This is a genomic window from Amphritea sp. (assembly GCF_050300915.1).
In the GTDB taxonomy this organism is placed as follows: domain Bacteria; phylum Pseudomonadota; class Gammaproteobacteria; order Pseudomonadales; family Balneatricaceae; genus Amphritea.
Map to the genome: position 1 here is coordinate 1 of NZ_JBNKYN010000028.1, position 46,949 is coordinate 46,949.

The 46,949-nt window shown below is 50.7% G+C and carries 36 protein-coding genes and 3 pseudogenes; 20 read left to right on the forward strand and 19 right to left on the reverse strand.

What is annotated here, in order from left to right; all coding sequences use genetic code 11:
- Nucleotides 1–622, reverse strand: a pseudogene (locus ACQY8X_RS09380) (fumarylacetoacetase); the annotation flags it as partial.
- Nucleotides 623–996: 374 nt separating this feature from the next.
- Here ACQY8X_RS09380 and ACQY8X_RS09385 point away from each other — a divergent pair.
- Together ACQY8X_RS09385 and ACQY8X_RS09390 are read left to right on the forward strand one after the other, a co-directional pair.
- Nucleotides 997–4,251 carry an EAL domain-containing protein gene (locus ACQY8X_RS09385; RefSeq protein WP_428034885.1) on the forward strand — a complete coding sequence of 1,085 codons (3,255 nt, stop codon included), beginning with the start codon at nucleotides 997–999 and terminating at the stop codon, nucleotides 4,249–4,251.
- 90 nt (nucleotides 4,252–4,341) lie between these two features.
- Nucleotides 4,342–5,184, forward strand: coding sequence for an SDR family oxidoreductase (locus ACQY8X_RS09390; protein ID WP_428034886.1), 843 nt, complete (start codon nucleotides 4,342–4,344; stop codon nucleotides 5,182–5,184).
- 69 nt (nucleotides 5,185–5,253) lie between these two features.
- Here ACQY8X_RS09390 and ACQY8X_RS09395 read toward each other — a convergent pair whose 3' ends face one another.
- The 3 genes from ACQY8X_RS09395 to panD all read right to left on the reverse strand — a co-directional run bounded on the left by ACQY8X_RS09395 (nucleotide 5,254) and on the right by panD (nucleotide 8,565).
- On the reverse strand, nucleotides 5,254–5,736 hold the full coding sequence (locus tag ACQY8X_RS09395) for a hypothetical protein (RefSeq protein ID WP_428034887.1): 483 nt from the start codon (nucleotides 5,734–5,736) through the stop codon (nucleotides 5,254–5,256).
- 181 nt (nucleotides 5,737–5,917) lie between these two features.
- Nucleotides 5,918–7,807, reverse strand: a complete 1,890-nt coding sequence (locus ACQY8X_RS09400; RefSeq protein ID WP_428034888.1) for a propionyl-CoA synthetase — start codon at nucleotides 7,805–7,807, stop codon at nucleotides 5,918–5,920.
- Between the two features lie 323 nt (nucleotides 7,808–8,130).
- Entirely contained in the window at nucleotides 8,131–8,565 is a 435-nt protein-coding gene (gene panD / locus ACQY8X_RS09405) for an aspartate 1-decarboxylase (RefSeq protein ID WP_428034889.1), read from the reverse strand.
- 490 nt (nucleotides 8,566–9,055) lie between these two features.
- On the opposite strand from panD, the gene ACQY8X_RS09410 reads away from it, so the two are divergent.
- From ACQY8X_RS09410 to metH, 3 genes are all read left to right on the forward strand, one after another.
- The gene (locus ACQY8X_RS09410) at nucleotides 9,056–9,421 is read left to right on the forward strand and encodes a cupredoxin domain-containing protein (protein ID WP_428034890.1); all 366 of its coding nucleotides are present in this window, start codon (nucleotides 9,056–9,058) and stop codon (nucleotides 9,419–9,421) included.
- Between the two features lie 23 nt (nucleotides 9,422–9,444).
- Entirely contained in the window at nucleotides 9,445–10,266 is an 822-nt protein-coding gene (locus ACQY8X_RS09415) for an FTR1 family iron permease (protein ID WP_428034891.1), read from the forward strand.
- 289 nt (nucleotides 10,267–10,555) lie between these two features.
- Nucleotides 10,556–14,287 (forward strand): methionine synthase, encoded by a 3,732-nt coding sequence (gene metH / locus ACQY8X_RS09420; protein WP_428034892.1) that lies wholly within the window; start codon nucleotides 10,556–10,558, stop codon nucleotides 14,285–14,287.
- 85 nt (nucleotides 14,288–14,372) lie between these two features.
- Here metH and mtgA read toward each other — a convergent pair whose 3' ends face one another.
- Nucleotides 14,373–15,065, reverse strand: a complete 693-nt coding sequence (gene mtgA, locus ACQY8X_RS09425; protein WP_428034893.1) for a monofunctional biosynthetic peptidoglycan transglycosylase — start codon at nucleotides 15,063–15,065, stop codon at nucleotides 14,373–14,375.
- A gap of 154 nt (nucleotides 15,066–15,219) precedes the next feature.
- Here mtgA and ACQY8X_RS09430 point away from each other — a divergent pair, with 154 nt between their 5' ends.
- A complete protein-coding gene (locus tag ACQY8X_RS09430) occupies nucleotides 15,220–16,176 on the forward strand; it encodes a 5'-nucleotidase (protein WP_428034894.1) in 957 nt (318 codons plus the stop codon).
- A gap of 33 nt (nucleotides 16,177–16,209) precedes the next feature.
- Here ACQY8X_RS09430 and ACQY8X_RS09435 read toward each other — a convergent pair whose 3' ends face one another.
- The gene (locus tag ACQY8X_RS09435) at nucleotides 16,210–17,097 is read right to left on the reverse strand and encodes a DMT family transporter (RefSeq protein ID WP_428034895.1); all 888 of its coding nucleotides are present in this window, start codon (nucleotides 17,095–17,097) and stop codon (nucleotides 16,210–16,212) included.
- Nucleotides 17,098–17,159: 62 nt separating this feature from the next.
- Nucleotides 17,160–20,066 (reverse strand): insulinase family protein, encoded by a 2,907-nt coding sequence (locus ACQY8X_RS09440; protein ID WP_428034896.1) that lies wholly within the window; start codon nucleotides 20,064–20,066, stop codon nucleotides 17,160–17,162.
- Nucleotides 20,067–20,431: 365 nt separating this feature from the next.
- Between ACQY8X_RS09440 and ACQY8X_RS09445 the strand changes: the two genes are divergently transcribed.
- The gene (locus tag ACQY8X_RS09445) at nucleotides 20,432–21,094 is read left to right on the forward strand and encodes a phasin family protein (protein ID WP_428034897.1); all 663 of its coding nucleotides are present in this window, start codon (nucleotides 20,432–20,434) and stop codon (nucleotides 21,092–21,094) included.
- 111 nt (nucleotides 21,095–21,205) lie between these two features.
- Here the strand turns inward: ACQY8X_RS09445 and ACQY8X_RS09450 are convergent, their stop codons facing one another.
- From ACQY8X_RS09450 to ACQY8X_RS09480, 7 genes and pseudogenes are all read right to left on the reverse strand, one after another.
- Nucleotides 21,206–22,426: a UbiH/UbiF/VisC/COQ6 family ubiquinone biosynthesis hydroxylase gene (locus ACQY8X_RS09450; protein ID WP_428034898.1), complete on the reverse strand. Its 1,221-nt coding sequence runs from the start codon at nucleotides 22,424–22,426 to the stop codon at nucleotides 21,206–21,208.
- Between the two features lie 203 nt (nucleotides 22,427–22,629).
- Nucleotides 22,630–23,901, reverse strand: coding sequence for a serine--tRNA ligase (serS, locus tag ACQY8X_RS09455; RefSeq protein ID WP_428034899.1), 1,272 nt, complete (start codon nucleotides 23,899–23,901; stop codon nucleotides 22,630–22,632).
- Between the two features lie 22 nt (nucleotides 23,902–23,923).
- Nucleotides 23,924–24,298, reverse strand: a complete 375-nt coding sequence (gene crcB / locus ACQY8X_RS09460; protein ID WP_428034900.1) for a fluoride efflux transporter CrcB — start codon at nucleotides 24,296–24,298, stop codon at nucleotides 23,924–23,926.
- Nucleotides 24,299–24,301: 3 nt separating this feature from the next.
- The gene (locus ACQY8X_RS09465) at nucleotides 24,302–25,648 is read right to left on the reverse strand and encodes a replication-associated recombination protein A (protein WP_428034901.1); all 1,347 of its coding nucleotides are present in this window, start codon (nucleotides 25,646–25,648) and stop codon (nucleotides 24,302–24,304) included.
- Entirely contained in the window at nucleotides 25,648–26,304 is a 657-nt protein-coding gene (lolA, locus tag ACQY8X_RS09470) for an outer membrane lipoprotein chaperone LolA (RefSeq protein WP_428034902.1), read from the reverse strand. Before lolA ends, ACQY8X_RS09465 begins: the two co-directional genes overlap by 1 nt.
- Before the next feature lie 2 nt (nucleotides 26,305–26,306).
- Nucleotides 26,307–27,797, reverse strand: a pseudogene (locus ACQY8X_RS09475) (DNA translocase FtsK); the annotation flags it as partial.
- A gap of 624 nt (nucleotides 27,798–28,421) precedes the next feature.
- Nucleotides 28,422–28,880: pseudogene (locus ACQY8X_RS09480) on the reverse strand (DNA translocase FtsK 4TM domain-containing protein); the annotation flags it as partial.
- Between the two features lie 405 nt (nucleotides 28,881–29,285).
- Between ACQY8X_RS09480 and trxB the strand changes: the two are divergent.
- The 4 genes from trxB (at nucleotide 29,286) to infA (ending at nucleotide 32,069) form a co-directional block, all read left to right on the forward strand.
- Nucleotides 29,286–30,239, forward strand: a complete 954-nt coding sequence (gene trxB, locus ACQY8X_RS09485) for a thioredoxin-disulfide reductase (RefSeq protein WP_428034903.1) — start codon at nucleotides 29,286–29,288, stop codon at nucleotides 30,237–30,239.
- An 11-nt stretch (nucleotides 30,240–30,250) separates the two neighbouring features.
- The gene (aat, locus tag ACQY8X_RS09490) at nucleotides 30,251–30,964 is read left to right on the forward strand and encodes a leucyl/phenylalanyl-tRNA--protein transferase (protein ID WP_428034904.1); all 714 of its coding nucleotides are present in this window, start codon (nucleotides 30,251–30,253) and stop codon (nucleotides 30,962–30,964) included.
- Nucleotides 30,961–31,671: an arginyltransferase gene (locus ACQY8X_RS09495; RefSeq protein WP_428034905.1), complete on the forward strand. Its 711-nt coding sequence runs from the start codon at nucleotides 30,961–30,963 to the stop codon at nucleotides 31,669–31,671. Before aat ends, ACQY8X_RS09495 begins: the two co-directional genes overlap by 4 nt.
- 179 nt (nucleotides 31,672–31,850) lie before the next feature.
- Nucleotides 31,851–32,069, forward strand: coding sequence for a translation initiation factor IF-1 (gene infA, locus ACQY8X_RS09500; RefSeq protein ID WP_091359137.1), 219 nt, complete (start codon nucleotides 31,851–31,853; stop codon nucleotides 32,067–32,069).
- Nucleotides 32,070–32,119: 50 nt separating this feature from the next.
- On the opposite strand, the gene clpA is transcribed toward infA, so the two are convergent.
- Nucleotides 32,120–34,378: an ATP-dependent Clp protease ATP-binding subunit ClpA gene (clpA, locus tag ACQY8X_RS09505; protein ID WP_428034906.1), complete on the reverse strand. Its 2,259-nt coding sequence runs from the start codon at nucleotides 34,376–34,378 to the stop codon at nucleotides 32,120–32,122.
- A gap of 13 nt (nucleotides 34,379–34,391) precedes the next feature.
- Complete coding sequence (gene clpS, locus ACQY8X_RS09510; protein ID WP_428034907.1) at nucleotides 34,392–34,748, reverse strand: ATP-dependent Clp protease adapter ClpS; 357 nt, start codon at nucleotides 34,746–34,748, stop codon at nucleotides 34,392–34,394.
- Between the two features lie 245 nt (nucleotides 34,749–34,993).
- On the opposite strand from clpS, the gene ACQY8X_RS09515 reads away from it, so the two are divergent.
- Complete coding sequence (locus ACQY8X_RS09515) at nucleotides 34,994–35,224, forward strand: cold-shock protein (protein WP_428034908.1); 231 nt, start codon at nucleotides 34,994–34,996, stop codon at nucleotides 35,222–35,224.
- A 125-nt stretch (nucleotides 35,225–35,349) separates the two neighbouring features.
- On the opposite strand, the gene icd is transcribed toward ACQY8X_RS09515, so the two are convergent.
- A complete protein-coding gene (gene icd / locus ACQY8X_RS09520; protein ID WP_428034919.1) occupies nucleotides 35,350–36,603 on the reverse strand; it encodes an NADP-dependent isocitrate dehydrogenase in 1,254 nt (417 codons plus the stop codon).
- 187 nt (nucleotides 36,604–36,790) lie between these two features.
- Here icd and ACQY8X_RS09525 point away from each other — a divergent pair, with 187 nt between their 5' ends.
- Nucleotides 36,791–37,432, forward strand: coding sequence for a pseudouridine synthase (locus ACQY8X_RS09525; protein WP_428034909.1), 642 nt, complete (start codon nucleotides 36,791–36,793; stop codon nucleotides 37,430–37,432).
- Between the two features lie 39 nt (nucleotides 37,433–37,471).
- Here ACQY8X_RS09525 and moaE read toward each other — a convergent pair whose 3' ends face one another.
- Complete coding sequence (gene moaE / locus ACQY8X_RS09530) at nucleotides 37,472–37,927, reverse strand: molybdopterin synthase catalytic subunit MoaE (RefSeq protein ID WP_428034910.1); 456 nt, start codon at nucleotides 37,925–37,927, stop codon at nucleotides 37,472–37,474.
- Between the two features lie 143 nt (nucleotides 37,928–38,070).
- On the opposite strand from moaE, the gene ACQY8X_RS09535 reads away from it, so the two are divergent.
- The 5 genes from ACQY8X_RS09535 to ACQY8X_RS09555 all read left to right on the forward strand — a co-directional run bounded on the left by ACQY8X_RS09535 (nucleotide 38,071) and on the right by ACQY8X_RS09555 (nucleotide 42,911).
- The gene (locus tag ACQY8X_RS09535; RefSeq protein WP_428034911.1) at nucleotides 38,071–38,529 is read left to right on the forward strand and encodes an NUDIX hydrolase; all 459 of its coding nucleotides are present in this window, start codon (nucleotides 38,071–38,073) and stop codon (nucleotides 38,527–38,529) included.
- A 120-nt stretch (nucleotides 38,530–38,649) separates the two neighbouring features.
- Nucleotides 38,650–39,807, forward strand: coding sequence for a tRNA 2-thiouridine(34) synthase MnmA (gene mnmA, locus ACQY8X_RS09540; protein ID WP_428034912.1), 1,158 nt, complete (start codon nucleotides 38,650–38,652; stop codon nucleotides 39,805–39,807).
- 16 nt (nucleotides 39,808–39,823) lie between these two features.
- Complete coding sequence (gene hflD, locus ACQY8X_RS09545; protein WP_428034913.1) at nucleotides 39,824–40,495, forward strand: high frequency lysogenization protein HflD; 672 nt, start codon at nucleotides 39,824–39,826, stop codon at nucleotides 40,493–40,495.
- Nucleotides 40,496–40,620: 125 nt separating this feature from the next.
- A complete protein-coding gene (gene purB, locus ACQY8X_RS09550; protein WP_428034914.1) occupies nucleotides 40,621–41,985 on the forward strand; it encodes an adenylosuccinate lyase in 1,365 nt (454 codons plus the stop codon).
- A gap of 80 nt (nucleotides 41,986–42,065) precedes the next feature.
- A complete protein-coding gene (locus ACQY8X_RS09555) occupies nucleotides 42,066–42,911 on the forward strand; it encodes an alpha/beta fold hydrolase (protein WP_428034915.1) in 846 nt (281 codons plus the stop codon).
- On the opposite strand, the gene ACQY8X_RS09560 is transcribed toward ACQY8X_RS09555, so the two are convergent.
- Nucleotides 42,899–43,945 (reverse strand): MBL fold metallo-hydrolase, encoded by a 1,047-nt coding sequence (locus ACQY8X_RS09560; RefSeq protein ID WP_428034916.1) that lies wholly within the window; start codon nucleotides 43,943–43,945, stop codon nucleotides 42,899–42,901. The two genes, ACQY8X_RS09555 and ACQY8X_RS09560, sit on opposite strands and share 13 nt — an antisense overlap.
- A 430-nt stretch (nucleotides 43,946–44,375) precedes the next feature.
- Here ACQY8X_RS09560 and trmJ point away from each other — a divergent pair, with 430 nt between their 5' ends.
- Both trmJ and ACQY8X_RS09570 read left to right on the forward strand, forming a co-directional pair.
- Nucleotides 44,376–45,146: a tRNA (cytosine(32)/uridine(32)-2'-O)-methyltransferase TrmJ gene (gene trmJ / locus ACQY8X_RS09565; protein WP_428034917.1), complete on the forward strand. Its 771-nt coding sequence runs from the start codon at nucleotides 44,376–44,378 to the stop codon at nucleotides 45,144–45,146.
- Nucleotides 45,143–46,300: a JmjC domain-containing protein gene (locus ACQY8X_RS09570; protein WP_428034918.1), complete on the forward strand. Its 1,158-nt coding sequence runs from the start codon at nucleotides 45,143–45,145 to the stop codon at nucleotides 46,298–46,300. The genes trmJ and ACQY8X_RS09570 overlap by 4 nt, the downstream gene beginning before the upstream one ends.
- The last annotated feature ends 649 nt before the right edge of the window (nucleotides 46,301–46,949 follow it).

Here is a 46,949-nt window from a genome sequence, read left to right on the forward strand (position 1 = left end):
CATAATCCAGCCGCTTACAGGGAGCCACGCTGGGCTGATCGGCATCCGGGGCTTTAGTCTGTCCCTGCGGCCGGCGGAATGTCTGGCCAGATACATCGATGGAAGAGCTGCGGCCGTGGTAACCAATTGGGACCCATTTGTAATTTGGCAGCAATGGATTATCCGGGCGGAACAGGCTACCAACACGGGTGGCATGAAACACAGAGGTGTAGAAATCGGTATAGTCGCCAATTGTACAGGGCAAACTGTACTCAACATCACCCTGAGGAATCAGACAGTTTTCAAGAACCCCCTGCTCTGCAGCCCCCTGTCGAAGTACTCTGGAAAGGGCCAGTCGCAGCGCCGACCAGACCGGTGCTCCGAGGGACATAAAATGGTTCAGGGTCGGTTCACTACAGGCATCCGCACCAATACCAGCGTCGCCGCTGAAGACAGTCCGGGCGGCGCTAAGATCAAGCACCTGATCGCCAATCGCCACTCCGCCACGGAATGACTCATCAGCCCCCTTACGACGAAATTCCGCAAAAGGCAGGTTCTGAATCGGGAAATCGGTATCAGGCAAATTTGCACAGCTCACCCAGCTGCGCAAATCAGGATTATGGGTTTCATTCAGTACAGGCATCACTCACTCTCTGGTGTCATTGTTCAGCAGCGTGCCCTTTTAGATTTTTTTAGCATCAAGGGCTGCGCCACGAAGGTCTGATGTTGATTGTTATTATCCGCCTGTACGTTACCAGAAGACAGGCAGGCTTCAATGCCCGGATATAAATTGACTAATTCCAAAGAGTAAAGAATAACTATCAATAGCGCGAAATGGTTACATTAGCGAGCCTGATCAATACATTATCTCTGCTCCTGTGATAGCTTTGGCACTAGTTTTACCCGGTAGTTCTGCTTATCAGGCGGAGATATCAAAGGTATCTGCAGGTATAGTTGTTAAATCCAACAGGGTTGGAAACGTTTTTCGAAGGTTTGGGACGTAAGGACATAAGATTGATGTCGGAATCAGTAGTTACTCTGAATACAATTTGCAGCCTGGACGTCTTGCACGCCCACACGACCGATGCCGCTTTAACGGTTCTGCATCGCATGCGCAGATCTCATGTAAGCTCGATCGTGATTATTGATCAGCGTAAACCGATAGGTATTATCACCGAGAAAGATATCCTCCGCCTGGTCAGTTCTGCTGAAATTGATCTGAGTAAACTGAAGGCCGGCGATATCATGACATCGCCGGTGAAAACCCTTTTCGGGGATTGCGATTTTCAACATGCCTATGAGCAGATGCAGCGGGAAAACCTGCGGCATATTGTTGTCATCAACCGGGATGGCAGCCTCAGGGGCATAGCGACTGAAACCGATTTTGTTCAGCATCTGGGGTTTGAATATCTGGCCGAAATTAAGCATGTCGAAGCGGTCATGGAACGGGTGATTATGTTCGTCCCCCAGGATAGTAGCCTGCGCTACGCATTCTCGGTGATGAGTGATAAGAAGATCAGCAGTGTGGTGATAGGCGACGGCAATAAAGCCGCAGGTATTCTCACAGAGCGGGACGTTGTCCGCTTGCTGGATGACCAGATAGACCTGAATACCGCCAGAGTCTGCGATTATATGAGCAGCCCGGTTGAAGTTATCGGCGTGGGAACGTCGTTACTGAAAGCCAGGCAAATAATGCAGGCAAAGCGGATTCGCCGTCTGTTAGTCTGCGACACGGACGGGCAGATCATAGGCCTCCTGACCCGGCAACACCTGATCGACCGGCTACAAACCCACTTTATCAGTATGATGCGTGATGCGATCAGCCACCTCAATCTAAAGCTCGAAAGTAGCCGCAACAAGGTCAATCACTACCAGGGCTTTTTTGAGAACTCTCCCCTCGCCTACCAGTCACTCGACGCCGAAGGCTTTATTCTTGAGGTCAATGCCTGTTGGCGTAAACTGATGGGATATGAGAGCCACGAGATAATTGGTACAGCATTTAAACAGCTGCTGGTCGCCGGGCAGGAAGAAAAGTTCAGCCACTGTTTTGCCTCATTCTCAAATCATGGATACGTTGAAAATGTCCATTATCAGCTACAAACCAGGACAGGAGAGGTCCTGGATATTCAGTTTGATGGGCAGATAGTGTGGGATGAAAAGGGTAACTTCCTTCAGACCCACTGTCTGCTGACCAATCTCACAGAAAAACACAAGATGGACTCGCAGCTTCAGCTGTTTCGTCAACTGATTGATCAAAGCCATGATGCCCTGTTCGTGATCGATGCAGAAAGCTCCCGCATTCTCGATATTAATCAGGCCACTTGTGATTATCTGGCTTATAAGCGTGAACAGCTGCTTAAAATGTCAATTACCGATATCAGCGATCTGTCGTCTGATCTTTCCCGTTGGCGGAAACGTCTGGCTAATATCGATGCCCGGGGAGGACTGTTTGAGGCAGTTCATACTACCTCTGACGGGCGTAAAGTCCCTGTTGAGATCAGCACCACCTTGCAAATGATCAATGGTAAACAGGTGGTCCTGTCTACCGTACGTGATATTACCGAACGTAAACAGGCTGAGCTGCGAGCGCGCAATGAGAGCAACTTCTTGCAGGCGGTGATTGATTGTATCGGCGATCCGGTGATGGTTATCGATACCGATTACAAGGTAATCAAGTCAAACCGGGCGGCAAACGATTACTACTTTAACTGCCTTTCCGGCGGCGATAGCTCCTGCTATGACATGGTCCATGAACAGGGTGTTCCCTGCCAGCACTGTCCGCTGACAGATGTGATGAACAACAGAAAAACCACTACCCGTATTCATGAGCATACCAGTAAATCTGGGGAAATCCGGACATTTGAACTGATGGCCAGCCCGCTTTACGATGCCGATGGCAATCTGGCCGGGCTGGTAGAGTCAAGCCGGGATATTTCTGACCATGTAACGGTCCGTAAAGCCCTGCTTGATAAAGAGAAGAGCCTTGATTTTCTGGCACATCACGACCCTTTAACCAAGTTACCCAACCGGTTATTGTTCGGCGACCGGCTTAAGCAGGCCATACGCCATGCGAAGCGCAATAAAACCGGCGTCGCCCTGCTGTTTATCGATCTGGATGAGTTTAAAGAGATCAACGATAGCTTTGGCCATAACCTGGGCGATCAGTTACTCAAAAAAGTGTCCGAACGACTCAAACACCATGTTCGCGAAAATGACACCATCTCTCGTCTCGGCGGTGATGAGTTTACGATCATTGTTGAAGATCTGATGAACGCTGATGATGCGGCGACTATCGCTCAGAATCTGCTGGCAGCATTTAAGGAGCCGATCGATCTGGACGAGCAGCTGCATATCAGTCTCAGTATCGGCATCAGCCTTTATCCAGATGATGCCGACCAACCTGAAGCGTTGATCCGCAATGCCGATACGGCGATGTACCGGGCCAAAGCCGCCGGCAAGAATCGCTATGAATTTTATACTCAGGAGATGACTGACCAGGCATTTGAACGGATTCTGATGGTCGGCGCCCTGCGCAATGCCATCGATAATGAACAATTTGTGCTGCATTATCAGCCGCAAATAGATTTGCGGGATAACAGCATCATCGGTGCGGAAGCACTGATTCGCTGGAAAGACCCACAGATGGGTACTATTGAGCCTGCCCGCTTTATCCCGATCGCTGAAAAAACCGGCATGATCAAGATTATCGATCACTGGGTGCTGGATACCGTGTGCCGCAATATTCATGAATGGCAACAGCAAGGCTATAAGGTGCCGCGCATCTCGATCAATATATCTGTCCGTCATTTTGGTTCGAACACACTGGCCTCAGAAGTTGCTACCATACTCGATCATAATCAATGCGACAGCGAGATGATTGAACTTGAGATCACCGAAGGGGTGATCATGAACAATCCAGAACGCGCCGGGAAAGAGCTGAAACAGTTACGGGAGATGGGCATTCGCTTAGCCATAGATGATTTCGGTACCGGTTACTCCTCCCTCAGTTATCTCAAAGCACTGCCCCTTGACCGCCTGAAGATTGACCATTCGTTTATCCGGGATATACCCGATGACATGAATGATCAGGCGATCTCCAGAGCCATTATCGCTCTGGCAGACAGCCTTGGTCTCGAAGTGATTGCAGAGGGGATGGAAACAGAACAGCAGCGACAGTTCCTGATTGATGAGCACTGTTTCTATGCCCAGGGATTTCTCTTCAGCAAAGGGGTGCCTGAAGATAAGTTCCTGACACTGCTGGAGCAGTCATAACCCGGGCTAAGCAGCATCTCTATCAGATCAATCACCAGCGCTCCTGCGGGGCGCATCCTGACTCACAACAGGAACAAACCAGAGAAACAGATGAAAACAGTACTGATTACCGGCTGCTCCAGTGGTATTGGCTACCACGTAGCGATCGGCCTGCAACAACGAGGTTACCGGGTTATCGCCACCGCCAGACAACAGAAGGATGTTGAACGGCTGCAACAGCTGGGGCTAGAGTCCACCCAGCTGGACCTGGAGCATTCTGCATCGATCCAGCAGGCAATGGACTGGGTTGAGGCAGAAACGGGCGGTGCGCTGTATGCCCTGTTTAATAACGGTGCTTATGGCCAGCCCGGTGCTATCGAAGATCTCAGCCGGGATCTCCTGCGTAAACAACTGGAGACCAACCTGCTGGGTTGGCATGAACTCACCTGTCGGGTGCTGCCACTGATGCGGCGTCAGGGTTCAGGCCGGATTATTCAGAACAGCTCTATTCTGGGGCTGATTACCATGCGCTTTCGCGGCGCCTACAACACCAGTAAGTTCGCGCTTGAAGGTTACAGCGATACCCTGCGGCAGGAACTGGACGGTAGCGGAATACATATCTCCCTGATAGAACCTGGCCCGGTAAAAAGCAAATTCAGAGAAAACGCCTTCATCGCCTTTCGCGACAATATCGACGTAGATTCCAGCCCTTTTCGTGAGACTTACCAGAAAGTACTGCAACGCCTGAGTAAAGCCGATGATGGCAATGATATGTTTACACTGGGGCCGCAAGCAGTCTTGACTAAAGTGATTCATGCACTGGAGAGCAAGCGTCCCAAACCCCGTTACTATGTCACCGTCCCCACCCATCTGTTTGGTTTTCTGCGACGAGTATTGCCTACCCGGGCACTTGACTGGATTTTACTCAGGGCATCCGCATCAGAGAATAAATAGGCGCGAAGCCAGACTTCTGATTAGATGCTCAAAGTTGAGAACCCACTTAAAAATGAATGGCTTAACTTTTTACGATATTTTAGAACAGGTATAAATCCCGCCGTAGGACTCTGACTGCGCTTTCAGCGTAGACTTAGTTAATTCCAGTATTCTGGATGACTCGCGGATATTCTGCGGGAACATACTTTCTAAATTAAGAAAGTTATCTAACTCTGGGTGAGACCGGTTCACCAGCGTAAACGCTTGCGAGGATAAAATAAGCGAGCGCCCGCTGAGCACCCAGGTTGAACGATTGCTGATGCTGTACTCTATTTCAGGAAAGTTTTGCATCCTCAATAGCAAGGTTCCAGAACCGTTAGCTCTGCCATCTGCAAAGTAGTTTATGTCATAGTCTACTTTCAGTCGCGTGCCTGCATCCTCCATAAAATGGTTACAGTGCCAGCGGCCATAGAGGTTTTTCTGCTCAAAGACGGTTGCATCATTTGTCTGAGCAGCAGTAAAGGTCGAAAACGAAATAGCGAATGCTATTGGCAGAGCGTTGCAACGCAGCATAGAGGCCCTTTTACAGATAGAGAGATCAGCGTTTCTGCACTGTTGCTGAAGTGCATAGCCTGAGTGTAAATAGCCAAGCTTGCTGGCAGCTTAACCGGATTAATAGACAACATGCCCGTATGAAATAAAAAAGGCAGCCTGCAGGCTGCCTAAAGGTAGTAAAACGTTTAATTAGAATGGGTCAGCTTACCAGGCCATTACGCCCCATGATCTCCTGAATTTCTGGCAGAGATGCGGGGTCATCAATGGTTGAAGGTACAGTGTAATCCTGACCATCAGCGATCTGACGCAGCAGTTTACGCAAAATTTTACCCGAACGGGTTTTTGGCAAACGCTGTACCACGATTGCACGGCGGAAGCAGGCTACTGCACCGATCTCTTTACGCACCATCGCAACCAGTTCGGCTTCAATTTGTGCGTCATCAATCTCAACACCGTTTTTAAGCAGTACCAGACCGATCGGCTGCTGCCCTTTCAGCGGATCATTGATACCGATTACCGCGCACTCAGCCACTGCCGGGTGAGCAGCGACGATCTCCTCCATCTCGCCGGTAGAGAGACGGTGACCGGCAACGTTGATAACATCATCGGTACGCCCCATGATGAAAATATAACCGTCATCATCTTTATAGCCGCCATCACCAGAGCAGTAATAACCCGGGAACTCATTCAGGTAGCCGGTGCGGAAACGCTCAAAATCGCCCCATACCGTGGGTAAGCAGCTTGGAGGTAGTGGTAGCTTAATAGCAATATTGCCCTGCTCACCGTTAGGTAGCTCATTACCATCATGGTCAAGAATATGAATATTGAAGCCACTGACAGGAACGGTTGATGAACCGGGTTTAGGCTCAAGCATCTCAACACCGGTCAGATTACCGCAGATAGCCCAGCCGGTCTCGGTCTGCCACCAGTGATCGATAACCGGCTTGCCCAGAGTCTCTTTAGTCCAGTGGTAAGTCGGCGGATCTAATCGTTCACCGGCCATGAAGATCGTTTGCAGCTTGCTCAGGTCATACTGTTTTAGCAGCTCTGAATCCGGATCTTCCTTTTTGATCGCACGGAATGCGGTTGGTGCAGCAAACAGCGCTTTAGCACCATACTCTGCACAAACACGCCAGAACGCACCGGCGTCAGGGGTCTTGATCGGCTTACCTTCGTAAACGATGGTGGTGCAGCCAGCCAGCAGTGGGCCATAAACGATATAGGAGTGCCCTACCACCCAGCCAACATCGGACGCCGCCCAGAACACTTCACCAGGCTCCATGTTATAGATCGCTTTCATGCTGTATTTCAGCGCCACGGCATGACCACCGTTATCACGCACTACACCTTTTGGCTTACCGGTGGTGCCGGAGGTGTAAAGAATATAGAGGGGGTCAGTGGCTTTAACCGGGGTGCATTCAGCAGGCTCTGCTGCAGCAACGGCTTCAACCCAGTCGATATCACGACCTTCAATCATCGCTGCCGCTACCTGAGGACGCTGGAAAATAATACAGCTATCAGGCTGATGTGCAGACTTGCTAATCGCCTCGTCCAGCAACGGCTTGTATTCGATCACTTTAGTAATCTCGATACCGCAGGATGCAGTAACAACCACCTTAGGCTCTGCATCATCAATCCGCACGGCCAGTTCGTGCGGCGCAAAGCCACCAAACACAACGGAATGAATTGCCCCCAGACGAGCAACACTGAGCATCGCAATAACCGCTTCAGCGATCATTGGCATATAGATAACAACCCGATCACCTTTCTCAACGCCCTGAGCTTTGAGCACACCGGCAAACTTAGCGACCGCATCCCGCAGTTCTGAATAGGTGTAGCGCTGTTTGGTGTCAGTTACAGGGGAATCGAAAATCAGTGCATCCTGATCACCGCGGCCAGACTCAACGTGATAGTCCAGAGCCAGATAAGCGGTGTTCATCTCACCATCAGCAAACCAGCGGTCTATACCATTTTCATCCTTACTCAGAATAGTTTCTGGCTTCTTAAACCACTTAACCGCTTCAGCTTTCTCAGCCCAGAACGCTTCAGGGGTTTCGATTGATCTTCTGTATTCTTCTTTGTATGACATAGCACTGGCCCTTCGCTGTAACCGTTATTATATGTTTCAGACCGGCAGTACCCGCTTTTATAGGCCTATCATTTTTATCTGCAGGTATAGCCTGATGGAACACACTCTAACTTAAATGCTTACAAAATAAAGTACTACAAAAGGCTAAATTGTCTACGATATGTAGACAGAATATGAGTTTGAGGCGATTTTTAGATCATTTATAGCGCGATAAAATAATGACTCAGATCAATTGTCGACAATCTATCGTTTATTGGAGGGTTCAGTCAGACATAAAAAAGCTGCCAGACGGCAGCTTTTCTGAAGCATCATCGTTGGTTGTATCAGTTACTTTCCTGGACTGCGATGCTGCTCTTAATACCGGTCATGACATTACGCTGATGCAGCTCTTCATCACTGACCCGGTGCGCATCATTTTCGTTCTTGGCGTTTTCGAAGTAACACAGGGTTGGTTCAAACGTCTCAGCTTCCTGTTCATTCAACTGCACATAAGAACAGATGATCAGCAGATCACCTTTTGATGCCCGGTGAGCCGCAGCACCATTTACCGAAATAATTCCGCTATTGTCCTCACCCCGGATCGCGTAGGTCGTGAACCGCTCGCCATTATTGATGTTGTAGATATGTATCTGTTCATACTCTTTAATACCAGAGCGTTCCAGCAACACACCATCAATTGCGCAGGAGCCTTCATAATGAAGTTCCGCATGTGTGACCGTAACCCGGTGCAATTTAGCTTTTAAGAATGTTTGCAGCATCGTATTAACCTGCGCCTCAATTAACCGGGTCTACCGGACTATCACCCTACTGAAAGTAGTTTCAGTAAATACCTGCCAGCAGATCGTCTTAGCAACGCCACTGACGCCAGACCAGGCGGAGCATCAGCTGCCGCCTTTTAGTCTCCTCACAGCCACCGCTGTGGAAATTTTTGCAACACTATTCCAGTCATGAGACAGAACGTTTTAATAAACGATGAATCAGATCGTACTAAAACTATAAGGTAACAATAAACATAACTAATGTTATGTTTTTACTGACCTTAATAAGCGGCGGCAATTGTACCAGTAATTTTTAAAAAATTAAGCGATTGTTACTGCGGGTTACTCTTTAATTAATCGACAGCGGGTGTCAGAGAACTCTCTTGATTGGTTTGCTCCGGCAGCAGAGAACTGATCATGAGCTGACCTCCCCTTTTACTAACGAAAATTTCACCGGTCTCTGATATTGCATCTGCTTTTGCGAATCTATATGATAACTATTATCATTAAGAAACAGATTATTACCGAGGCTTTCATGAAAAAACTGTTTATTGCAGCTCTGTTTGTTACTTCAACTACTGCGCTGGCAGCTGAAACCAGTTTTGAACTGGCAATCAAAGATCATATGTTTTCACCTGCAGAGATCAAAATCCCTGCGAATAAGCGCGTCAAGCTGCTAGTACACAACCAGGACACCACTCCTGAAGAGTTTGAAGGCGAAGACTTCACCCTGGAGAAAGTGATTCCTGGAAACAGCAAAGCATCCATCATGGTGGGGCCATTTGAGCCGGGCCGTTACGAATTTGTGGGTGAGTTTCATGAAAAAACCGCTAAAGGCGCATTGATTGTTGAATAATCACGCTTGTGTGAGGTAGCCCTATGCTGAGTTCTGCTGTTATTGTCTTCCGTGAAGTGCTCGAAGCCGCGCTGATTGTCAGTATTTTGCTGGCGGCAACCTGCGGTCTGCCCCGCCGCACCTTGTGGATCGGTGCTGGGCTGTTGGCAGGTCTGGCAGGGGCCTGCATCGTTGCACTGTTCGCCAGTTCAATCACCAGCGCTTTTGAAGGTACCGGTCAGGAGTTGATGAACGCCTGTATTCTTCTGATAGCCGTGCTGATGCTTGCATGGCACAACATCTGGATGTCGCATCACGCTCGCGAGCTGGTTGCTCATATGAAGAACGTCAGTGCTAAAATTACTGACGGCTCTCTGCCACTGTATTTTCTTGCGGTGGCGTCAGGTATGGCCGTGTTGCGTGAGGGGTCGGAAGTTGTATTGTTTATGTACAGCGTAACCGCCAGCGGCAGTTCTGCGAATGCGATGCTAATTGGCAGCTTAATAGGGGTTGTTGCCGGCATTCTGGTGGGACGTTTGATCTATTCCGGACTGCTGCGCATACCAACCAGTCGTCTGTTCCAGCTGACTGGGTGGATGATTCTGCTGCTGGCTTCAGGCCTTGCTGCCTCCGCCGCAGGATATCTGATACAGGCTGGCTACCTGCCCTACCAGGCGCCGCTCTGGGACAGTGGAGATCTGCTTTCTGAAAAATCTATACTGGGTCAGCTGCTGCATATTCTGATCGGCTATCAGGAGCGTCCGACGATTATTCACCTGGCTTTCTATCTGGTGACACTGGTGACGATTCTCATGGGAATGCGCTGGGTAAGCCGTCGTACTGACTTACGCCTACAAACCACCTGATCTATCTGTCAGACAATATGACCCGCCTGGATCGTTCACAGCGACCATGCGGGTTTTCGTTTTTCAGCATCCTTTAAAGACTCAACGCATTCCAGAGTAAGCGGTTTTACTCGCTGAATAACGTGTCGATTCGCGACAATACAAATATTATTCATCATCAAGTGAGAGTAACTCACCCACACACCGGATAAATTGGTTAAAATAGCCGCCTTTACAATAGGTTATTGGTAGGTTTACAAACGTGTCGTTAAATACTGTAGTAGATAAAACAGCTCAATTGAAACAAGCCATGTCAGAACGGGTTCTGGTTCTTGATGGCGGTATGGGCACGATGATTCAGGATCGTAAACTGAATGAAGCCGACTTTCGCGGTGAACGGTTTGCTAACTGGAATGTCGATCTGCAAGGCAATAACGACCTGCTGGTGCTGACTCAGCCTGAGGTTATCACCTCTATCCACCGTGCTTATCTGGATGCCGGTGCCGACATCATCGAAACCAACACCTTTAATGCCACCCAGATTGCCATGGCTGATTATGAGATGGAATCGATCAGCCATGAGATCAACCTGGTGGCAGCCCAGTTAGCCCGCCAAGTGGCCGATGAGGTGACAGCGGAAACCCCGGAGAAGCCACGTTATGTCGCCGGAGTACTTGGCCCAACCAACCGTACCTGCTCTATCTCCCCGGATGTCAACGACCCCGGATTTCGCAATGTTACCTTTGATCAACTGGTTGAAGCCTATACCGAATCGGTTGATGGACTGATCAAAGGTGGGGCCGATATCATCCTGATTGAGACTATCTTCGACACCCTGAATGCCAAAGCGGCTATCTTCGCCGTCGATCAGTATTTTGAAGATAACGGCATCAGCCTGCCAGTAATGATCTCTGGCACCATTACCGATGCGTCCGGGCGTACCCTGTCTGGTCAGACAACTGAAGCGTTCTGGAACTCGGTACGTCATATTAAGCCGTTATCGATCGGTCTGAACTGTGCACTGGGGCCACAGGAACTGCGTCAGTATGTGGAAGAGCTTTCCCGCATCGCCAATACCTTTGTCTCGGCACACCCTAATGCGGGCTTGCCCAATGCCTTTGGTGGCTATGATGAAACACCGGAGCAGATGGCCGGTGAGATCCGCGAATGGGCTCAGGCAGGCTTTCTGAATATTATCGGTGGCTGCTGTGGCACCACCCCGGCCCATGTTACGGCGATGGGCAATGCTGCCAACGAATACCCTCCCCGGCAGATTCCGGAGATTCCGGTTGAGTGCCGATTAGCCGGTCTGGAACCGCAGAATATCAGTAAAGACACCCTGTTTGTGAACGTTGGTGAGCGGACCAACGTCACCGGTTCGGCGATGTTTAAACGCCTCATTAAAGAGGGTGATTACGAAGCCGCACTGGAAGTGGCGCGGCAGCAGGTTGAAAACGGTGCGCAGATCATCGACATCAATATGGACGAGGGGATGCTGGATGCAGAAGCCGCAATGGTGCGTTTTCTCACCCTGATCGCCTCTGAACCGGATATCTCCCGGGTGCCGATCATGATCGATTCCTCCAAATGGGAGGTGATTGAAGCGGGCCTGAAATGTATTCAGGGCAAAGGGGTGGTGAACTCCAAATGGGAGGTGATTGAAGCGGGCCTGAAATGTATTCAGGGCAAAGGGATGGTGAACTCCATCAGCTTAAAAGAGGGTGAAGAGAAGTTTATCTATCAGGCCAACCTGCTGCGTCGCTATGGTGCGGCGGTAGTGGTTATGGCGTTCGACGAAGATGGCCAGGCCGATACTGAACAGCGCAAAATTCAGATCTGTGAGCGCTCTTATAAAGTGCTTACCGAAAAAGTAGGTTTCCCACCGGAAGATATTATCTTTGACCCGAATATCTTCGCCGTTGCCACCGGTATTGATGAACACAATAACTATGCACTGGACTTTATCCGCGCAACTGGCTGGATCAAGAAAAACCTGCCCTACGCAATGATTTCCGGTGGTGTCTCCAACGTTTCCTTCTCGTTCCGTGGTAATAACCCGGTGCGTGAAGCGATCCATTGCGTGTTCCTTTACCATGCGATTCAACAGGGTATGGATATGGGCATCGTCAACGCCGGGCAACTGGCGATCTACGATGACCTGCCGGAAGAGTTGCGTGTTGCCGTTGAGGCGGTGATTCTGAATACCGACGCTCAGGGCACCGACAAGTTACTCGAAATTGCCGAAAAGTATCGCGGCGATGGTAGCTCCCAGACTGAAGAGAAAGTACTGGAGTGGCGCGGACTGCCGGTTCAGGAACGTTTGTCGCACTCACTGGTTAAAGGGATCGCCGAATATATTGATGAAGATGTGGAAGAGTGCCGACATCTGTATGACCGCCCTATTCAGGTGATTGAAGGGCCATTAATGGATGGCATGGGTGTCGTTGGCGATCTGTTTGGTGCCGGTAAGATGTTCCTGCCTCAGGTGGTCAAATCCGCCCGGGTGATGAAAAAAGCCGTTGCTTATCTGATGCCGTTCATCGAGGAAGAAAAGGCCGGCGCCGCCAGTGAGACAGCGGGTAAGATTCTCATGGCCACGGTAAAAGGTGATGTTCACGATATCGGCAAGAACATTGTGGGCGTGGTGCTGCAGTGTAATAACTACGAGATTATAGACCTCGGTGTTATGGTGCCCGCCGAAACGATTTTGCGTACCGCTCGCGAAGAAAATGTCGATATCATCGGCCTCTCGGGCCTGATTACCCCATCCCTGGATGAGATGGTGCATGTCGCCAGAGAGATGGAGCGTCAGGGCTTTAATATCCCCCTGATGATTGGAGGTGCGACCACCTCTAAAGCACACACTGCGGTTAAGATTGATCAGGCCTACAACCGGGACCAGGTGGTACACGTTACCAACGCCTCCCGTGCAGTCAATGTTGCCAGCACCTTGCTTTCAAAAGAGCGCAAAGCCGCCTATGTCAAAGAGATTCAGGAAGATTATGAGGCAGTACGGCAGCGTTATGCCGAACGTCAGAGTCAGTCCCGCCGGGTTTCTCTGGGTCAGGCGCGGGCCAACAAATTCAGGATCGACTGGGACAGCTACACCCCACCGGTTCCCTCGCAACCGGGTGTTCAGACCTTCGAGAATATCGACCTAAATGAGCTGCGCGATTACATCGACTGGACGCCGTTCTTCCACTCCTGGGAGCTGGCCGGTCGCTATCCGCGCATTCTCACCGATGAGATCATCGGTGAAGAAGCCACTCGCCTGTTTAACGATGCTAAAGCGATGCTGGACGACATCATTGATAATAAAAAGCTGGAAGCCAGAGCCGTTATCGGTCTGTTCCCGGCGAACAGCATCAATGATGACGATATCGAGCTGTATACAGACGAAAATCGCGCCGAAGTGCTGATGGAACTTCACCATCTGCGTCAGCAGGTTGAGAAAACCGATGGCAAAGCCAATATGTGTCTGAGCGACTTTATTGCCCCTAAAACAAGCGGTAAAGCCGATTACTTTGGTGCATTTGCGGTCACGGCCGGTATCGGTGATCAGCTGATGATTGATGCCTATGAAGCGGACCACGATGACTATCACAGCATTATGGTGAAAGCGCTGGCTGACCGGCTGGCTGAAGCGCTGGCTGAATATATGCACGCCCGGACCCGTCGCGAGTTCTGGGGTTATGCCGCCGATGAACAACTGGATAACGAAGCACTGATCAGGGAGAAATATCAGGGTATACGCCCTGCCCCTGGCTATCCGGCCTGCCCTGAGCATACCGAAAAAGGTCTGCTGTGGAAGCTGCTGGATGTCGAAAACCGCATCGGCATGAGCCTGACCGACAGCTATGCTATGTTACCCACCTCCTCTGTCAGTGGCTGGTATTTCAGCCATCCCCAGTCCCAGTATTTTGGCGTTGCCAAAATCGGTGAGGATCAATTGGAATCTTACGCTAAACGGACCGGGATGGAGAAAACCGAAGCGGAACGCTGGTTGTCACCTAATCTGGGATACGAGCCAGAAGATAGCTAATTCTACGCCAGATAAGCTCAATGCAGAAACCGCCTCCGGGCGGTTTTTTGTTGTCGCCACTATATCAGGCTGAAGCGCTGCGAGTTTATGGATTCCAGTGATCAGGTCCCAGCAGGCGCATCTGGTTTTCAATCCAGCGGACCCGTTGCCAGACATAGTTACTGGGGCGGGCCACACTGAGTCGATAAGGGTTGGGCAACACCGCCGCCAGACGTGCCGCTTCAGTGGTTGAAAGCCGCTTCGCCGATTTATGGAAATAGGTCTGACTTGCCGCTTCTACACCATAGATTCCGGGGCCAAACTCAACAATATTCAGATAGACTTCAAGAATACGCTGCTTATTCCACAACAGTTCCATCATGACGGCAAAACCCGCTTCCAGGCCTTTTCGCAGGTAGCTCTTCGCAGACCAAAGAAATAAATTTTTTGCGGTTTGCTGTGTCAGAGTGCTGGCACCTCTGATGTTACCACCCTCCTGATTGTCACTCAGGGCATCGGCTATTGAATCCAGATCAAGCCCCCAATGGTAGGGGAATTTCTGATCTTCAGCGGCGATAACCGCCAGTTGCATCGCCGGAGATATCTGTTCCAGAGGCACCCAGGTATGGTGCGTATTTGCCGGATAACCTGTGGGTGGATTAAGTTCCCGCTGAATCTGCCACATCCACACCGCCGGGTCGACAAAGCGCAGCGCCAGTACCAGCAAAACAGGAAACAGGATCAGCGCCAGCAGCATACGGATCAGCCACTTGCGAATTGAGCAACGGGAAGCTTTCAAAATAGGGTTACCGCAGGGTTAAGAGTGACGCCGGAATAGGAATGATCATACCGAACATAGACTGTTTTTTGAACAGCACTCACAGATGATTCATTGCCTGTAGTGTGGTTAACTAGCGGCATGGATGAATTGATCGTAAACAGCGGACAAGATAATGACATTTGCCTTTGATGAGGTTCTGGTGGTTGGCGTTTCCAGCCGGGCACTGTTTGATCTTGAACATGAAGACAGTATCTATCAGCAGCAGGATGTTGAGGCTTATCGCCGCTATCAGTTTGCGCAGGAAGATAAAATCCTGGGTAAAGGAACTGCATTTCATCTGGTAGAAGCACTGCTTAGCCTTAACGCCCTGTCTGAAGAGCGCCTTGTTGAAGTGGTGGTGATGTCTAAAAATAGCCCCGATACCGGCTTAAGAGTGCTTAAGTCCATCCAGCACTACCAATTGGATATTACCCGCTCAGCCTTTACCGGAGGTGAATCACTCGCACCTTTTCTACAGGCCTACAGCGTTGATCTGCTACTGACGCGCCATCCGGATGATGCTCAGGTCGCGATTGATACTCAGGACTGTGCGGCTGCACTGATCTATGATCCGCCGGAAAGTTTCCAGCCAGACCGGGATCAGATCCGTATCGCTTTCGATGCCGACGCGGTGTTGTTTTCTGATGACTCAGAATATATCTACAAAACCGAGGGGCTGGAACGCTTTCAACAGAACGAGTCAGACAATGAAGATGTGGTGTTGCCTGACGGCCCGTTTGCCAAACTGGTCAGGGTGCTGTCCCGGCTCAATCAGAAACTCGGTGCCGACCGCTCACCACTACGGCTATCGATTGTCACTGCCCGTAACGGCCCGGCGCACTTGCGCGTCATAAAAACTCTGCGCCAGTGGGGAGTAAATGTCGATCAGGCGTTTTTTCTCGGCGGTTTGAGTAAAGAGCCGGTATTAAGTGCTCTGCGTCCACATATCTTTTTTGATGACCAACCGGCACATCTGCTATCGGCCTCGAAGCGGGTACCCAGCAGCCAGGTGCCCTATCGCAGCAATTCACGGATTCAGTCACTCAGCCAGACCGCGCTCATCGAAGCGCAGGACGAGAGTGACAGCTAAAACTGAAAACAGCAGCGGGAGATAAATTAAGCATTAAAGCACTGGATCGGTGGCCGGTTTAATTACCGGCTCCCGTTTACCCACCATCGCCACGACTCCGGCACAACTGACCAGCAGAATGCCCAACAGCGTATTCAGCCCCAGAACCTCACCCCACACCAGCCAACCCAGCAGCGCGGCCATCGCGACCGATCCGTAAGTATAGGGTGCCAGTTGACCCGCAGGTGCCATACCATACGCTTTGCTCAGCAGTAACTGCGCAACCGTCGATGTCGCCGCCAACACGACTAACCAGCCGAACTGTATGAGGGTCAACCCCGCTCCGGTGAGCCAGGCGGGTATCGCAGACAACAGTGCCGCAAAGAAGGCAAAATAGAACACAATCAGCTGAGGTGACTCGGTATCGGTCATCCGCCGTACCGTCACCTTTGCCAGCGCCCCCAGGCAAGCCCCGGTGAGGGCGATCAGGATGCCGATATTAATCGCAGCTTCTTGTGGGTTGATAATAAAAGCAACACCGATAAAGCCGACTAAGATCGCCAGCTTAACCTGCAGACGGATACGCTCCTTCAGCCACCAGAATGCCACCAGGGGAGTAAAGAATGGTGCCGTTTGTTTTAGCAGTGCTGCCTGCGCCAATGGCAGTTGCCCCCAGGTATAAAACAGACAGGTCATCGCGGTCACCCCCACACCTGCGCGCATCAGATGAAAGCGCAGCTTGGTGGTATGCAGCACAGAAGGCCCTTTGCGCACCAGCCAGGGCAGAAACAACATCAGCCCCAATAGGTTACGGAAGAACACAATCATCTCCGTGGGCAGCTCAGCAGACACCTGTCTGATCACCATTCCGGACAACACCAGAAACATCTCGGAAACCAGTATCAGTGCTGCACCAATAATAAAATTATTCGTTTTCATCATTAACAAAGCCCCTCTGGATAAACAGAGAGGCTTATAGTGCTCCGCAAGCAAAAGGATTAGCGTTAGAGAGCAATAACGTCGAACTGGTCATCCAGTTTGGCGGCTGCTGCTGGGCTGGTGACTACCGCAACACTTGCCAACTCAGGTTTGAAATAGGTTGCACCGACACGTTTCAGGTCTTCCAGGGTTACCTTGAGAATACGCTGTCGGAAACTCTCACGTTGCTCTGGCGTGCGGCCAAACAAGGCACTATGGTAAGCCTGCTTCGCCTCCCCGGCTGGCGAACCGGGTTTATCGATACTGCTCACCACACCAAGAATCGCTTCTTCCAGTTTCTGCGCCTCAAGCTCACTCTCTTGCAGCCAGATCAGCGAGGCATCAAAATCTGCCAGGGTTTCAGTCAGGCGCGGGTCCCGGTAAGAGAAGAAGCGGAATACCGCATCAGCGGAATCCTGACCTGCTCCGCTGCCGTAAGCGCCGCCCTTCTCCCGCACCACCCGATGCAGAAAGCCGTTGCGCAGAAAATCACCCAGTACCGTCAACGCCGCCGCATCGGGATGTTCAACCGCAACCGTTGGATAGGCTTTGGCGCAGAAGTTAACCTGGGTGCTGGTCGTCCAGGCTTGCTTAACACCCTTACGGATCGAAGGCAGGGTAAAGGGTTTAAAACCACTGTCATCAACAGCAGTCTGCCACTGCGCCGCCAGGGTTTCCGCCATCGTCTGCTGATGTTCGGCTTCCGTCACAATCAGAAAACGACGTGGGGCGTGGAGCATCTTCTGATGCAACTGCTCCAGAGATGCGGCCAGCTGTTGAAGATTTTCCTCATCGCGAATGGCTTCATCCAGCGCTTTTATTGCCCGGATGCTTTGCAGACCCCGCTGGTTATGCGCTAGTAGTCCGCCCGGTGATAACTGACTGACCGCCGCCATAATCGCAAGACTGTGGCCCTGCCCGGTGACACTCTGCTCTTTACGGGTACGCTGCTGAGACACCATCTCGCGAATCCGGCTCAGCTCATCAAAACGGACACTGGTAAGGGCTTTATACACCAGTTCCGTCATTTCAGTATTTTTGCTCAGCAGCGCTTTAGCGGAAAGCGTCATATAACCGCTGACTTTTTGCTCGTCCTCAATGTTGCCACGTACCGATGCGTAGGCACTGATACTGCCACACACCTGTGACTGCCATGCCTGGGTATCCTGATAACTCTTGCCGTCACACCCCAGTTCAGTCAGACAGTTGCTATACAGCGGAACCAGTTGTAGTTCTTCCTCGGTCAGCTCTGGCAGATCCATAATCACCTGCTGATACACCAGTCCATTAGTGCCCTGAGGGTAAAAGTGATAAGTAAATCCCCCTAATGATGCTTCAGTCCCCTGCGGAATATGCATCTGCCCAGGGACATCAGCGATCGTGACTTTTGGCAGTAGTGACTCATCATCGATCTGATTTTGCCGGGCTTCAAGCGCCTTTGCCCGGTCGATAACAGCCTGCTTCTGGTTGTCATCAAGGGATTGACGAATTCTTTCCAGTTTCGCCATTTCAGCCGCATCGCGTTTCTCCGCCAGTTTCGAGTCGGGTCTCAGCGTCAGCCTTACCCGGTGCGGGTTATCCAGCAACTCACGTACCATCGACGGAATAAAGTCTGGATGGGTAATCTCTTCGTGCAGCTTAGCCAGCACCGGATCAAGATTGAGCAGAGCAATCGGGTCGCCACGATGGATAGCGGAGGACAGAGACGCCAAAATCAGACTCATGCCGTAGGGATAACCATCACCGCTGATCTCCCGCTGGCTTAGCTCCAACTGGTGCAATGCGGCTTCAAGGTGTTCCTGAGGGACACCGTTTTCAGCCACTTTAGCAAGAGTGTCCAGTACCAGTTGTTCAAACTCAGCGGCTTTCTCCGGCTCACTGCCTTCAATCCCGCACATAAAGCCCATCTCACGGTTGGACTCTTCCAGACCACAGAGCGGCGAAGGCGATGCACCCAGGTCAGTTGATTCAAGGGCATAGCGCAGCGGTGAAGAGCTGTTATCCAGCAATACACGGGACAGCAGATTGGCTTTAAGCTGCTGCTCCAGATCAATGCTCGGGCCGAGCAACCAGGCCAGCACATGATGGGTTTTACCACTGCTGTCCTCATCGTCGAGCGCATAGGCCTCCTCTATCCTGACAGGCGAGAAGTAGCGTTTTTCATCTCCGACAGCGATCTCTTCATCCAGCTTATCAAAACTGGAGAGTGCCTGATCTTCAAACCGTTGCTGTAACTCCCCAACCGGAATATCACCAAACGTCATGAATACAGCGTTGGATGGATGGTAATGGGTTTTATAAAAGTGCAACAGCTGCTCATAGCTGAGATCGGGGATCGCCTCTGGGTCACCACCGGAGTTGTAATGGTAGGTAGTCGATGGAAACAGATGACGGGTCAGGGTCTGCCACAGATAGGAAACCGGCGAACTCATCGCCCCTTTCATCTCGTTGTAAACCACGCCTTTATAGAGCAGCGGACTGTCAGCGTTATCGGCCTCACTGAATTCAATGCGGTGTCCTTCCTGGGCAAAATCCAGCGGATCGAGGCGGGAGAAAAACGCCGCATCCAGATAGACATCCAGCAGATTAAAGTAGTCTTTACGGTTCTGGCTGGCAAAGGGATACGCGGTCCAGTCACTGCTGGTGAATGCGTTCATAAAGGTATTCAGCGACCGCCGGCTCATCATAAAGAACGGGTCACGCACCGGATACTTAGCACTACCACACAACGCGGTGTGCTCTAGAATATGGGCAACACCACAATTGTCTTCCGGCACGGTTCTAAACGCGACCAGGAAGACATTTTCCTGATTATCAGCGGCTATATGATAATGAAGAGCGCCAGTACGGGTATGGACATACTCCTGCATATCAATGCCCAGTGATTCGATGGTTTCCGTGCGCTTGAGTGTAAAAGCCGGGTGACAAGTCATAAGGTTATCCAATGTCTGTGATCTCATATCTAGATATAGCGATCATTGTAACTAAATCAACGTCTTTTGACCCGCTCACAACGAAGAAATGACAGATTACACGCAACTTTGACAGGAACTGAGCTACATTAACTAGCAGGAGGCTTCCGGCAGCCTCAATCTTTCCTCTATTGTCATGTTTTTTTCATCAATATTCTTTAGGTTGATACTGCCGGGAACGTCTACCAAATAGTTGTGTTCTTTGAAAAAAATCCCTATGTTGCACCGCAACAATATAATTGACATTATTGTATGCGGCTAATATAGTGGACAAAATTGCTGCAACGCACAAAGATTGAAACTCTTGCGATCACAGGTGAATAAACATGTACGAAGATATGATGAAAGACGTTAAGGAAAATATGAAGCCCGTTGTTGATATGGCTGAGATCAACAAAAAAGCTGCTGAGAAACTGATTGCCCTGCAGTCTGGTTACGTCTCTGATTTTGTTAACGCGACTATGGCGCAAATGCAGGCTCTGTCTTCTATCAAAGATCCTAAAGAAGCGATCGAGCTTCAGGTTGAATATGTTAAGACGCTTGAAGCTAAACTGAGCAGCGTTGCAGAAGAAGAGATGGCTGCACTTAACTCAGCTAAAGAAGAGTTAACCGCTGTTATTGAAAAAAGTTTTGCCGGCCTGGGCCTGAAAGATATGAACTACTTTGAAGACCTGAGTAAGTTCATGACAGCGGCTACAGCAACCGCTAAAACAGAAAGCAAACCTGCAGCCCCCAAAGCTGCGGCTAAACCAGCCCCTGCAAAGAAAGCCGCAGCCCCCAAAGCCGCTGCGAAGCCCGCCCCTGCTGCGAAGAAACCTGCCGCTGCCGCTCCGGCGAAGAAAGCCGCTGCTCCTGCTGCTAAAAAGCCTGTTGCTGCCGCACCTGCGAAGAAAGCTGCTCCCGTTAAGAAAGCTGAAGCTCCCGCTGCTGCACCCGCTCCAGTCGCTACACCAGCACCGGCTACGCCGAAGGCAGAAGACGCTAAATAAGCAATCTTCACCTAATAAAAAAACGGAGCCTTGGGCTCCGTTTTTTTATATTCCTTTGAAGGCCTGCATGCGAGTTGAGCTTCACAATATCTCAATGATCGCGTTTCAGCTTCAGAGCTTTTCACCCCGGGCCAGTGCCGGCAGTGTGCCTTCCAGCCCCATCGCAAAACGCATCACCTTGTTTTTAGCAGGTGCCACTCGTTCAGCAACGCCCAGGCCAAAGTTTCGCAGCAGTTTCAAAGGTAGCAGGTCATTAGAAAACACCCGGTAGAAGCCATCCATCACTTGCATCATCATCAGATTATGACCCCGTCGCTGCTGTTCATACTGTTGTAGTAACGACAGATCGCTAATCTCAACGCCCTGCCGATGACCTTTGAGAATAACTTCTGCCAGGACTGCCGCATCCAGTAAGCCTATATTCACTCCCTGACCGGCCAGCGGGTTAATCATGTGGGCGGCATCGCCTGCCAGGGCAACGCCCTCTTTGACATACTGCTGGGCGTGCTGGCGGCGCAGCGGAAAAGCACCTCGCTCAAGTAATGAATCAATGCTACCCAGCCGCTCAGGAAACGCTTTGCTCAGCTCATTAATAAACGGTTGGTCATCAAGTTTTAGTAGCCGCCTGACTTCAGATGGGCGGTTATACCACACCAGAGAAGCCCGGTTGCCCGAGAGAGGCAGAAAGGCCAGTGGACCATCAGGCGTGAACTGCTGCCAGGTGATATCCTGCTGCGGCAACTCAGTAACGACAGATGCAACCAGGGCATGCTGATCATAATCCCAGCTATGAACACCGATGCCAGCCGCCATTCTCACCCTTGAACCGCCACCATCGGCGGCGATCATCAGTTTACCGATCAGCTCACGGCCGTTCGCCAGTCGCAGCAGGCTACAGCCGGGAGAGTAGTCGATATCAACGGTTTCTGCGGGACAGATCAGATCAATATTGTCGAACTGACTCAGGTGTTCCAGTAGCGCCAGCTGAATGACTCTATTTTCGACAATATAGCCCAGATGATCGGCACCAATATCATTACTGACAAACTCAGTGGAGGCGCGATTTTCATCACTTTCCCATACTTTCATTCGCCGATAAGGGCAGACTCTGCGGGAGACAATGCCGTCCCAGACCCCCAGGGTTTTGAAGATCTGTTCTGAGGCGATGCTCAGCGCCGATACCCGCAGATCATGTTCTGAACCAGGCTGATATGGCTCGGGATATTGCTGTTCAACCACGGCAATTTTAAGATCGGTATTACCCAGGGCAGCAGCGATGGTCGCTCCCACCATACCACCGCCAACAATTAACAGATCATACCGGTTTTTCATCTTCTCTCCGCTAGCGCTAAACAGCCCATCTCAGGTTGTTGAAATGGCACTGAATTGTACCTTTCAGCCCAGGGCTTCTAAAGTGTTTTTAAGTGCGTTGGCCGGGCAATGGTTATCGATGGGTGCAGTATCAGCTATGCCATCAACAGCTGACAGCAGGTATAAAAAAAGCGCCAGCTGGCGCTTTTTTAACAAATGAAGGCTCAGAGCTCAGTAATACCACCCATATACGGCAGTAAAGCTTCAGGTACTTTTACCTTACCCTCAGCAGTCTGATAGTTTTCCAGAATAGCCACCAGCGTACGCCCTACCGCCAGACCAGAACCGTTCAGCGTATGCACCAGCTCAGGCTTACCGGTTTCCGGGTTACGCCAGCGCGCCATCATCCGGCGAGCCTGGAAATCTTCCATGTTGCTGCAGGAAGAGATTTCACGGTATTTCTGCTGACCCGGCAGCCACACCTCAATATCGTAGGTTTTGGCTGCACTGAAACCCAGATCGCCGCCACACAGGGTAACAACACGGTATGGCAGATTCAGTTTCTGCAGAATTTTCTCGGCATTACCGATCAACTCTTCCAACGCATCCCATGATTTCGAAGGCTCAACAATATGCACCAGTTCAACTTTCTCAAACTGGTGCTGGCGGATCATACCGCGGGTATCGCGGCCATGGCTGCCCGCTTCGCTACGAAAACAGGGAGTATGGGCGACAAACTTCAGCGGCATCTGTTCCGCATCAATGATCTCATCCCGGACGATGTTGGTGACCGGTACTTCAGCAGTCGGAATCAGATAGTAATCCCGTTCACCTGGAACCTTAAACAGGTCCTCTTCAAATTTAGGCAGCTGGCCGGTGCCACGCAATGAGTCTGCGTTCACCAGATAAGGGACATAGGTCTCTTCATAGCCATGCTCGGCGGTATGGGTGTCGAGCATAAACTGAATCAACGCCCGGTGCATACGGGCGATACCACCGCGCAGAACCGCAAAACGGGCTCCGGTAATTTTCGCCGCGGTGGCAAAATCCAGCCCACCGTTCTGCTCGCCGAGATCAACATGATCTTTTGGCTCGAAATCCAGCTGAGCAGGCTCGCCCCATTTCCGAATCTCAATATTGTTGTCTTCGCTCAACCCCGCAGGCACAGACTCATGGGGAATATTTGGCATCCCCATCAGCAGCGCATCCATCTGTTCTTGAACGACTCTCAGCTGCTCTTTGGCGGCATCAAGTTGCTCACCCAGAGTGCTGACTTCAGCCAGCAACGGTTCAATGTTTTCACCGGCCGCTTTCGCTTTACCAATATTTTTGGAGCGGGTGTTACGCTCATTTTGCAAGCGCTCAGACTCAACCTGCACATCACGGCGCTGATTTTCCAGCGCATTAAACTCGTCGACGGGAAACTTATAACCCTTTTTGAGCAGCAGCTGTGCCACTTCGTCCGGGTTAGCACGTATAATTTTAGGATCTAGCATAATGTCAGAAACAACCTTAAAGTCAGAACAGGCGAGTAAACCATAAGCCGCTATACAGGGCGACCAGGCAGAGCACTACGCTCATTAATATGTAAATTGCGGCGGACATTATATGCCCTTCTTGCAGCATGGTCACGGCTTCCAGCGAGAAGGTGGAAAAAGTTGTGAATGCGCCAAGAAAACCCACCATCAGCAACGGTCTTAATTCCGGGCTGATGCGGACCTTCTCCATGATCAGAACAAAACAGATACCCATCAGAAACGAGCCCAGCACGTTACAGAGCATCGTGCCATAGGGTAGCTTATACTGGGCATTACTAACCAGCACCCCACTCACCCAATAGCGCGCCAGAGCTCCGACAGCGCCGCCTGCGGCGACTGAAATCAGGTGTAGCATGGACTAATCCTTATATCGTTGTCTGCTACTGGCCCGGTCCAGCACCTGCAGATGTTCTAGTTTCTCGCCAATGCGAATCTCCAGCCCTCGCGGCTTGGGCTGATAATAGTGCCGGTCGGCAATTTCCGGCGGCAGATAACACTCACCAGCAGCATAGGCATCAGGCTCATCATGAGCATAACGATATTCAGCCCCATATCCAAGATCCTTCATCAGACTGGTCGGCGCATTACGCAGATGTTCTGGCACCTCATAACCCGGATCGGTTTTGACATCAGCCATCGCCTGATTAAACGCTTTGTAAACCGCATTGCTTTTCGGCGCACTGGCACAGTAGATCGCAGCCTGGGCAATCGCCCGGTTTCCCTCAGCAGGCCCCACCCGCTCAAAGGCATCCCAGGCAGACAGGGCAATCTGCATCGCCCGCGGGTCAGCATTACCGATATCTTCTGAAGCGATAGCCACCAGCCGCCTGGCAATATAAAGCGGATCGCAACCACCATCGAGCATCCGGCAATACCAGTACAACGCACCATCCGGTGATGAGCCACGTACTGACTTATGAAAAGCGGAGATCATGTCGTAGAACAGATCCCCCTGCTTATCGTAGCGCCGGGCACTGGACTTCAGCACTTCCTCGATAATCTGCGGCCCGATGGTGTATTGAGTGCCATCAAAATCAGCCAGATCGGCAGCGATTTCGAGCAGATTCAGCCCCCGTCGACCATCCCCATCAGCGGCTGATGCCAGTTGCTGCAACGCTCCGTCAGCAAACACCAGCGGCTGTTGTGGTATACCGCGCTCTTTATCATGCAGGGCACGCAGCAACAATGATTCAATATCACTCTGCTCCAGACTGCGAAGCAGATAGACCCGCGCCCGGGACAACAGCGCATTATTCAGTTCAAATGAGGGGTTTTCAGTGGTGGCGCCAACAAACAGGAACGTTCCATCTTCAATATAGGGTAGAAAGGCATCCTGCTGCGACTTATTAAAACGATGCACCTCATCGACAAACAGGATGGTTTTGCGTCCGGACTGCGCTTTCACCTGTAACGCCTGATCCACTGATGCACGGATATCCTTAACCCCGGAGAGCACCGCAGACAGAATAATAAAATGAGCATCAACCTGATGGGCCAGCAAGCGGGCCAGGGTTGTTTTACCTACGCCGGGCGGTCCCCAGAGAATCATCGAGTGAACAGTACCCTGCTCCAGTGCTTTGCGCAGCGGCTTTCCCGGTGCCAGCAAGTGTTGCTGACCGCAATACTCATCCAGCGATCGGGGGCGCATCCGTGCCGCCAGAGGCTCATATCCTGGCGGTTGCAGATCATCAAACAGGTCCGCCATCAGTTAACCGGCTCCGCTTTGTTCTCGACAATAATATCAGTACCTTCAGGGGGAATAAATGTAAAAGCATCATCTGAATAGTCTGGGTTAAGCTTCTGATTATTAAAAAGTATAGAGGTTCTTTGACCCAGTGAATCTTCCATCTGCAGCTCTTTAATCACACCTGCGGTAAACAGTAAACGGATGCGGGTGAAGACGTCCGCCTCTTTCAGTGGCAGCAGCTCAAACAGCTGATCATCCCCCTTTTCCTGCAACAGCCGGATTGTATAGTGAGTCTGCAGTTCTTCTATCTGACCATTAAGAATCAGGGCAGGAACACCAGCATCGGTTTCAGCTACTTTGCGTTTAGTCGCCTGCTCCAGATCAGGATCATAGATCCACAGGGTTTCACCATCGCTGATCAGTTTTTGCGCAAAGGGTTCAGTCGCGATCCATCTGAATTTATTCGGTTTGGCCAGCAGCAACGTGCCCTTTGAGTTTTCCATGCGCCGCGAATCTTCACTGCCAGAGACCTGATCAAACTCAGCGCTGAAACTGCCAAACTTTGCCAGCAGCTCATTGAGCTTCAGACCGGAATTTTCCTGAATATCAGCCATGGCAGAGAAGCTCAGTGAACATCCCAGCAGTGCGATCGCAGCGATTCTTTTTAATGTCATCATCAATCCTTAGGCGGTGGTGGTGCCAATACTTCACGGGCACCGTTATGGCTGGCGGGCGATACAACTCCCGCTGCTTCCATTGTTTCAATCATCCGCGCGGCGCGGTTATAACCGATTTTAAGTTTACGCTGCACCGAAGAGATCGAGGCTTTGCGAGTTTCGGTGACAAAGGCAACTGCCTCGTCATACAACGCATCCTGCTCATCATCCATATCGCCAGAAAATGCACTGCCGCCCCCTTCAACCACTTCTGAAAGATCCGTGATCAGGTAATCCGGCGCGCCAATCTTCTTCCAGGCTTCAACGACACGATGCACTTCATCATCACTGACAAAAGCACCATGAACCCGGTTTGGCAGACTACTGCCAGCAGGCAGGTAGAGCATATCGCCATTGCCCAGCAGGTGCTCTGCGCCGCTCTGATCAAGCACTGTGCGCGAGTCGATCTTAGAAGACACCTGGAAGCCGATCCGTGTAGGAATGTTAGCCTTAATCAAACCGGTAATAACATCCACAGAGGGGCGCTGAGTGGCGAGAATCAGGTGAATACCGGCCGCCCGTGCTTTCTGTGCAATCCGCGCAATCAGCTCTTCTACCTTTTTACCCACCACCATAATCATATCGGCAAACTCATCGATACAGACGACGATATAGGGCAGTGTCTCCAGATAGGGTGCCGGTGCATCAGAGGGCAACCCCTGCTCTTCCGGGTTCCACAGCGGATCAAGCAACGGAGTACCCCGGTCGCGGGCTTCATTAACCTTGTCGTTATAACCGGCGATGTTTCTGACGCCCATTTTAGACATCAGCTTATAGCGCCGTTCCATCTCGGCGACACACCAGCGCAGACCTCCAGCAGCTTCTTTCATATCGGTAATAACCGGCGCCAGCAGATGTGGAATGCCCTCATAGACCGAGAGCTCAAGCATTTTCGGGTCCACCAGCATCAGCCGCACCTCATCCGGTGTCGCTTTAAACAACAGACTCAGCAGCATCGCGTTGACACCAACAGACTTACCGGAACCGGTGGTACCCGCGACCAACAGGTGAGGCATCTTCGCCAGATTGGCAACCACCGGATTACCAGCGATATCGTTACCCAGCCCCAATGTCAGCTTGGATGATGCTTCTTTATAGGGTTTCGAGTTCAGCACCTCACTCAGGCGTACCATCTGTCGTTCTTCGTTCGGAATCTCGATACCGATCACTGATTTGCCAGCGATTACCTCCACCACCCGCACACTCATCACCGCCATAGAACGCGCCAGATCGCGGGCCAGGTTGGTTATCCGGCTGGCTTTGACGCCGGGAGCGGGTTGCATCTCAAAGCGGGTGATCACCGGACCAGGGTTAACCTCGACAACCTCAGCAACGATGCCGAAATCTTTCAACTTACTTTCAAGCAGACGGGACATCTCTTCCAGCTGATCATCGCTGTAACAGTGCCCCTGTTTCAGCTCGGGTGCATCCAACAGATCCAGCGAGGGAATCTTTCTTCGCGGCTCACGCCGACGAGTCGTTTGAGGGATATGATCCAGCCCCAGTTCACTGTCCTTCATCGGCGTATGCGCCTCTGACAGAGGGACAACCTTAACGCCTTTGCGATCTAAGGACACATATGCCTGATCCAACGGGGAGGAATGTGCAACCTGCGGGTCGGCATATTGTGTAACAAGCGGGATATCATCCAGCTCATCAGCACCTGCTTCATAAGAGTCAGCATAATCAGGCACTGCCAGTGCGGCATAGTCATCCCGGTTATCTGCTGTCAATGTCTCCGGTTGAATGTGTCCCAAAGGCGGGTTAAATACTGGCTCCCGTCTCTCAGACTCTCGCCTTACAGGGGGGTATGGCTGATCCTGTATTGCAGACGGGGCTGCACTGGCAACGGGCTCTGCATCCAGCCGCTCCTCCGCCAGATGCCCTTGCCGGGCAGCGGCCCTGAGCAGATTACGTTTTTCCTCATCCTCTTTAGCATAAGGATTGACCACCGGCTTCTGAGGCTTTTCACGCACCGCAGGCTTTAACTTGGCGCCGAGCGCAAATAGCGCCTGACCCAGCCGCTCTAACAGATGCGACCAGGACAGCTCCAGCATTAAGGTGATACCAAATAGCAGCACCGTCCAGAGCACCACTGAACTGCCGATCAGGCTAAACAGTGATACGGCAAGATCGGATACCGCCTGGCCGACCAGCCCCCCCATACTGAATGGCAGCTGGGTTTCGGCATTGGAGAGATGGGTAGCAGCCAGTGTTGCCAGACAGAGCAATACCAGTATCGCACCAGTCACACGTAACATCATGAAGGGGATGCCGTCCAGCAGCGACACCTGCCGCCGCACCATAAAGCGCAGTGCTGGCACGACTAACATTAACGGCACCAGCCAAGCAGCGACTCCGAAAACTGACAGAATCAGATCGGCCAGCCAGGCACCGACATAGCCGGTAAAATTACGTGCTTCTGGCTGATATCCAAGATGAGACCAGCCGGGGTCACGACTATCATAGCCAAGCAGAGCAAACTGTAGAAAAACAGCAAAACCGATAACGATGATCAGCCCACCCTCTTTCACTACCCGGCCCAGTAGTTCAGAGAAAGAGACAATTTTTGTCTCGCGTGAATCAGCCTTGCCGCGGATTTCTTTGCTACGGGCTTCGTGACTATGTGTTTGACTGCTATGAGACAAGAAAAATATCCTTACATCTATCCATAAAATGAGCTAAAAAATAACATATTTAGCCCCTGCTCCCCAGACACAATCCGGACTTTTATACTCTTTATTCAGCATACGGGCCCGGACTGAGCATAAACTGAACAATAATGCCCATTGCCCTGTAAATTAACGGCGGCAAGATTAACTAAAGAGCGTCTGACCGGCGACAGATTAAAAAATTCAGCGCTGATCCCTGTTTTGTCCGCTCAGCGAAACGGGCATAATAGGCCTCAATACAATGCGTGAACAGACAACGGATCACCAATGAGCGAAATACAACACCATAAATTGATTATTCTGGGCTCAGGCCCTGCTGGATACACTGCTGCAGTATACGCTGCCCGCGCCAATCTTAATCCCATTGTGATTACTGGCATGCAAGCCGGTGGCCAGTTAACTACCACTACTGAGGTCGATAACTGGCCTGGTGATGTTGATGGGGTTCAGGGGCCTGAACTGATGCAGCGCATGCAAGCCCATGCTGAGCGCTTTGATACTCAGATAGTTTTTGACCAGATCAGTGAAACCGATCTGCAAAACCGTCCCTTCCGCCTCAAAGGGGATATGGCTGAATATACCTGTGATGCACTGATTATCTGTACCGGCGCATCTGCGCAGTATATAGGTCTTCCTTCAGAAGAAGCATTCATGGGCAAAGGCGTCAGCGCCTGCGCTACCTGTGATGGGTTCTTTTACCGCGGTCAAAAAGTAGCGGTTATTGGCGGCGGTAACACTGCGGTTGAAGAAGCACTTTATCTGTCAAATATTGCCGCTGAAGTGACGCTGATTCACCGCCGTGATTCACTGCGTTGCGAAAAGATCCTGCAGGATAAGCTCTTTGAACGGGCCGAAAACGGCAACATCAACATCATCTGGAATCATCAGTTGGATGAAGTGCTCGGCGACGCAATGGGTGTCACGGGCATCCGTATAAAAAGCACCGAAGATGATTCAACCCGTGAACTGGAACTACTAGGTGTATTTATTGCCATCGGTCATAAACCAAATACGGACATCTTTGGTGACCAACTGGCATTAAAAGACGGCTATATCAAGATTCAGTCCGGCACGGATGGTAACGCGACACAGACCTCGATTGAGGGTGTTTTTGCGGCCGGTGATGTGGCTGATCATATCTACCGCCAGGCGATCACCTCAGCAGGCTTTGGCTGCATGGCAGCTCTGGATGCAGAACGCTATCTGGATAACCAGGCCTAAGCCGCTTTCTGATGATTCCGTGGCTTGATCCAAAGAGTAACGACTTTCCGCCAATCACCCAGGCACTGGAAGAACCTAATGGTTTACTGGCTGCCGGTGGTGATCTGAGCGGCAATCGACTTATTGAGGCCTATCGGCATGGTATATTCCCCTGGTTTAGTCCGGGTGAACCCATCCTGTGGTGGTCACCAGACCCTCGTTGCACGCTGACTCCAGGGCAGATTCATATCTCCAGAAGCCTGCGTAAAGCGATTCGCAGTACGGAGTTTGAGATCACCTTTGACCGGGCATTCGCTGAGGTTATCGCCGCTTGCGCCGCGCCCAGAAGCTATAGCGATGGAACCTGGATCAGTACGCCGATGCAGAAAGCCTATACACAACTGCATCAGCAGGGCATCGCTCACTCGGTTGAGTTATGGCAAAATGGCAAGCTGACCGGTGGACTCTATGGCATTGCTATGGGACGATTATTTTTCGGTGAATCGATGTTTAGTCGGGCAACCAATACCTCAAAAATTGCATTTGCATTTTTAGCCAGACAACTGGAAAAATGGGGCTATGCTTTAATTGACTGTCAGGTCGAAAACAATCATCTGACCAGTTTAGGAGCAGGTTGTATTTCCCGAGCTGAGTTTAAGCAGTATCTTGATCAGCACCTGGAAGCAGAGCTGAATCATCACTGGCATTTCGATATTGATAAAGAAGACGTGGTAAGAACTGAGTGACAAACCTGAAAACCCTGCATTTTTATGCCACTCCGGAACATGAGTGCAGCTATCTCGACGGATTCGAAGCCAAGACACTGTTTGTTGACCCGCAGGAGGTCATCTCCTTTGACGCATACAGTCAGCTTTCAGATCTTGGTTTTCGTCGTAGCGGTAAACATATCTATCGGCCCTATTGCAGTAACTGCCAGGCTTGCATCTCTGTCAGGGTTAATGGGCGGGAGTTTCTGCCCAGCAAAAGCCAGAAGCGCATCTTTAGCAAAAACAAAGACCTGCAGGTAACCGCGGTTCCTCCTCAATTTACTGACGAATATTACTCACTGTATGCCAGATATATTAACACCCGGCACAGCGATGGTGATATGTACCCTCCCACACCGGATCAGTTCAGCGCCTTCCTGATTGAGGGTGGCCAGAAAGGTTGCTTCTATGAGTTCAGAGATCCGGCAGGCACTCTTCTGGCGCTGGCCGTTACCGATTATCTGACTTCGGGCTTGTCTGCCATCTACACTTTTTTTGACCCGGATGAGGAACGCCGCAGTCTTGGCAGCTTTGCAATTCTCTGGCAGCTTAAAGAGGTTAAACGGCTGGAACTGGAATATCTCTATCTCGGCTACTGGATAAGAGAGTGCCAGAAAATGTCCTACAAAATTGCTTACAACCCCCTTGAAATGCTGCTTCATGGGCAGTGGATCCTGGTTGACTGAGGCACCGCACAGGAGCGCTCGATTGCCCCATCCAGCAGCAACTGCTTACGACAATCCCATTCGATTGAGAGATTAGTTTGCCGTTTTTAGCAAATCTCTTTGATATAGATAATAAAATAAGGCAAAATACTGCGCTGCAAAATGTAGTATTGCAATTAATTAACTTAGGTAGGTAATGAATGTCTAAAGAAGACAGCTTTGAAATGGAAGGCGTTGTGACCGACACACTGCCTAATACAATGTTCCGGGTAGAACTGGAAAACGGTCACGTTGTTACAGCTCACATCTCTGGTAAGATGCGTAAAAACTATATCCGCATCCTGACCGGTGACAAGGTAAAGGTTGAGTTGACACCTTACGACCTGACTAAAGGCCGCATTACCTACCGCGCGCGCTAATAAAAAAACGGCCCCCAGGCCGTTTTTTTATATCTGACAGGTGGTGGCGGTTAAACCGCTACCCCTGCGTGGATCTCGATATCATCATCAGCATTGACCGTAATATCAACATCTCCACCCTCTTCAGCCAGTTCGCCAAAGAGAATCATTTCAGCCAGAGGTTTCTTCAGTTTCTCCTGAATTAAGCGCCTCATTGGCCGCGCGCCCATGGTTGCGTCATAGCCTTTTTCAGCAAACCACTGACGCGCTGCATCATCGACATGCAGAACCACTTTTTTATCGTCCAGTTGCGCCTGAAGCTCGGTCAGGAATTTATCAACTACGCCGGTAATAACTTGCGGCGAGAGTGCTTTAAACTGAATGATGCCATCAAGACGGTTACGGAACTCAGGTGTAAACAGTTTTTTAATTGCCTCCATTCCATCCGTTGTATGATCCTGCTGACTAAAGCCGATAGACGCCCGGGTCATCTGCTCGATTCCCGCGTTGGTTGTCATCACCAGAATTACATTGCGGAAGTCCGCTTTGCGACCATTGTTATCGGTTAGTGTTCCGTTATCCATCACCTGCAACAGCAAGTTAAACACTTCAGGATGCGCCTTCTCAATCTCATCTAACAGCAACACGGCATGAGGGGATTTGGATACCGCCTCGGTCAGTAAGCCACCCTGATCATAACCAACATATCCTGGAGGCGCACCGATCAGCCGGGAAACAGTGTGCCGCTCCATGTACTCAGACATATCAAATCGTATCAGCTCAATTCCCATAATCCGTGCAAGCTGAGTTGTTACCTCTGTTTTACCCACACCGGTGGGACCTGCAAACAGGAATGAACCCACCGGTTTATTGGGTTCATTAAGGCCAGCCCGGGAAAGTTTGATCGCCGCTGCCAGGGTATCAATCGCCTGATCCTGCCCCAGAACCACCATCTTAAGATTACTGTCGAGTTTTTTGAGCTGCTCTTTATCCGAAACAGAGACGCTTTTCGCAGGAATTCGTGCGATCTTCGCAACAACAATCTCAACTTCAGCCACATCAATAACCGATTTGCGATTTTCTGCGGTCATGAGCTGCTGATAAGCCCCAGCCTCATCAATGACATCAATCGCCTTGTCAGGCATATGCTTGTCATTGATATAACGGTCAGCCATCTCTGAGGCAGCTCGTAGCGCGTCATCGGTGTACTTCACATTGTGATGCGCTTCAAAGCGACTCTTCAGCCCCTGCAAAATGCGATAGGTATCTTCAACTGAAGGCTCAAGCACATCCACTTTCTGAAAACGCCGTGCCAATGCCCGGTCTTTCTCGAAAATGCCGCGAAACTCCTGAAAGGTGGTAGAACCGATACAGCGTAGCTGTCCGGAGCTGAGTAACGGCTTCAACAGGTTGGACGCATCCATTGAGCCACCAGAGGCGGCACCCGCACCAATAATGGTATGGATTTCATCGATAAAAAGGATGGCATGATCCTGATCTTTTATCTCATTGAGGAGGCCTTTCAGGCGTTTTTCAAAATCACCCCGATATTTGGTTCCCGCCAGCAGCGCACCCAAATCCAGAGAATACACCACACTCTTAGCGATAACATCCGGTACCTGAGCCTCAACAATCAGCTTCGCCAGCCCTTCGGCGATAGCCGTTTTGCCTACACCTGCTTCACCCACCAGCAGCGGATTATTTTTCCGGCGACGGGAAAGAATCTGCACCACCCGCTCAACCTCGGCATCCCTGCCAACCAGGGGGTCGATACGGCCGGACATCGCCTGCTCGTTAAGATTGACAGCAAAGTTCGCCAGCGGGCTCTTCTCTTTATCCGCTGAACTATCACTGTCCAGCAATCCCTCATCACTGGGACGACTGTCGTTTTCTTCAATGCGCGAGATGCCATGGGAGATATAATTAACTACATCGATGCGTTCAATACCCTGCTGATTGAGCACATAAACAGCCTGACTCTCCTGCTCACTGAAAATAGCCACCAGCACATTAGCGCCGTTAACTTCAGCTTTACCGGAGGACTGTACATGAAACACCGCTCGTTGCAGCACCCGCTGAAACCCCAGGGTTGGCTGAGTTTCAACATCGGGAATGTTCTCAGGCAGGAGAGGCGTTGTATCTTCAATAAACGTACTGAGCAAACTGCGCATCTTCTCCAGATCTACAGCGCACGCATCCAAAACAGCTCGAGCCTCGGTATTATCAAGCAAGGCTAATAACAGGTGCTCTACTGTCATAAACTCATGTCGCTTAGCGCGCGCACTTTTAAAGGCAACGCTCAGCGTATCTTCAAGCTCTTTATTTAACATACTTAACGCTCCGCTACGCTTTCTCTACTTCACATAAGAGAGGATGCTTATTCTCTCTGGCGCACTGATTCACCTGCGCTGCTTTAGTATCAGCTATATCCCGGGTAAATACACCACATACCCCTTTTCCTTTAGTATGGACCGCCAGCATGACTTGTGTTGCTTTTTCCTGATTCATGCCAAAAAAACCCATTAGAATCTGTACCACGAAATCCATTGGAGTATAGTCATCATTTAGCAATACCACCCGATACATCGATGGTCTTTTTAGCTCTGGTTTTGCTTCCTCAGTAACCACTCCGGTATTGTTGTGATCAACAAAATCATCCGGGTCACCTGAAAGTTTAATATCACAAAACGCCTGACGCATATCATCTCTCAAAAAAATTAACAATTTTACACACCCTATTTTGGGTACCCCTTGACAAACCGGGCCTCCAGCCCAATGTTATACTATACGTGCAGGAGTTAAGAGTATGTGTAGTATCGGATGTCCCTGCTTTTTAACAAGCAACAACAGCTCTTATATTGCTTCATTGTAGCAAGAGAGTTTGTTGTGGTAACAGACCTAAAGGTAATTAGGGTTGATGTAATTTGGATATTGGGGGGGGCCCAATGCACACAGGGAAAGTTAAATGGTTCAATAACGGTAAAGGCTTTGGCTTTATCGTTTCAGCGGACTTTAAAGAAGATTTATTCGCTCACTACTCAGCAATACTAACGGAGGGTTATAAAAGCCTCAAAGCAGGCCAGGCAGTTCAGTTTGAAACAGCTCCAGGACCAAAAGGCACACATGCCATCAATATCAAACTGATCTCAGCATCTGAAACAGAGACGATCGACTAGGCAGACCTCTCTGCCAACTATGACAGAGAGGCCTCTGGCAGCAGAGAGGATGAACACAGCAAGGGTTGTTACAGAATGCTTGCTCAGGCAACCACATCCTGCCAACCCCTCTCTGCTACTTATAATTACATATGACTAATAATAGCGTCACCAAACTCTGAACTGCTGAGCAATGTCGCCCCAGCCATTAAACGCTCAAAGTCGTATGTCACTGTTTTCGCGGCAATCGCTGCATCCATCCCTTTTATGATCAGGTCGGCAGCCTCAAACCAACCTATATGCCGCAACATCATTTCAGCGGAAAGAATAATAGAGCCCGGATTAACCATATTCTTGCCAGCATACTTCGGGGCGGTGCCATGGGTAGCTTCAAATATCGCTACCTTGTCAGACAGGTTGGCACCAGGAGCGATACCAATACCTCCCACCTCAGCAGCCAATGCATCGGAGATATAATCACCGTTAAGATTCAGCGTTGCGACCACATCATACTCCGCCGGGCGCAGCAATATCTGTTGTAACATCGCATCAGCAATCACATCCTTAACAATAATCTCTTTGCCATTATTGGGATTGGTCAGCGTCATCCAGGGGCCGCCATTCAGCGGTTGTGCGCCAAATTCCTCTCTGGCAACCTCATAACCCCAATCCTTAAAGGCCCCCTCGGTGAACTTCATGATGTTGCCTTTGTGAACCAGAGTCATTGATCTGCGATCATTATCAATAGTGTATTGCAGCGCGCGCCTGACGAGTCGTTTAGTTCCTTCTTCTGACACCGGCTTGATACCGATACCACACATGGTATCAAAGCGAATCTTGGTGACGCCCATCTCCTGCTTAAGAAAACGGATCACTTTATCTGCCTCGGGACTGCCCGCCTTCCACTCGACTCCCGCATAGATATCTTCAGAGTTCTCACGGTAGATAACCATATCAACATCACCCGGGTTTATTACCGGGCTGGGCACCCCTTTAAACCAGCGGACCGGGCGCTGACAGACATACAGATCCAGTTCCTGGCGCAGTGCTACATTAAGGGAACGTATGCCGCCACCCACCGGTGTGGTTAACGGACCTTTGATCCCCACCGCAAACTCCTTGAAGGCCTCCAGAGTTTCTTCCGGCAGCCAGGTATCCTGGTCATATATCGCTGTCGCTTTTTCCCCCGCATAAACCTCCATCCAGGCGATTTTACGCTGCCCACCATAGGCTTTACTGACAGCAGCATCGACAACATCCAGCATCACAGGAGAAACATCGACACCGATACCATCCCCCTCTATATAGGGAATGACTGGGTGGTCAGGAACATCCAGCGAGTTATTGTCATTGACCTTGATCTTGCTACCTTGCGGGACGGTGATCTTTAGATATGCCATCATTTACCCCTCCTTCAATTGGAGAATATGATCTTGCAGACAAACTTGCAGAAACAGTATAGACGCTGGTACCCTGCCTGCCCCTCAGTTGTTTGACTGAGTATTGGTTATCAGCGCTTTTTATTGATGCTTTTCGTTCGTCTATTGTCACAGCGTTTTCAGCCACCTCGATTAAGCGGAAATTGATATGTCCGACATTATTTTGTTTAACAAACCTTTCCAGGTATTGACCCAGTTCACGGACAGCGAAGGACGGAAAAATCTGAGCGACTTTATCAAACGTAAAGGTGTCTATGCCGCCGGTCGACTGGATTATGACTCTGAGGGGCTGCTCATTCTCACCGATGATGGTCAGCTACAGCACACGCTGGCAGATCCTAAATTTAAACTGGAAAAAACTTACTGGGCACAGGTTGAAGGTGAAATCGCTGAGGATGCCTTAAAGCAGCTGCGTCAGGGAGTACCGCTCAAAGATGGTGTCACCCGTCCCGCTAAGGCTAAAAAGATCCCGGAACCGTCGATCTGGCCACGCACCCCGCCGATTCGGGAGCGACTCAATAAGCCTACAAGCTGGATTGAGCTGAAAATTACAGAAGGGAAAAACCGCCAGGTGAGACGGATGACCGCCGCGGTCGGCTTTCCAACACTGCGACTGATCCGTGTAGCTATTGGTAGCTGGAGACTTGAGAATCTGCAACCCGGTGAACAGCGTACAGAGGAGGTACATATCGCGGTTTCAGCAAAACGAACACCGCCAACAAACCGGAACAAACACAGGGGCACGTTCAAAGAAACAACCAAAGCCAATAGAAGCAGCCGGCCCCGCTAAGCCGTTTTACGTTTAAGACGACCTGTTTACAGAGATCCTTTACCAGTTATCAGCCGCATCCAGGTCGGACTGTTTGGCTTCCACCCAGTGCTCGCCCTCAAGGGTGATCTCTTTCTTCCAGAACGGCGCATCACGCTTGAGATAATCCATGATGAACTGAGCGGCCTGAAACGCTGCCAGACGATGAGCACTGCCAACCCCGACAAAGACGATATTAGCATTCAACTCAAGACGTCCGACGCGGTGGACCACCACCACATTGCCCAGTGGCCAGCGCTTCCGTGCCTGAGAGATAATGTTCTGCAGCGCCTTCTCCGTCATTCCCGGGTAGTGCTCAAGGTACATCGCCTCCAGACCCGCGCCATCCGGCAACTGCCGGACAATACCGGTGAAGGTCACAATCGCACCATGACTGGCATCATCCGCCCTGACCTGCTCAGACAGCGTTCCTATTGAAAAATCTTCAGTCTGAACCGAAACAATATCTTTAAACAAAGGACACTCCAAAATACAGCCAAAAGCGGTCAAAAATGGTAAGGTTGGCCCCCACAGCACACTGCAGAGACACATAAGCTGCAGAGAATCAATTCAATGGGTTTCACATAATTTAATATGGCCCTTAATATACGGGATGCAGAATGCGTTGGACACCCCATGTAACAGTGGCAACCATTATTGAGCAGGATGGCAAATTTCTCTGTGTTGAAGAACAGTCTCTATCGCTGGGCCAGCTGGTTATCAATCAACCGGCCGGGCATGTAGAAGCTAATGAAACCTTTGTAGAAGCCGCTATCCGCGAGACCCTCGAAGAAACCGGCTGGAGGGTCACCCCAACCGAACTGGTGGGTATCTATGTTTATACAGCGCCGGCCAACGGCGTGACGTACCATCGCTACTGCTTTGCCGCCAGAGCTGAGAGTAATGACCCTGAACTGCCACTGGATACGGGTATTGAACGGGCTCTGTGGCTCAGTCGTGAAGAGTTGGAACAACGCAGAGTGTGTTTACGCAGCCCTATGGTAACGCGCTGTATAGACGACTACTTGTCAGGCATCCGTTTTCCGCTGTCGGTTATCGTCGAAGAGGATGCTCAATGAAACACAGACTCTGTCATGCGAGCTTCCGGTAAAGCGAAAATCGGGTAAAACATTGAATTACGCGACTTCGGTCGCATATTAACCAGAATATTATCAGTTTTAAGGTCAGATACAGTCCCTATGTCAGCAGCAGCTAAAAACGACTCCACAACTATCGATCCGTCAACAGTCAAAGTGATCGTCGGCATGTCCGGCGGTGTGGATTCATCCGTGTCCGCCCTGCTATTGCAACAACAGGGATATCAGGTTGAAGGCCTGTTTATGAAAAACTGGGACGAAGATGACGGCACGGAATACTGTACTGCGATGGATGATCTGGCCGATGCACAGGCGGTCTGCGACAAGTTAGGCATTAAACTGCATACCGCCAATTTTGCCGCCGAATACTGGGATAATGTGTTTGAACATTTCCTCGAAGAGTATAAAGCTGGCCGCACCCCCAACCCGGACATTCTCTGCAATCGTGAGATTAAATTTAAGGCGTTTCTCGAATACGCCAAAATGCTCGGCGCTGACAAAATTGCAACCGGGCACTATGTGCGCCGTGGCGAAATCGATGGCAAAGCAGCACTGTTAAAAGGTCTGGATAACAACAAAGACCAGAGCTACTTTCTGCATCAGGTTGGCAGTGTCGAGCTGGCACAGACATTTTTCCCAGTAGGTGAGCTGGAAAAGCCGGAAGTCCGACGCCTGGCTGAACAGCATGACCTGATTACCCATAATAAAAAAGACAGTACCGGAATCTGCTTTATCGGCGAACGACGTTTCAGTGACTTTCTCAAGCAGTACCTCCCCGCCCAGCCAGGCAATATTGAAACCCCCGAAGGTGATGTAATCGGTCAGCATCAGGGGCTGATGTACCACACCATCGGCCAGCGCCAGGGGCTGGGCATTGGCGGCTTAAAAGATTACCCGGAAGAACCCTGGTTTGTGGCAGATAAGGATCTGCAACGTAATGTATTGATTGCAGTCCAGGGGCAGCAGCACGAATTGCTGTTCAGCAACTGGCTGACAGCCAGCGATCTCTTCTGGATTAGCGGAGAGAAACCCACCCTGCCATTTAGCTGCCGTGCTAAGGTAAGGTATCGCCAGTCCGATCAGGGCTGCACGGTTTTTTCTGCAGACGAGGGCTATCGGATAGAGTTTGACGAACCCCAGCGAGCGGTTACGCCCGGTCAGTCCGTGGTGATATACCATAACGACGTCTGCCTGGGTGGTGGCGTTATTGAAACAACCGGAAAGACAGCTGCCGCAACAACAGCCGCCCACAACGCGTAGAGAGACAATCAGCACTATGTCCAGAGCAGAAGATCAACAGGCAATCGCCCTCGCCGGGCTGTTTCAGGCGGCCAGTCTGGTAGAGCAGATCGCTACCAGGGGAATGGTGTCACAAAATAGCTTTGAAACCTCCCTGGCAAGCATCTTCGTCACCAATCCCGAGACCACTGAGGAGATCTTCGGTGGTGTTCACGATCTGCCGATTAACCTTAGCCAGGGCTTTCGCGGACTTCAGGAGCTGCTGGATAAAAACCGCTCAGAACAGAACCCCGATGTGATTCGCTACGCTCTGAGCATTATCCACCTGGAACGTAAGCTGAATAAACGCCCCGATCTGCTGAAAACGATTGGCGAGCGAATTGACAAGATCGCCAAACAGGCGAGCTATTTTGCCGAAGCTGGCACCAGCCTGACCGATAATCCAACGGCCTATACCCACCCCAGCGTCGTAGCAAACCTTGCCAGCCTCTATCAGGATACGCTGAGTACATTCAGCTTCAGAATTCAGGTGACGGGGGAGCCCCGTCATCTGCAGAATGCCGAAAACGCAGCAAAAATACGCGCATTGCTCTTGGCAGGCATCCGCTCAGCGATGCTCTGGCGGCAGGTGGGCGGTAAGCGCTGGCACCTGCTATTTTTCAAATCCCGGCTGCGCCCATCGGTGCGTCAGATCAGTGGCCGGGGCTAACCAACCAGCCCGGCGATGGGTTGCTTTAACTAAGCAACAAAAAAATACCTTCCAGATTTTCCCTGCGAGGCTATTTTAGCTATAATTCGCCCTCAAAATTTAACCCAGTCAGGTATTTACTCGATATGGATCTTTCTTCTCTTTCCGCGATCTCTCCAGTTGATGGTCGTTACGGCAGCAAAACCGCTGATCTTCGCCCTGTATTCAGTGAGTTTGGTCTGATACGTGCCCGTGTAACTGTTGAAGTTCGCTGGCTGCAGAAACTTGCCGCTCACCCGCAAATTACTGAAGTTCCCGCACTCAGCGATACAGCGAATGCGGTTCTGAATGCTCTGGTAGATAACTTTGGTGAAACTGAAGCCAACCGGGTAAAAGAGATTGAACGCACCACCAACCACGATGTTAAAGCGGTTGAATATCTGATTAAAGAGCGTATCGCGGACAACGCTGAGCTGGCAGCGGTGAGCGAATTTGTTCACTTTGCCTGTACCTCTGAAGATATCAATAACCTTTCCCACGCGCTGATGCTGAAGCAGGGACTGGACGTTATGCTGCCGATCATGCAGCAGGTGAACGATGAGATCGCCCAGTTGGGACGCGCCTATGCTGCTCAGCCAATGCTATCCCGCACCCACGGTCAGACCGCCTCCCCGACTACTGTCGGCAAGGAGATGGCCAACGTCGCCTATCGTTTGCAACGTCAGATCAGCCAGATCAAAAAGGTTGAGCTACTGGGTAAGATTAATGGCGCGGTGGGCAACTACAACGCACATATCTCTGCATACGCTGATGTTGATTGGGCGAAAAATGCCCAGGAGTTTGTTGAAGGTCTGGGGCTGACATTTAACCCCTACACCACACAGATCGAACCCCACGACTATATCGCAGAACTGTTTGATGCTGTGTGCCGCTTTAACACCATCATCATCGATTTCGACCGTGATATCTGGGGTTATATCTCTCTGGGATATTTCAAGCAGAAAACCATCGCGGGCGAAGTTGGCTCATCGACAATGCCACACAAAGTTAACCCGATTGACTTCGAAAACTCCGAAGGCAATCTGGGTATTGCCAACGCCATAATGCAGCACCTGGCAGCAAAACTGCCGGTATCCCGCTGGCAGCGTGACCTGACCGACTCAACCGTGTTGCGTAACATGGGCGTTGGTTTTGGCTACAGCCTGATCGCCTATCAGTCCAGCCTGAAGGGTATCAGCAAACTGGAACTCAACCCTGCCCGCCTCGATGCGGATCTGGAAAACAGCTGGGAAGTTCTGGCAGAGCCGATTCAGACGGTGATGCGTCGTTACGGCATCGAAGAGCCCTATGAAAAACTCAAGGCACTGACCCGTGGTCAGGATATGAACAAAGCGACCATTATGGCATTTGTTGACACCCTGGAAATGCCTGACGCCGCAAAAGAAGAACTGAAACAGCTGACACCGCATAGCTATATCGGCAACGCGGTTGATCAGGCCAACGCGATCTGATTATCGCTACGGTCAAAAAAAGCAGAGCCTTGGCTCTGCTTTTTTATTGCTTTAACTTAACAGATTAAGCCGTTGATATTATGGAAGTATTGCAAGCTAAAGATGGCGCTAAAATCCACTACCTGCGACTGGGTAAAGGCAGCCCAATTATATTCCTGCACGGCTGGAGTGCCAGCGCAAAAGACTGGTTGCCCTTCGCATCTGCGTTGGCTGATTACCACGAAGTGATCTGCTGGGATGCCCGGGGACACGGTGGTCACCCGCTTAATCCAGAGACCAGCACCCATGTCAGAGAGATGGCTGCAGATCTGCAGCTATTGATGCAACATCACGATTTAGACAATGCTCTGCTCGTTGGTCACTCCATGGGGGCACTGACCCTGTGGCAGTATGTTCAGGACTTTGGCTGTGAACGTTTAGCCGGTGTCTGCATCATTGATCAGTCGCCTAAACTGGTCACCGATGGGCAGTGGCAAAACGGTATTTACGGGAAGTTTAACCAGGCTGACAATCAGCGCCTGATCGAGACTTTGCGTGAAGATTTTGCCGAAGGACTGCTGCAACTGGTTGCTAATGGTTACAATCGTAAATCCTACGAAAACTACAACCGCAACTCCCGGGGCTTTCAACAGATGCGCGAACACCTGCAAACCCTTGACGGTGAGCCTCTGGTACAGTGCTGGGAAAGTCTGACCGCTGCAGACTACCGCGATGTTCTGCCGCTGATCTCAGCCCCCGCGTTGCTGATTTACGGCGATGAAAGCCAGTTCTACAGCCAGGCTGTAGCGGAGTATGTGCGGGACAGGATTCCCAATGCCGAGCTACATATCTATGAAAAAGCTGATCACTCACCGCAGCTGTTTCACCGGGAACGTTTTATCTGGGAGCTGCAAAAATTTGCCCGTAAAATCGCTCAACCGGACTGATTAAGGCTACGCGAAAAAACCAGCACACCCTCATCATTCAACTGACGATGAACCCGCGTCTCGGCTAACAGATAATTGAGATTAGCCAGGCATTCACCGCCCGCCAGTAACAGATTGAATAGCGGCAGTTCACGCTTATAGATTAACCCCGCCAACTGCATCACGGTAAGTGGCGCTGAGCAGGCCTGCTCTACCTCGATCAGAGTCTGCCTGTGTTCCTCTATCAGCGCGGTTAATCGCCCCCTGAGGCCATAAAACGGACGCTCATGGGCCGGTAACACCAGCGTATCTGCCGGTAGTCTGGTTAATCGGGATAACGAATCCAGCCAGGCTGACAACGGATTTGCCTCGGGTCTGGCAGGTCTGACACTGACATTAGAACTTATCCGGGGTAGCACCTGATCACCGGAAATCAGCACGCCCAGCTCCTCAGAATATAAACAGGCATGGGCCTCAGAATGACCTTCCGAGATAATAATTTGCCAATCTTTATTACCGACCGTGATGACACAATCTTCCTGCAACGCCTGGATATTCTCAGGCAAAGGGTGAATCAGAGTAGAGATGCCGGTAAAAATACCCATAATCCCTTCAGATTGCTTGTCATCCATCCCCAGCCGGTGAAGAAACCCCTTCGTTGTAGCGGTAAAATACTCTGAGTCAGCCCCCTTCAGCTGAAAATATTCACCTGCAGTGCGTTGTTCACCCGCCGTAATCCACAGCTGCGCATCTGTATGCCGGCATAACCAGCCTGCGGCACCAATATGATCAATATGCGCATGAGTCAGGATAACCTTCTTAACCGGTTTACCTGCCAACAATCCGGTCAGTACTTTTTCCCAGACCGCGCGGGTATCTGCATTACCAAGACCACAGTCCACCACGACCCAGCCATCAATATCATCAAGGATATAGAGGTTGATATGATCCAGATCGAAAGGTAGCGGCATCCGCAGCCAGAGCACTCCCGGCGCTACCTCAACCAGCTCTCCAAAGTCCGGCACTGAGTATTCGGCAGTTACAATTGAATTCACTTTCACAACCTCAGGGTTAAGATTTCATCTCTAAAGGTCAGCACCTGTCTGATGATTCAGATTAACACGTTTAAATCGGGCAGAGATGGCTTCAGCTTTACTGTTACAGTCAATATTTTGATCTTTGCGGCCATAGTAAGATTTGCAGCATCAGGCCACTTCGTTCTTAAGAACGATTTCTAACCTGATATCGATACGGAAAGCTTCTGGATTGTCACTGCAAAACTCATTAAACTTACGCCGTTCTCAACATCACAAACCAGCCACGACTGATCGTCTGATACTCAGACAACCCTCTCGTTTCTGGCAACCGGAACGACGTGTTTGCAACATGCAGCAAACCGCCATCGCTCGGGAAGCCTGATCTGAAACAATAACACTCAGGCCGTAACTGACTATCATAGCTGCCTGACCTGATAACGATGACACTATGCTCGACAATATCCGTATCGTACTGATTAACACATTCCACCCAGGCAATATCGGCGCCGCCGCACGGGCGATGAAAAATATGGGGCTAAGCCAGTTGTATCTGGTTGAACCGCGCATCTTTCCAGACGAAGAAGCCGACTCACGCGCTGCCGGGGCAAAAGACCTTCTGGAACGTGCCGTGGTAGTCGACACTCTGGATGAAGCGATCGCTGATTGTCAGTTGGTGATCGGCACCAGTGCGCGTAACCGCACCTTCGACCTGCCAATTTTTGATGCTCAAGATTGTGCCCGCAAGGTGGTGGGTGAAGCTGAACACGGTAAAGTTGCTATTATCTTTGGGCGTGAAACCATGGGGCTGCACAACGCAGAGCTGCAAAAATGTAACTACCATGTTTATATTCCGGCTAACCCTGAATATCCGGTTCTGAATGTCTCTGCTGCGATTCAGCTGGTGTGTTATGAGATCTGGCAGGCTCACAGCAAAAAAGACTATATTAAACGAGAAGAGCCCTACCCGCTTACCCAGGATATGGAACGATTTTACCAACACCTGGAAAGTGCTTTACGCAAGACTCACTTCATCATTCCCCAACATGAAGGCAAAGTGATGGACAAGCTGAGACGCTACTTTAACCGCTCCCGACCGGAGCGTACTGAGTTAAATATGCTGCGGGGCATTCTCACCTCGATCGATGAAACAACGACTAAATTAGCCGCTGCCAGCACAGCAGAAGCAACAACATCCCAGGATAAAGGATCTGATCAATGAGTGATTCACCTTTCGGCGACATCTCAATCGAAACGTTTCTGCGTGATTACTGGCAGAAAAAACCGTTACTGGTGCGTAATGCCTTCCCCGATCTGCAAGCGCCTGTAGGAGCGGATGAGCTGGCAGGACTATCCCTTGAAGACGATGTTGAATCACGTCTGGTGGTGCAGAGTCCCGATGGCGATGACTGGCAGATCAAACATGGTCCTTTCGATGAAGACACTTTCACCAACCTGCCTGACACCCACTGGACGCTGCTGGTTCAGGCAGTGGACCACTGGGTACCGGAAGCCAGTGAAATTGTCGAACAGTTCCGTTTTATCCCCAACTGGCGCTACGATGACCTGATGGTCAGCTTTGCCACACAGGGCGGCGGTGTTGGCCCCCATTACGATAATTATGATGTATTCCTGATTCAGACTCAGGGCAAGCGTCGCTGGGAAGTAGGTGGATTCTTTGACCAGAACTCGCCCCGCCGGGCAGACACGCCGGTAATGATCATGACCCAGTGGGAGCCCGAATATAACTGGGTGCTGGAACCCGGTGATATGCTCTATATCCCGCCCCAGGTTGGTCATAACGGTATCGGAGAGACCGATGACTGTATGACCTACTCGGTTGGCTTTCGCGCGCCTTCCCACGCAGAGATTATGCGCAGCTTTACCGACTTTATCGGTGAAAAGCTAACCTCAGAGTCCCGCTATACTGATCCGGATCTGACACTGCAGGATAATCCTGGTGAGATTACTCCTCAGGCAATACAAAAAGTGCGCGAAATCTTTACCGGTTATCTGCAGGATGACGCCCGTCTGGGCGAGTGGCTGGGTAAATTTGTTACCGACCCGAAATATCCGGAGCTGGATCAAAGCCCTGAAGAACCCGCCACCGTAGAACAGATCAGAACCGCGCTGCAAGAGGGAGACCTGTGTTTCATTCGTAATGAGGGCAGCCGATTCTCCTACAGTGCCGGAAAAGCAGGAGAGATTCAGCTCTATGCTGATGGCAGCTGTTTTAAAGTGCCTGAAAGCGGCAGTACCTTAGCCACCAGCCTCTGCCAAACACCGACCATTGTGATCAGTCAGGGGGAATGGAGCGACCAGCAGCTACAACTGCTGGCCGATCTCTACAATCAGGGGTCACTCTATACTGAGTGACAGCGCAGATCATTAACCCGGAATGACACTACCCGTCACTCTGGGTAGTCCGCATCATTGCTAAAAAGGCCATATCTGATGGCCTTTTTCAATTTTGCAACACACGACAAACGTCCCGCTGAATTATCTGTTTTTCCCTGCTCATCGCAGAGTTTTGTAGTCGCTATTCGCATATGATATTTTGTTATATAAAACAACCCTATATATAACCAAACTATTCTGTAAATACAGCGATATTCCCCCTGTACGAAAGTCGCTAGACTTTAGGTTATGACAACTGAATCCCCTACTGTTTCTGGCTCTGCTGCAATGCAACAAGCACTCTGCCTTGTAGTATAACTACAGCATGGTATATCCAGCAGATGTAGTAGAGCTACAGCTTTGCTGCTATGCACAAAAAAGCCTTTGACCCACCCCCGCAAAGGCAGCATCATGAGTCTTCCGTGAGGCGTCAGCCACTGCGACACTTTGCTGACGTAAGATGTAACCAGCCTTCTAAGCCAGAACCTATAAACGATAACCTCTGGATAGATAGCGACCAACAGAAGGATTCACCATGTCTAGTCTGACTCAAGATATCGAAACAGTAGCAGCCCTGAAAGAGACCTACGGCTCTGCCTGGAATGCGATCAACCCTGAATACGCTGCC

Excerpts from the sequence above, each read along its gene's own strand:
- ACQY8X_RS09385 (WP_428034885.1), top strand. The coding sequence starts at position 997 with ATGTCGGAATCAGTAGTTACTCTGAATACAATTTGCAGCCTGGACGTC.
- aat (WP_428034904.1), top strand. The coding sequence starts at position 30,251 with ATGATTCCGTGGCTTGATCCAAAGAGTAACGACTTTCCGCCAATCACC.
- ACQY8X_RS09515 (WP_428034908.1), top strand. The coding sequence starts at position 34,994 with ATGCACACAGGGAAAGTTAAATGGTTCAATAACGGTAAAGGCTTTGGC.
- panD (WP_428034889.1), bottom strand. The coding sequence starts at position 8,565 with ATGCTGCAAACATTCTTAAAAGCTAAATTGCACCGGGTTACGGTCACA.
- ACQY8X_RS09410 (WP_428034890.1), top strand. The coding sequence starts at position 9,056 with ATGATAACTATTATCATTAAGAAACAGATTATTACCGAGGCTTTCATG.
- ACQY8X_RS09450 (WP_428034898.1), bottom strand. The coding sequence starts at position 22,426 with ATGAAAAACCGGTATGATCTGTTAATTGTTGGCGGTGGTATGGTGGGA.
- ACQY8X_RS09555 (WP_428034915.1), top strand. The coding sequence starts at position 42,066 with ATGGAAGTATTGCAAGCTAAAGATGGCGCTAAAATCCACTACCTGCGA.
- icd (WP_428034919.1), bottom strand. The coding sequence starts at position 36,603 with ATGGCATATCTAAAGATCACCGTCCCGCAAGGTAGCAAGATCAAGGTC.
- hflD (WP_428034913.1), top strand. The coding sequence starts at position 39,824 with ATGTCCAGAGCAGAAGATCAACAGGCAATCGCCCTCGCCGGGCTGTTT.
- ACQY8X_RS09525 (WP_428034909.1), top strand. The coding sequence starts at position 36,791 with ATGTCCGACATTATTTTGTTTAACAAACCTTTCCAGGTATTGACCCAG.
- ACQY8X_RS09570 (WP_428034918.1), top strand. The coding sequence starts at position 45,143 with ATGAGTGATTCACCTTTCGGCGACATCTCAATCGAAACGTTTCTGCGT.
- ACQY8X_RS09415 (WP_428034891.1), top strand. The coding sequence starts at position 9,445 with ATGCTGAGTTCTGCTGTTATTGTCTTCCGTGAAGTGCTCGAAGCCGCG.
- trmJ (WP_428034917.1), top strand. The coding sequence starts at position 44,376 with ATGCTCGACAATATCCGTATCGTACTGATTAACACATTCCACCCAGGC.
- ACQY8X_RS09400 (WP_428034888.1), bottom strand. The coding sequence starts at position 7,807 with ATGTCATACAAAGAAGAATACAGAAGATCAATCGAAACCCCTGAAGCG.
- lolA (WP_428034902.1), bottom strand. The coding sequence starts at position 26,304 with ATGACATTAAAAAGAATCGCTGCGATCGCACTGCTGGGATGTTCACTG.
- ACQY8X_RS09430 (WP_428034894.1), top strand. The coding sequence starts at position 15,220 with ATGACATTTGCCTTTGATGAGGTTCTGGTGGTTGGCGTTTCCAGCCGG.
- ACQY8X_RS09390 (WP_428034886.1), top strand. The coding sequence starts at position 4,342 with ATGAAAACAGTACTGATTACCGGCTGCTCCAGTGGTATTGGCTACCAC.
- serS (WP_428034899.1), bottom strand. The coding sequence starts at position 23,901 with ATGCTAGATCCTAAAATTATACGTGCTAACCCGGACGAAGTGGCACAG.
- ACQY8X_RS09435 (WP_428034895.1), bottom strand. The coding sequence starts at position 17,097 with ATGATGAAAACGAATAATTTTATTATTGGTGCAGCACTGATACTGGTT.
- metH (WP_428034892.1), top strand. The coding sequence starts at position 10,556 with ATGTCAGAACGGGTTCTGGTTCTTGATGGCGGTATGGGCACGATGATT.
- mnmA (WP_428034912.1), top strand. The coding sequence starts at position 38,650 with ATGTCAGCAGCAGCTAAAAACGACTCCACAACTATCGATCCGTCAACA.
- ACQY8X_RS09445 (WP_428034897.1), top strand. The coding sequence starts at position 20,432 with ATGTACGAAGATATGATGAAAGACGTTAAGGAAAATATGAAGCCCGTT.
- ACQY8X_RS09535 (WP_428034911.1), top strand. The coding sequence starts at position 38,071 with ATGCGTTGGACACCCCATGTAACAGTGGCAACCATTATTGAGCAGGAT.
- ACQY8X_RS09440 (WP_428034896.1), bottom strand. The coding sequence starts at position 20,066 with ATGACTTGTCACCCGGCTTTTACACTCAAGCGCACGGAAACCATCGAA.
- clpS (WP_428034907.1), bottom strand. The coding sequence starts at position 34,748 with ATGCGTCAGGCGTTTTGTGATATTAAACTTTCAGGTGACCCGGATGAT.
- trxB (WP_428034903.1), top strand. The coding sequence starts at position 29,286 with ATGAGCGAAATACAACACCATAAATTGATTATTCTGGGCTCAGGCCCT.
- clpA (WP_428034906.1), bottom strand. The coding sequence starts at position 34,378 with ATGTTAAATAAAGAGCTTGAAGATACGCTGAGCGTTGCCTTTAAAAGT.
- infA (WP_091359137.1), top strand. The coding sequence starts at position 31,851 with ATGTCTAAAGAAGACAGCTTTGAAATGGAAGGCGTTGTGACCGACACA.
- crcB (WP_428034900.1), bottom strand. The coding sequence starts at position 24,298 with ATGCTACACCTGATTTCAGTCGCCGCAGGCGGCGCTGTCGGAGCTCTG.
- purB (WP_428034914.1), top strand. The coding sequence starts at position 40,621 with ATGGATCTTTCTTCTCTTTCCGCGATCTCTCCAGTTGATGGTCGTTAC.
- ACQY8X_RS09465 (WP_428034901.1), bottom strand. The coding sequence starts at position 25,648 with ATGGCGGACCTGTTTGATGATCTGCAACCGCCAGGATATGAGCCTCTG.
- ACQY8X_RS09395 (WP_428034887.1), bottom strand. The coding sequence starts at position 5,736 with ATGCTGCGTTGCAACGCTCTGCCAATAGCATTCGCTATTTCGTTTTCG.